Raw genomic sequence first — 48,581 nt, 5'->3', positions numbered from 1 at the left:
ACGCTATTGGATTCTCAAACCACAAACACTCACCCGTCACCACAACCCCCAAAAAAGGGCGTGTACACCAGGGGTGTCAGTTTCAATTTTTCGTTGTCACCCGTGTTCCGTGTGAACCACACCCAAACTGTGTTTGTGCTGGTCACACCCGGTGAAAACCGTTCTAGAAGAACTCGTTTTCTGCGGGGCAACGAGATACTACTCTAGTCCAGGCCTGGCTCGTCGTGCAACTCGAAACCGGCTCTCTTGCAGTGACGCCCGACACACAGGCCCCGGCTGCCTGAACTGGGGACGGACAATTCCCCGCCAACGCCCGGATCTGTCGGTGTTACCGTCGCTTCATGACTGCGGAAAATGTTTCTCCTCATCCCGACAACGGCTCAGCACCGATAGCTGTCATCGCCGGAGCCTCCGGTTTCATCGGCAGATCACTCATGACTCCCCTGAACTCGTGGGGCTACCAGGTGCGCACCATCGGCCAGGCCGCTTCCTCAGGAACACATGTCTCCTGGGATGACCCGGAAAAGATCGCTGCACTCATTGATGGTGCGGATCTGCTCATCAACTTCGCCGGCCGCAGCGTGGGCTGCAGATACAACGACCGCAACCGGCAGGGCATCTGGGACTCACGAGTTATGACGACTCAGGTATTGAACGATGCGGTCAGGACCGCCTCGGCGCCACCGCGCCTGTGGATCAACTCGAGCACGGCGACGATCTACCGCCATGCCATGGACCAGCCTCAGACCGAAGACGACGGTGACATCGGCGAGGGCTTCTCCGTCGACGTGGCCAAGGGCTGGGAACGGGAGTTCTTCCAGGGCGAACTGCCCAGGACGAGGAGAGTGGCAATCCGGATGGCGATCGTCCTCGGCGACGGCGCGGCTCTGAACATGCTCGCGACCGCAGCCCGCTTCGGCGCTGGCGGTCCTCAGTTGGAAGGGCGCTGGTTCGGTCACACCCGGTACCGGGGCATTGGACCTGATGCGTCAGGGCCTAAGGTTTGGCACCGGCATCCGCTCAGTCATGGGAGGCAGCGGTTCAGCTGGGTGCACATTGACGATGTTGTGCGTGCGATCCGATTCATCGATGAACATGAGCAGCTGACCGGGCCCATCAATGTCTCGAGCCCAGGCGTTTCGGACAACACCACTCTGATGGCGTCTCTGCGACGGGCCGTACGGATGCCGCTAGGAATTCCGGCGTTTCGTTGGCTGCTGGAGATCGGGATGCTCGTCCTGCGTCAGGAATCGGAGCTGGTGCTCAAGAGTCGGTGGGTGCTGCCCAAGCGACTGGAGCAAGCAGGCTTCGATTTCACATGGACCGACATCAGGGCCGCGACGAAGAGCCTGCTGCGCTGACAGATCAGCCGGCGGTCACCTCGGCGGGGATACCGGCCTGCACACAGTCGGGGCAGTAGGGCTGACGATTCTTTTCGGTGCAGTCCTCACAGCGCAGGTACTGCTGCCGGCAGTCCAGGTTCGCGCAGTTGACGAAGTTCGGGGTCGCCTTCTCACACGCGACGCAGTGACCGATCGATTCGGCACCATCGCCGAACTCCACGTGCATGCGCTTGTCGAAGACATAAAGGGAGCCATCCCAGTATCCGGTGTTGCCGAAGGTCTCCCCGTAGCGGACGATTCCGCCGTCGAGCTGGTAGACCTCTTCGAAGCCGCGGTTCTTCATCAGCACGGACAGGACCTCGCAGCGGATGCCGCCGGTGCAGTACGTGACGACCGGTTTGCCCTTGAGATCGTCGTACTTGCCCGATTCGATCTCCTCGATGAAGTCTCTCGTGGTGTCCGTCTCGGGCACGATCGCATCGCGGAACTTCCCGATCTGGGCTTCCATCGCATTGCGTCCGTCGAAGAAGACGACATCGTCACCGCGCTCGTCGAGGAGTTTGTGCAGGGCTCCGGGCTTGAGGTGTTCACCGCCGCCTTCGACTCCCGTCTCGGTCACTGTGATCTCATCATCGGTGCCGAAGGTCACGAGCTCTGGTCTGACCTTGACACTCAGTCGTGGGAAATCGTCTCCTTCACCGTTGGACCATTTGATGTCGGCCTTCTTGAACGGTGCGTAGGACCTCGTGGCCCGCACGTACTGTTTGACGTCGAAGATGTCGCCGCCGATGGTGGCATTGATGCCATCCTTCGACACGATCACGCGCCCCTTGAGCCCGAGGCTCTCGGCCAGAGTGTGCTGCCACAGCTTGACTGCTTCGGGGTCTGCCAGAGGGGTGAATACGTAGAACAAGACGATCTTCGGAGTTGCCATGGCCTACATTCTAATTGGCGAATGTGTGCGCCGAACTCGGCGGTAGGGTCTGGCCGATGAGACCTGCTTCCCCTCCTCCCCCACTGCACGGCTAAGATTGACGGTGATGCCGTGTCGTATGAAAGGGCCATTAAGAGGACATGTCGAGTAACCTCAACGCTGCGAATTCCACGCAGGTCGAATCCCAGCAGGTCGAAACCGACCAGGCCAATTCCAAAAAGGTCAAGGAGACAGTCGAGTTCGCTGCTGCGAATCCCGATGTGGATCAGCCCTATGCCGACCTCGGCCTCAAAGCCGACGAATACGCACAGATCCGTCAGATCCTGGGACGTCGTCCCACCTCGGCGGAGTTGGCAATGTATTCGGTCATGTGGTCCGAACACTGCTCGTATAAGTCGTCGAAGGTGCACCTGTCGAAGTTCGGCGACAAGGTCACCGAGGACATGAAGAAGCACCTGCTCGTGGGCATCGGTGAGAATGCCGGCGTCGTCGACATCGGCGACGGATGGGCTGTGACCTTCAAGGTCGAGTCCCACAACCACCCCAGCTATGTCGAGCCCCACCAGGGTGCGGCCACAGGTGTAGGCGGAATCGTACGCGACATCATTTCGATGGGCGCCCGCCCCGTGGCCGTGATGGACCAGCTGCGCTTCGGTGCCATCGACCACCCCGACACTTCACGCGTGCTCCACGGAGTCGTGTCCGGGATCAGCAACTACGGCAACTCCCTCGGCCTGCCCAACATCGGCGGCGAAACCGTCTTCGACTCGGTCTACCAGGGGAACCCTCTGGTCAACGCTCTCGCAGTCGGCGTGATGCGGCACGAAGACATCCGCCTGGCCAATGCTTCGGGCAAGGGCAACAAGGTCATCCTCTTCGGTGCCCGCACCGGTGGCGACGGCATCGGCGGAGCCTCGATCCTCGCCTCGGAGTCCTTCGACGATACGAAGCCCTCGAAGCGCCCGGCCGTCCAGGTGGGCGACCCCTTCGCAGAGAAGGTGCTCATCGAATGCTGCCTCGAACTCTTCCACGCCGGAGTGGTCGAAGGCATCCAGGATCTGGGAGCCGCCGGCATCAGCTGTGCGACCTCGGAGCTGGCCTCGAACGGTGACGGCGGCATGCACATCGCCCTCGATGATGTGCTGCTGCGCGATGAGACTCTCACTCCTGAGGAGATCCTCATGTCGGAGTCGCAGGAGCGGATGATGGCCGTAGTCACGCCGGAGCGCCTCGACGACTTCCTCGCGATCGTCGGCAAATGGGACGTTGAAACCTCCGTCCTCGGTGAGGTCACCGACTCCGAACGCCTCGTCATCGAATGGCACGGAGACGTCATCGTCGATGTGCCACCACGCTCGGTCGCCCACGACGGTCCAGTCTACGAACGTCCGATGGCCGAGCCATCATGGGCCGCCGAGGTGGCCGCGAACACCGTGGACTCCGCTGGCTTGGTCAAGCCCCAGAACAACGAAGAACTGCGGTCGACCATGCTGCAGCTCGCCGGATCACCGAACCTGGCGTCGAAGAAGTGGATCACCTCGCAGTATGACAAGTACGTGCAGGGCAACACCGCCCAGGCATTCCCCGACGATGCCGGAGTCATCCGCGTCGACGAAGAATCCGGACTCGGTGTCGCCATCGCCACGGACGCCAACGGTCGCTACTGCTACCTCGATCCGGCCCGCGGCTCAGCGCTGGCGCTGGCCGAGGCCTACCGCAACGTCACCACTGCCGGGGCCATCCCCCGCGCGGTCACCGACTGCCTCAACTTCGGTTCCCCCGAGGACCCGGAGATCATGTGGCAGTTCGCAGCCGCTGTTGAGGGCCTCGCCGAGGCGTGCCAGGACATGGGCATTCCCGTGACCGGTGGCAACGTCTCCCTGTACAACCAGACCGGTGGCGTGGCCATCCACCCGACTCCGGTCGTCGGTGTCCTCGGCGTCTTCGATGACGTCACCCGGGCCACCCCGAGCGGCTGGAAGGAGCCGGGCCAGACCATCTACCTCCTCGGCACGACGGAAGCTGAACTCGACGGTTCGGCCTGGGCAGACGTGACTGCCGGCCACCTCGGCGGGGTGCCTCCGCAGTACAAGCCGAGCATGGAGAAGGAACTGGGTGAGATCCTCATCAACTCCTCGCGTGACGGCATGATCGATGCGGCGCACGATCTGTCCGAGGGCGGTCTGTCTCAGGCACTGATCGAATCCTGCCTGCGCTTCGGCACCGGGGCGCGCATCTGGCTCGACGAAGTGTGCGAACGCGATCGTGTCGACGTGTTCACCGCGCTGTTCTCTGAGTCAACGGCCCGTGCGATCGTGGCCGTGCCGCGGTCCGAAGAGGTCCGCTTCAAGGACATGTGCACCGCCCGACACTTCCCGTTCATCCGCATCGGCATGACCGACACCGGCGAAGAGGCACCCGTCCTCGAAGTCGTCGATCACTTCGAGGTCGGCCTGGACGAACTGCGCGAAACCCATGAGGGGACACTGCCGAAGCACTTCGGCTGAAGCGTGGCCGCCGCGGCGGTCAGCACGTCCTCACCCTAATGATTGCCGAGGGGACCCCTTAGCGCCGAGAGAACCAGTTGCAACTGGTCCGGTCAAAGCTAAGTGGTCCCCTCGGCGTTTTTAGTTGCCACGCGGCAGGCCGCCGAGCACGTGCAGCAGACCAAGACCGCAGAATGTCACTCCCAGCAAGACACATTGCGTGAGGACCATTGACATCGCGAATGAGGAACCGAACCAGTTCATAGCCCATTCGACAAAGGCGACCACGAGTCCCATCAGCAGCGCATAGCCGGCAGCCACGAGGTGGGTCCACCAGGTTCTGTTGCGCGCGAGGTTCCAGGCAATGATTGTTCCGGCCAGCACAACGCCGCCGTGGAAGGTCCAGATGATGCTCGGGATGATCATCGCCAGTTCGAAACTGCTGGCGCTGCCGCCGAAACCGCTGCCGCCGAAACCGTCGACACCAGGATTCACAATGATCGGCATCAGGTACGGCAAAGCGAATGCATAGATGCTGATGGCAATGAGTAGTCCTATCCCGAACAGACGCATCGGCATCGGACTGGCCCTCACTGTGAGAAGGGCAACGACGCCGAGGACGAGTTCGAGGATCGCTACTACGACGCTCATGGCCGAATACACGGCGAAGAATTCAGGCCGCACCCCGTCGACCATCATCGGCATCATCACGAGCTCCGGCAATGAGCCGATGGCCAGGGCCACCCAGTACAGGACCCGCGCCGTCCACCCGGGTCCGACCTCCCGTTCGGGTCCTCCCGAAGAAGCCTGCTGACTCATGACATCACTGTAGGTCGGTGAGGGCCAGGACCGCGCTCTCTTCACCCAGTTGGCGCCACAGCAAGTGACCCAACATGACGAGTCTCTCGCATGCGAAGTGGCTAATGTGATTGCCTGAGGGGGAACGATTCGCCTACAACACAGTCGAACAACCGAAGGAGTCACCCATGGCCACCATCCGCACCTCGCACGCAGGGTCCTTACCCCGCACCCCCGAGCTCATCGAGGCCAATAAGGTCAAGCAGGCTCAGATCACCGCCCGCCTGGCCGGAGAAACAGTCTCGGACGCACAGACTCAGGAGTTCAACGAGCTCCTCTCCGCCAGCGTCGCCGACCTCGTCAAGCGCCAGAAAGATCTGGGCATCTCGATCCCCAACGACGGCGAATACGGCCACACAATGTCCGCTGACTTCGATTACGGTGCCTGGTGGCATTACTCCTTCGCCCGCACCGGCGGGCTCGAACTCGATGACGTCGACAAGTGGGATGCTCCGGCTGTCCGCTCGGAGCCGGGCAACACGGTTCTGACCAGCTTCGGCGACCGCCGCGACCGCAATCTCTTCCCCGGCGTCTACGGTGATGCCAACGCCGGCACGGACACCGGTGACCAGCCGCAGTTCCCCAAGGCCACGAGCGCCATCAGCTACGTCGGCCATGATCAGGTCGCCAGCGACATCGCCAACCTCAAGGCCGGTCTCGCGGCTGCTGGGTACGGTGAACGCGACGGGTACATCAACGCGCTGTCCCCGGGTTCGGCATCTCGCATCGCCAACGAGTTCTACAAGACTGACGAGGAGTTCATCTGGGCCTGGGCCGATGTGCTGCGTGAGGAATACCTCGCCATCACCGAGGCGGGTCTGACCGTCCAGATCGACGACCCTTCACTGGCCGAGAACTTCGACCAGATCAACCCGGAACCCTCCTTCGCCGACTACCGGTCGTTCATCCAGGTCCGCATCGACGCACTCAACCATGCTCTGCGCGGCATCGACCCGGCGCAGGTTCGCGTCCACACCTGCTGGGGTTCGTGGCACGGGCCGCACGTGACGGACCTGCCGTTCAAGGAGATCGTCGACCAGGTGCTCACGCTCAATGCTGGTGGCATCACCTTCGAGGCGGCCAACGTCCGCCACGAACACGAATGGCGGATCTGGGAGGATACGAAGCTGCCCGAGGGCAAGTGCATCATCCCCGGCATCGTCTCGCACTCCACGAATGTCGTCGAGCATCCCGAGCTCGTCGCCGATCGCATCGAGCGTTTCGCGAAGCTCGTCGGTCCCGACAATGTCGTGGCCTCGACCGACTGCGGCCTGGGTGGACGCGTCCACCCCGAGATCGCCGTCGCTAAGCTGCAGTCATTGACTGCTGGTGCCGAGATCGCCTCGAAGAGGTTCTGAGCTCAGCTGACTCCGTTCGCCCATTTCACGCTCCGCTGCCGAGTTCCTCCTCAAGGCAGGCGGCCAGCGTGGGGTGGGCGAACTGGTATCCGGTCTCCTCCAACCTTTCCGGGAGCACCTTCTGGTCGGCTAGGGCCAATTCCTTTGCTCCGTCGGCACCGAGGACCAGCTCGGTGACGAAACCGGGCGTCAGTAGGCGGGCCGGCCGATGCAGGTGGGCAGCGAGCGCGTCGGCGAATTCTCCCTGCGTCACCATTTCGGGGGCCACCGCATTGACGGGGCCGCGGACATAGTCGGTGAGCACAGCATGCACATATGATCTGGCCAGATCATCGAGGGAAACCCAGGCCAGGCCCTGCTCGCCACTGCCCAAACGGCCTCCGGCCCCCGCGAGATACAACGGTGTTTGGAGTTTGAGGAACCCGCTCAACGAGGTCAATGCGATGCCCGAGCGGATGGAGACCCGCCGGATGCCCAGCTCCTCGACTCTGGCGGCTGCAGCTTCCCATTCCTGGCACACCTCGGCAAGGAATCCGTCCCCGGCCGGAGCGGTCTCGTCCACCGGCTCTTCAGCCTGGGATCCGTAGATCCCGACGGCGGAGGCGCAGACGAAGACTTCGGGTCGTTTCGCCTCGGGCAAGGTACGCATCGTCTCCGCCAGCAGGGTCGTCGAGTCGATGCGTGAGGAGCGGATCTCCTCCTTCGCCTTCTTCGTGAACCGGGTGGCGATGGTGCGCCCGCCGAGGTGGACGACCGCATCTGCCCAGGCCAGGTCGCGCGGGTTGATGATTCCCAGTCCGGGATTCCAGTGAGATTCGTATTCGGCCTTCGGAGTCCGACGCACGAGCAGACGCACGAAATGTCCTGCGGTGGAGAAGAGCGCCGCGACCTGCCGTCCGACGAGTCCGCTGCCGCCGGCGATGAGGATGCGTTTGCCCTTCTTGCGTGCCAGCAGTGGTGCGTTCATGCGTTCGAGAAACTTGATGTCCATGAGCATGCGCTGTTGTCTGGCCTCGAAAGTCGCTTCCAAGTTGTGGATGAGGCTGCGGTCGATCGAGTCGAAGCCCGCCGGTGCCATCGAGAACTCGATGTGGTCGTCGATCTTGGTTCCCCCGGCGACTGAGGAGAATTCGTGGGTGTGCTTCCACTGGCTCAGTGGGCCCTTCTTGAGCTCATCGACGAACGAGAACCGGGAGGGGCCTTCGGAATGCACCGAACTGAATGGTCGTCGCACGAGGCCGTAGCTGCCGGGCACACTGGTCTTGACCTGGGCCACCGACCCGGGCGCGAGAGGAGGGTAGCTCTCCTCGACGATCTCTTGCGCCCAGTGCGGGGACAGCCTGGTCAGTGCTCCGGGCTGTGCGTGCCACAGATACGTCGTCTCCGCGGCCAGCGGGACTTCAGATGTCCACTCGAAATTGGTCATGACATCCCTCCTACTCCAGATGATGCCACCGGAGTCTGAGAGTGTGACCTGCAACTCGCCCAACCCTGAGTGAATTATTCCTGCCGAGGTGGAGGTCGGCTCGAGCCGGGGATCCGCCACTCCCTCGTCTCGATCTCGTCTCGATCTCGTCTCGATCTCACCGAAAGACGACCGCAGCGTCGAGAGCAGAGGGTATACAGTCTGCTCTCGACGCTGCGATCTGCGCGCGATGAAACGTCACGGCTGGTGCGTGAGGCTCAGGCCCCGCAGGGCCCATGCCCGTCCTCAGACGGTGGTGTCGGGGATCTTTCCGAACCTGAACGCGGTCCAGAAGTCGCCGCGGACATAGCCGTTCTCGGGTTCCGGATCGTAGTCCCAGTGCCGGACCGTGCCGATCTTGAGCGCATCGGCGACGAGCTGCCGGCTCGACTGGCTGCCGAGCACATGCTGTTCAAGATGTTCGAGGTCGTAGCGTGAGTCCAGCTCGGCTCGCATCGTGGCCACGAGCTCCGCATAGGAGGCGTCGCCGGCCTTGTTGACCAGCTCGTCCGGATCCGTTTCGAGGTCGAACAGCAGCTCCGGATCTCCCGGGCAGATCGTCAGCTTGTACTGTCCACGGATGAGCGTCACCTGCGGTCGATACGTGCCCTCGGCGAAGTACTCGATGATGACATCGCGATCGGCCGGCTCCGTCTCGCCTGCCGCTTCCTGCCGAGCCGACTCGAACAGAGAGATGCCCGTCGCATCCGGATCCGACGTTCCTGCCAGCTCGAGCAGAGTCGGCATCAGGTCAACGAGGCTGACGGGGTTGGCATACCGACCCGGCGTGACCGCCTCGGCGGGGCCGTTGATGATGATCGGGACACGGGAGGACTGCTCGTACGGGGACATTTTGTACCACAGCCCCTTCTCCCCCAGCATGTCTCCGTGGTCGCTGGTGACGATGATGACGGTGTTGTCCTCAAGGTCGAGCTCGCGCAGACGCTGGCGGATCTTGCCGATGTGATCATCGATGTAGCTCACCGACGCATAGTAGGCGCGGCGTGCCCGACGGATGTCCTCGGGGCCCGGTTCTCGCTTGTCGAGTCCGCTCATCGTGCGCAGACGGTGGCTGTGCGGGTCCTCGGCGATGTCGGGCACCTCGGGGTGAGCTGGGTCCGGGATGTCCACCTCGGCGAATCTGTCCCAGTTCTCCCGCGGCGGCTCGTACGGGTCGTGCGGATGGATGAACGAGGTGACCATGAGGAACGGCTGGTTCTCACCGGCGGCCTGATTGGCGCGCACTCGTCCGTTGAGGTGACGCAGCGTCCTGAAGATCACCTCGTCGTCGAAGTCCTGCTGGACGTTCGCCTTGGCAGCACCGGCGGTGAACACCGGGTCAGCCTCGTGATACCACTGAAGCTTCTGGTCCAGAGGGCGCTGCCAGTCGGGGACCATGTCGAGGTCGGCCGGGTAGACGTCGGTGGTCAGGCGCTCTTCGAAACCATGGTGCTGATCGGGGCCGATGAAGTGCATCCGTCCGATGAGCGCGGTGTGGTAGCCGAGCTTGCGCAGACGGTGAGCGAACGTCGGCACAGAGGCGGCGAAGTCGTCGCCGTTGTCGAGGCAGTCGATGTCGGAGGGCATCCGACCGGTCATCATCGATGCCCTCGACGGTGAGCACAGCGGGGTGTTGCAGTAGGCGCGATCGAAGACCGCCCCGTCATCGGCCAGGGAATCGATGTTCGGGGTGAGTGCGGCGGTGTCTCCGTAGGCTCCCAGTGCCTGAGCGGCCATCTGGTCGGCCTGGATCACTACGATATTCGGCGGTTGCATATGCTGGTCACGTCCTTTCTCAAAAACGTATGGTCTGCTTGTGAAAGCATGATCTGCGAAGTCAGCTGCGTTGAAGACCTGCGCAGGTGTGTCAGATCGAACAGATTCTTGCGAAACTGATTCTCAAATATGGATTGAAGGTGGCGACATTGGCCTCATGCTGCGGCCCGGCACGGAGCTCGCCCGTCGGAGCGAGCCAGGGCAGTCCTCGGTCCGCCGAGGTGGGTGTTGAGGAAGAAGAATCCCCCACCGAGGTGCGAATGTCGGGCAGGGAATCGCCCACCGCGTCCGCTCCCGATCGGCAGCTGCTGGCCGAGCTCGCGGCTCTGGCCCCGCAGGATCTGGCGATGATCGGTCTGAGTGGAGGCTCGTTCCTCATGGGAAGCGAGGACCCCTTGGCCTACCCCGACGATGGTGAAGGCCCGGTCCGCGAGGTTGGCATCGAGGGCTTCGCGATCGGCGCGACGACCGTCACGGTCGCGGAATTCGCCGCGTTCGTCCACGCGACGGGTCATCGCACTGATGCCGAAACTCATGGTGACTCCTTGGTTTTCACCGGCCTGGTGGCCGAAGGTCTGGCCGAGACCTCTCCCTCTGTGCAGGCTACCCCCTGGTGGCGTCAGGTCACAGGGGCCACCTGGTTCCACCCCGGCGGACCCGGGCCGACCGGTGTGGCTGCTGTTCCCGGTTCGACCCTCGAAGGTTCGAACCTCGAAGAGTGGGCCAGGCATCCGGTCACCCATGTTTCCCATACCGACGCCGAGGCGTATGCGCAGTGGGTGGGTGCCCGGCTGCCGACCGAAGTCGAATGGGAGTTCGCTTCCCGCGGCGGCCTCGAGCAACAGCCCTACCCCTGGGGTTCGGTACGCGAACCCGGCGGTGTGGCCCGCATGAACACCTTCGCCGGGGTCTTCCCCAGCCGACCGACAGCGCCGGTCGGCACCGTTCCCGCCGACGCGTTTGCACCCAACGGCTTCGGTCTGCACAACACGACCGGAAACGTGTGGGAGTGGACGAGCAGTCACTTCAGTGCGCACGACCAGCGACCGGTGCTACGTGGCGGGTCCTATATGTGCCATGACTCGTATTGCCGCAGGTACCGGACCTCGGCACGCTCGGCCGCGACACCGGACACCTCACTCGGTCACACGGGATTCCGTCTGGCTCTCAGCCTCTGAACTCTCAGCGGTGGTCTCCGAGTCGTCGTTCCCAGCTTCCTCGGAGGTCCAGCCGTCAGCCCACTTGCCGGTCTCATAGTCGAACCCGACAGGCTCGCCGTACTCATCCGTGCGCTGGTACCACCCGGTGTAATCCTCGTGTTCGGAGTCGATGCCCCCGTTTGCACCGTCGCCCGGCTCGGTCTGCACGACCTGGAATGCGAAGTCATCGCCGTAGCGATCAGCACCAGCGACCACGGCGTTGTCGACCGCGTTCTGGGCGTACTTGCGTCGCAGTGCGAGCGGATCGGTGCGCAGTTCCTTGAACCAGGCGAAGATGATGAAGAGCATGATGACGGCGAAGGGCACCGCAGTGACGATCACGAGCTGTTGCAGCCCTTCCAGCGCGCTGGCGTCGCCGAGGAGAAGCATGACGACGGCAATGCCCGACATCACGAGACCCCAGAACACGACAACCCACTTCTTGGGTTCCTGATCACCGCGGCTGGCGAGCATGCCCATGACCACCGACGCTGAGTCAGCAGAGGTGATGAAGAAGATCGCGAGGACGACGATCGCGACCGCCGGCAACCACTCGACATAGGGCAGGTTGCCGATGAGGGTGAAGAACACCTCGGGCGCTTCCATGCTGTCGGTGAAACCAGATGCCCCCTCTCGGTACATCCAGATCGACGTTCCGCCCATTATGCCGTAAGCAACAAAAAGCAGGGTCGAAGGGATGAAGATCGTGCCGAGGATGAACTGGCGGATGCTGCGTCCCCGTGAGATACGGGCGATGAACGTACCGACGAACGGAGACCAGGAGATCCACCAGGCCCAGTAGTAGACGGTCCACACGGACTGGAACTCGTATGTTTCGCCGCCCCAGGACAGGGACTTGCCCATCATGTCGAAGAGGGACCCGAGGTATTCCATCATCGCCGAAGGCAGCAGGTTGAGCAGGAACAGTGTCGGTCCCAGGAACAGCACGAGCGCCACGATGCCGACGGTGAGAATGATGTTGATGCTCGAGAGGTAACGGATGCCCTTTGAGACACCGGAGACCGCAGAGATGATGAAGCCGACGGTGAGAACACAGATGATGACGACGAGCATATTGTTCGTCATCGGTCCGGCCCCGCTGACGATGCTCACACCCGTGCCGATCTGCATTGCCGCGATGCCGAGAGCCGCCGCGGTTCCGAACAGGGTTGCGACGATTGCGAAGATGTCGACGACCTTGCCGGCGAAGCCCTCGGTCTGGCGTTTGCCGAACAGGGTCTGGAAGATCGAGGACAGCAGCAGCGAACGTCCGCGCCGGTAGGCGGCGTAGGCGATCGCGCCACCGACCAGGGCGTACATCGCCCAGGCATGGAAGCCCCAGTGGAAGTAGGTCTGGGCCATAGCTCCGTGCAGGGCCTCAGTGGTTTCCGGGTCGTTCGTCAGCGGTGGTGGACTGATGAAGTAGGTCAGCGGTTCGGACGGGCCGAAGAACAGCACGCCGATGCCGATTCCTGCGGCGAAGAGCATCGCCACCCAGGAGAAGGTGCTGAACTCAGCCTTCTCGTCGTCCTTGCCCAGCGGGATCTTGCCATAAGACGAGAACGCGAGGATGAGGAGTGCGACGAGTACGACGATGGCGACGACGTTGAAGAACCAGCCCACATTCATCGTTGACCAGTCGTAAGCGGCCTTAGCCACCGAGGCGACATTGGAGGAATCGGTGATGCCCCAGATCACGAAGGCGACGGTGAGCGTGCCGGCGACGGCGAAGATGATCTTGTCGAGGGAGTAGCGGCGGCGCTGTTCGTCGATCGCGATGCCCGGGACCAGGATCGGGTGGGTGTTGTGCGGGTACTGGGTGTTACTCTCCGGCTCTTCATCGGCCCGGCGGCGGGGGCGGCTGTAGTCCAGCTTGCCCAGGCCCTTTCCGGTCTCTCTGCTCATTCGTTTGGCATCGGCCTTGAGCTTCTCACGCGAGGCTTTCCGCTCGGGGCGCAGGGGGCCGGAATCATCAGTGTCGAGCCTCGGCACGTTCGCTGCTTCGGCTTCCGCGTTGGCCGCCTTCACATCGGGGTCAGCTTCGGCGGATCGGGATGTATCTGGTGTGGAGTCATCGTACATATTGCGATGGCCCTTTCTCAATCGTCGAGGAAACGGATGATCGAAAGTTGCCAGCGTGGCCTACGGCTCTGAACCGCACCACCCGATCGCTGCGCCTTCCCAGGAATCATTGGCGAAGCCGGCGGTGGGATGGGGTGCTGTTCGTGTCGCAGAAAGGGTCCGGGCACAGAGGTCTGCCCTGAAAGTACCCGTTTTTTCCATAGCTTCGGACCTTAACAGCTTCCTGTGAGCTTCTCAAAGGATTCCTGCTCCTACCCGGTGTTGACGCGGCCAGGCTCAGCCAGCGAGGTAGCGCGTCTCGATCAGCTCCACGATCTCTTCGCTCGCAGCGACAGCATCGAACTGCGGGTCTTCTGCTGCTTCGGCGACCACAGCATCAATGGCTCCACCGATGATGAGTGCAGCGGTGCGCAACTCGGCTGACTCTGCAGCTCCGAGCGCCTTTCGTGCCGCGCGAAGGAGATCTGCCACCGGCTGCCACCGTGCCGAACTCTCCGTTCGCTCGTTCCCGTGGATGCGCGCTTCGATGGTCACACGGGCGTGACTGGGATGCCTGAGGAAGTGATTCACCATGGAGCGCACATATACACCGGGACGATCACCCACCTCGGCGGACTCAATCGCATCACCGACCGATTCGACCACCGCGCCGAGCACATACCGGTATACACCGCTGACCAGATTGGATTTGTCGGTGAAGTGGTAGAGGACGGTCGGTTTGGTCACGCCTGCGCGATCAGCGATCTGCGACAGTGACACTCCTGAGTATCCGTGTTCGGCGAGGAGCTCGATGGTGACGTCGATGATCTGCGCGCGCCGAGCACGCCGGGTGAAAGTCAACGCTGGCTCGCCCGTCTTCGCCTCCGCTGGGTCTTGTGCCATACCCTGACTTTACCTTAGGATTAAATTACTGACCGATCGGTAGGGGAGGGCTGGTGGACGCTCACATTGGGCAACGCACCCGACTGCGGATGTTGCGTCCTCGGGTGCTCCTGCAGGTGGTCTCAGCCATGTCGATCGCGGCCCTTTGCGGATACTTCCTCCGGTCCCCATCGCCTGTCGGGCATTGGGACAGCGCCGATGGGGAGGCCGAGTTCTTCACCGCGTACGATCTGGCGTTCGAGAGCATGCCGGAGCCGGCGGACACGATGGACGTTCGCTCCAGCTTCGGCGTTGTTCGGGTCTATCGGTTCGCAGGGACCGGCGAAGCCTCACCGATGCTGCTGCTGCCGGGAACCGCCTCATCGACACCGGTTTGGGCGGACAACATGCCGTCCCTGCTCGCACAGGGTGATGTCTACACACTCGATCTCCTCGGCGAACCAGGTCGCAGCATCCAGGCCTCACCGATTGCCGACGCCGAAGACGAGGCCGAATGGCTCGCCGAGACGATCACAGCGATTCCAGAGAATTCCGTGAACCTGATCGGGCTCTCCCTGGGTGGTTGGACGGCGGCCAATCTCGCCATCCGCCGCGCGCAGCATGTGAAGACACTGACCCTCGTCGATCCTGTCTACACCTTCGACAACCTGCCGATGGAAACGATCCTGCGCTCGATCCCGGCCTCCGTCCCGTGGCTTCCCAAATCCGCGCGTGATGCATTCAACTCATACACAGCTGGTGGCATCGAGGTCGAGGATATGCCGGTGGCAGACATGATCGAGGCCGGGATGCACCATTACACAATGAAGAAGCCCGCACCGACTCGGATCACGGAGCAGCAGCTCTCCGACCTGTCGATGCCCGTCCTCGCAATCATCGCGGGACGCTCGGTCATGCATGACCCGAAGACCGCCTCTGCGACGGCACGGCGAGCCTTAGGCACCGAAGCGGTCCATGTCTATGAGGATGCCTCTCACGCCATCACCGGCGAATATCCAGACGAGATCACCGGTGACATCGGGGACTTCATCGCTCGACCGTGACCGGTGCCAGGCGATATCGCCGACTGGCAGGCATGGCCGAATTACACGCGGGTCGGTCGAACCGTGCCTTGCCCGGGTCAGTTCAGCAGTGCCCGGTCACCCAGGGTCGCGCCCTTGAGCTTAGAGAATTCGCCGAGCAGAGTCTTCACCGTCAGCGACTTCTTCTCTTCGGCTGAAGCCTGATAGATGATCTCACCTTCGTGCATCATAATGAGCCTGTTGCCCAGAGCGATCGCCTGCTCCATGTTGTGCGTGACCATGAGTGTGGTCAGCCCGTCATTGGACACGATCTTCTGCGTCAGGTCCGTCACGAGCGCCGCTCGCTGTGGGTCAAGAGCTGCTGTGTGTTCGTCGAGAAGCAGGATTCGAGGCTGAGTGAATCCGGCCATGAGCAGGCTCAGCGCCTGGCGCTGTCCACCGGAGAGCAGACCGACTTTGGTCTTCAACCGGTTCTCCAGGCCGAGTTCCAAAGTGGCCAGTTCATCACTGAACAGGTCCCGCCTCGCCGAGGTGGTCCCTCGTCCCAGCCCACGCCTCTTACCGCGCTTGAGCGCCAGAGACAGGTTCTGTTCGATCGTGAGGTCCGGCGCGGTGCCTGCCATCGGGTCCTGGAACACCCGGCCCAGATACTTGGCCCGTTTGTATTCGGGCATCCGGGACACCTCGGCGCCGTCGATCGTGATCGATCCGGAATCGATGGGAAGTCGGCCCGAGATCGTATTGAGCAGGGTTGACTTTCCGGCTCCGTTGGAGCCGATGACGGTGACGAAGTCAGACTCTTCGAGCTCGAGCGACAGATTCTGCAGGGCCTTGCGTTCGTTGACGGTGCCCGGGAAGAAGGTCTTCGAGATGGTATCGATCTTCAGCATGTGTCTCAGTCCTCCTTCGGGTCTGACGCGACAGTTGTTCCGGTTGCCTGTGCAGACGTCCCCGCGGGGACGTCTGTGGTGCCTTCGGGGACATCGATCGTGCCGGCCGGAACCTGGGCTCCCGCTTCGTTGGCTGGCTCATCTGCTGTCATAGCAGCTGACGAAGCTCGATTTCCGCGTGACCTCAGTGAAGGTATCCGCTTGAGGAAACCCCATCTGGGCAGCAGCAATGCGATGACGACGAGCAGTGCGGTAGTCAGCTTCATGTCGTTGGTGTCCAGGCCGGCACGCAGTGCCAGGAAGATGATGAGACGGTAGATGACCGAACCCATGAGGGCACCGAGGCTGGCCATGAAGATGTTGCGGCTGCCGAAGACTGCCTGGCCCAGGATGACCGAGGCGAGGCCGACGAGGATGAGGCCGATGCCCATGCTGATATCGGAGAATCCCTGATACTGGGCGATGAGGGCACCGCAGAGTGCGACGAAGCCATTGGACAGAGCCAGGGTAAGCATTGTCGTGTTGTCGGTGTTGACACCGAGGCTGCGGATCATCTGTCGGTTATTGCCATTAGCCTGGATCGCCAGGCCCAGATCGGTTGTGAGGAACCAGTCGATGGCGAACTTCAGAATCAAGGTGAAGACGAGAAGAATGGCGATGGAGACCCAGGTGCCCAGCCACATGTTCTCCCTCAACGGGGTGAACACGGTCTCTTCTCGCAGGAGCGGGAGGTTCGCCTTGCCCATGATGCGCAGGTTGATCGACCACAGCCCGATCATCGTCAGGATTCCGGCGAGCAGACCGTCGATGCCGCCCTTGGTGTGGAGAAGTCCTGTGATGTAGCCGGCGATGAGTCCCGCACCGATGGCCGCCAACGTCGCCAGGAAAGGGTTGACCCCGGCGATGATCAAGGATGCGGCGGTGGCGCCACCTGTGGTGAAGCTGCCATCGACGGTGAGGTCGGGGAAGTTGAGGACCTTGAAGGTCAGGTAGACCCCGAGCGCCATCGCTCCGTAGATGAGCCCGAGTTCCAGTGCTCCGAACATGTGTTTCCGATCAGGTGGTGATTTGATGCGTGGGTTGGTGTCGCCGGCCGATCACGGGACCTGATAGGTCACGAGTCTCGGCCGACGACGGGGGTCGAGCTGACGACGACGTGGGTCGCTCAGTCGATGATGCTTAATCGATCAGTCGATGACTTTGTCGGCTTCGTCGATGAGCTTCTTCGGGATTTCAACGCCCTGAGCCTTGGCGGCCTTCGGGTTGACCACGAGTTCGAGGTTGGAGCTGGTCTCTACTGGCATGTCGGCCGGCTTCTTGCCGTCTTGGAGGATCTTCAGCGCCATTTCGCCGGTCTGTTCGCCCAGCTTCGTGTAGTCGATGCCGCGGGTGATCGCCGCACCCTGTTCCACCTGGCCGGCTTCCGAACCGACGAGGAGGGCCTTGTTCTTCTCCGCTGCCTGGACCATGGTCGTGACGGCCGAGACGACGTTGTTGTCGGTCGGGACGTAGTACGCGTCGACCTTACCGAGGGAGTCCACTGCCTGCGCCAGTTCACTGGAGTTGGCGATCGTGGCTTCCTTGATCTTGACCCCAATGTCCTTCGCGGCCTTCTTCGCGAGGTCGACCTGGACTTCCGAGTTGACCTCCCCGGAGCTGTAGACGATGCCGACAGTTTTTGCATCGGGCTTCAGTTCCTTGACCAGTTTGAGCTGGTCGGCGACCGGGTTGAGGTCGGAGGTGCCGGTGACGTTGGCACCCGGCGCATCGTCGGACTTCACAAGCCCGGCCTCTTTGGCGTCGGTGACGGCGGTGAAGAGCACCGGAACGTTGGTGATTGCCTGCGCGGCAGCCTGTGCTGCCGGAGTGGCCACTGCGAGGACGAGGTCGAGGTCCTCGTTGGCGAATGTCTGCGCGATAGAGGTCGCGTTGGCCTGCTCGCCCTGCGCGTTCTGTTCGTCCCATTTGACGGTGACATCGGCATCCTCGAATGACTTCTTGAATCCTACACTGGCGGCGTCGAGCGCCGGGTGCTGAACCAGCTGGGAGATGCCGATCGAGTAGGAATCCCCGCCTTCACCGTCACCGCTGGCGCCGTCTCCGCCCGAACATGCTGATACCGCAATAACCGAACTCACCGCCACAATTGCTGTGGCCAGACGCCTGAGACGCATTCTTCTCCCCTTTGAAAAAACCGGTGCAACTGCGCAGAACCGGCACGAACCCTGTCACTTGTTCCCGGTCGGACCCATCGGTGGGCCTCGTAGAACTGCAGACGAACCACATACTGGCTGCGGCTCAGATCATTCTGATTCCGCAGACGAGCAAGGGTGCGACTGTGATGACAACCACTCTATTGGGCGCCGCTGACACGACCGACCAAAACAAGGTTTTGGAGACAATCGTCCCAGTATTGTTATCTGTCGCGACAAACGTCCCCTGCTGCCGCGCATGCATCACCCAAGCGTCCCGGTGTGGCGTCCCCGCGGGGACGCCACTCCTCAGCATCAGGCTTCGATGGTGACATCCGATCGACCCAGCACGTCGAGGATCCATGCGAAGTCGAAAGCCGTTTCCTTCCAAGAGTCGTACCGTCCGGATGCACCGCCGTGTCCGGCGACCATTTCGGTTTTGAGCAGCACATCGGCACCGACCTCACGGAGTCGAGCGACCCATTTGGCAGGTTCGACGTAGAGGACCCGGGTGTCATTGAGGGAGGTCACCGCCAAAATCTTCGGATGGGCCACCTCTGCGACGTTCTCGTACGGAGAATAGGAGCGCATGTATTCGTAGACGTCCTGGTCGTGGAGCGGGTCTCCCCACTCCTCCCATTCGATGACGGTGAGGGGAAGTTCGGGCATGAGGATGGAGGTCAGCGCATCGACGAAGGGCACATGCGCACTGACCCCGGCGAAGAGCTCCGGAGCCATGTTCGTCACCGCTCCCATCAGCAGCCCTCCGGCCGATCCCCCGGTTGCAACAAGCTTCTCCGGACTCGTCCACCCTTCGGCCACGAGGTGGCGTCCAGCCGCAATGAAATCGGTGAAGGTGTTCTTCTTCGCCGAGGTCTTGCCCTGGTCGTACCAGTGCCGGCCCATCTCACCGCCGCCTCGCACGTGTGCGATGGCGAAGACGACTCCGCGGTCGAGCAGGGAGAGCCGCGAGACGGAGAAGTAGGGATCCATGCTCATCTCGTAAGAGCCGTACCCGTAGAGCACCAAGGGGGCAGGCTCGGCTGGAGCTGCTGCAGTGTCCGTCGCCGAGGTGGTGGTGCTGTTCGTCGCCGAGGTGGTGGTTCCGGTGGCAAGCGGCACCAGATCGGTGCGAAAGACCAGGGAGATCGGAATCTGAGTTCCGTCCTCGGCACTGGCCCAGACAAGGGATTCGCGGTAGTTCTCAAGGTTGACCGAGCCGAGGACGGGCTGGCGTTTGAGGACCGTGTCAGTGCCGTCTGTCACGCTGTGCTGATAGATCACAGCGGGTGTGGACATGGAGGTGAAGAGCAGTCGGATGCTCGTCTGTGTGAACTCTGGGTTGCCGGCGAATCCCAGGGTGCCGGTTTCGCGAGAGAAAGGCAGTTCCTGCAGGCGACCGAACGGCGAAACAGTGTCGCTGGGAGTCGACGCTCCACTTCGCACGGCCTGCCCGCTCGTGTTCAGCTCGATGATGCCGACCCGGGCGAATCCGCCGCGACGGTAACTGACGACGATGAAGTCGGCGAAGGCGTCGACATCTTCGATGCGCAGCCCGTCGACGTCATCCAGCAAGGGACGACCGAGGGTGGATGGGTCGGCGATGCCGCCGGGTTCGTCGATGGCGTCGACGGGTTCGCGTGCGGTACCGGCCGGATCGGAGACGGGCACATCGATGATATCGAAGTCATCGCGGTCCTGATTGTGGGTGATGAGGAAGCGGTCCTCACCGGCGATGATCGCATGCTCCACGGAGTATTCGACTCCGTCGACGCGGGGCCAGACCACCTGCGGAGTGGTTTCGAGGTCATCGGCTTCGAGCGACCAGAATCCTGTGGTGGTCTTCGACCCGGTGACGACGAACATGTATTTGCCTGAACGGGCAAATCCCGAGCCGACGAAGAAGCGCTCGTCGGGCTCGTGGAAGATGCAGACATCGTCGCTGCTGTCGGTGCCGACGACGTGGCGCCAGACCTTCTCCGGTCGCCATGCCTCGTCGACAGTGGTGTAGAAGACGTAGCGGCCGGCGGGGTCGATGGAGGCACCGGCGAAGGTGCCTTCGACGGTGTCGGGCAGATCTTCGCCTGTGCTCAGGTCGCGCAGTCTCAGTGTGTAGCGTTCGTCTCCGGAGTTGTCGACGCCGAAGAGCAGATACCGACCGTCATCGGTGAGAGAGAAGGTGCCCAGCGAGAAGAACTCCTGCCCCTCGGCTGCGATGTTCGAGTCGAAGATGACCTCTTCGCCGGGAAGCGTCTCCTCGCCGACCTCGGGCGGAGTCCAGTCATCGGCGTTCGCGATGGGGGCGCGAACGCTGATCCCGTAGTCGAGCCCTGCTTTGGTGCGGGAGAAGTACCAGTAGTCGCCGCGCCTGGTCGGTACCGACATGTCGGTTTCCTTGATGCGGGTTTTGATCTCGGTGAAGATCGATTCGCGCAGTGGTTCGAGTCCGGATGTCTGGGTGTTCGTCCACTCGTTCTCGGCCTCGAGGTGGGCGATGACCTCCGGGGATTCCTTCTCACGCATCCACTCGTAGTCATCGACGAAGGTGTGGCCGTGGTGGGTGCGCTCATGGGGGATCTTCTTGGCCACGGGGGCGCTGGGGGCAGTGTCGTTCATGGTCCCAGCCTAACTACCTCGACGTCGATGATGGCGCGCAGATGGCGATGGCGCATAGATGCGAACGGGTGCGCCCATGACACCTCACATCGCGAACTTCACTCCCGCAGTTCCCGCGTGTCCAGGTGAGCAGAATGAGCAGAACGCGATCAGTGCGCACAACCGAGTAATTGTGACGTGAATCAACCTAAGCTATGACGAGCCTCACATGCAGTTCACAACCGATATGAAAGTTTGGTCAATGACGAACCATTCCGCCTCAGATCCTGGCGCAGATCCACGGTCCGAGCCGCCTCATCCGACTCGGCGCATGTTCGGTCGGATCACCTACGGTGCCATCGCAGTGGCTGCCATCGGGACCGCCACCGCCTACTCGGTCAAAGCAGCATCGGCCAAGGGAGATCTCTCCTCGAACCTCACAATCATCGCACCTGCCGGTGCCGGTGGCGGTTGGGATGGGTTCGCCCGCGAGACCCAGCAGGCCATGCGGATGAACAACCTGGCCAACAACTCCCAGGTCGTCAACATTCCCGGCGCCGGTGGCACCATCGGGCTCGGCAAGTTCTCCACTATGGGCGGTCAGGCCGACACCCTCCTGGCCACCGGTACCGCGATGGTCGGCGGCATTGCGCTCAACAAGTCGCCCGTCGGGTTCTCCGACACGACTCTGCTCGCCCGGGTCGCGGAGGATTATGACGTACTCATCGCCGCCGCCGATTCTCCGTACAACACGATCGATGACGTCGTCGGCGCCTGGAAGAAGGACCCGGAAGGGTTCGTCTGGACAGGCGGTTCTGCCGGTTCCGTCGATCACCTCACGATCGCTCAGCTGGCTCTGCTCTCCGATATTCCGGCCTCTGGCATCACCTATATTCCGAAGTCCGGCGGCGGTGAGGCGATCCAGACGCTGCTCTCGGGCACAACAGACTTCGCGTCCTGTGGTTTCAACGAGGTCTCGGACCAGATCGAAGCCGGCCGCGTCAAGGCTCTCGGTGTGGCCTCACCGAAACGCATCGACGGCTACGACGAGGTTCCCACGATGACGGAACAGGGTTACAAGGTGACTCTGACCAACTGGCGCGGCTTCCTCGGCGCCCCCGACATCAGCGAGGATCAGAGCTCGCAGCTTGTCGACATCCTCAAGCAGACTCGTGACAGCGCGGAATGGGCCGACGCCCTCGACCGCAACAAATGGACGGACGTGTGGCTGACAGGTGATGAGTTCGCAGAGTTCGTCAAGGAGGACACTTCTCGGATCGAGAAGCTGCTGAAGGAGTTGGGACTGTGAGCATCAATACGTCAACGGAGAAGAGAACCAGGACGGGCCACCTCGGCGCCGGGACCTGGTGGCAGGGGCGATCAGGTCTCCTGGTCCCCCTCATCATGGCCGGGTTCTCGACCTACCTGCTCATCGGCATCATCACGATGGACGTCGCCGAGGATGCCGATCAGCCGGGGCCGCAGTTCTTCCCCATGATCATCATGATCGTCGGCTACATCCTCACTGTTCTGCTGACGATCGCCTATATCCGCAATCCCGAACCCGTCGATGTCGACGATGGTCTCCCCGCGGAGGTGGAGGAGGAGAAGGCATTCTCGACGCCTGTCACCTCGGCGGTATCTGCCTCACGCCTTGACCCGCATGAAGAGGATGAACCGGCCCAGGACCGTAAGGCACTTGCTGCAGCTCGGGCGGAAGACTCCGCACATCGCACCCACAGCGACTTCGTGTCCCTGGCCTGGGGTGCCGGCGGCTTCGCCGCGTTCGCCCTCATCTTGGAGTTCGCCGGGTGGATCCTTGCCGCTGCTCTTCTGTTCTGGTGCGTGGCCCGGTCGATGGGGTCGAAACGTCCTCTGTTCGACCTCACCATGGCACTGACTTTCTCGTCCCTGGTCTACATCGCGTTCGCGGTGCTGCTGGGGCTCAATCTTCCTTCGGGAATCCTGGGAGGTGGCTTCTGATATGGACGCTCTCATGTCCCTCTTCGAAGGCTTCACACACGCGCTGACGCCGATGAACCTGCTGTGGGTTCTCGTCGGCTGCTTCCTCGGCACCGCCGTGGGCGTACTGCCGGGTCTGGGGTCATCGATGGCAGTGGCACTGCTGCTGCCGATGACCTTCGCTCTCGACCCGACCGGTGCATTCATCATGTTCGCCGGCGTCTACTTCGGTGGTCTTTTCGGTGACTCCACCATGGCCATTCTCATGAACACACCCGGCCAGGCATCGGCGATCGCTTCGACGTTCGAAGGCCACAAGATGGCGCGCAACGGGCGAGCCCCGCAGGCTCTGGCGACGGCCGCGATCGGTGCCTTCATCGGCGGTTTCATCTCCTGCTGTCTCGTTGTGTTCGTCGCACCTGCATTGGCAGACTTCTCGTCGAACTTCGGTCCTGCAGAGTTCTTCGCACTCGCACTCTTCGCGTTCGTTGCGACCTCTTCGGTCGTCGCTGACTCCGTACTCAAGGGCCTCATGGCTCTGGTGCTCGGCATCGGCTTCTCGGTCATCGGCATCGATTCGGTCTCCGGAACGGAACGCTTCACCTTCGGTGTCCCCGAACTCTTCGACGGGGTTTCGCTGGTCACGGTGACCGTCGCGATCCTGGCCCTGGGCGAGGTCTTCTTCATCGCCTCCCGGATCCGTCGCAAGGTGAACGACAACACGATCAACTCCTCGGGTCGCCCCTTCCTCTCCCGCAAGGAATTCGGCGAGGCACTGCCGGCCTGGCTGCGGGGGACTGCAATCGGCCTGCCCTTCGGTGTGATTCCAGTCGGCGGCGCAGATGTGCCGACGTTCATGTCCTATGGTCTCGAGCGCAAACTCGACTCCAGACGCGAACATCCGAAGTTCGGTGACAAAGGTGCCATCCGCGGCCTGGCCGGACCCGAGTCGGCAGGTTCCGCCACGACCGGCATCGCCATGGGTGCCCTGCTGGCCTTGGGCCTGCCGATCTCAGCGACAGCCGCGATCATGTTGGCGGCGTTCCGCCAGTACGGTCTGCAGCCAGGGCCGCTGCTCTTCGACCGATCCCCTGACCTTGTGTGGGGTCTGCTGGCGAGCTTCTTCATCGCCATGGTCGTCCTCCTCATCATCAACCTGCCCTTCGCTCCGCTGTGGGCCAAGCTGCTCAAGATCCCGGATCCCTACCTCTACGGTGGCATCGCAGTCTTCTGCGGGCTGGGCATCTATGCCACCTCGGCGTCGCAGTTCGAGCTCATGGTCCTGCTGGGAATCGGCATCATCAGCTTCGTGCTCAAACGCTACGGAGTGCCGCTGGCTCCGCTGATGATCGGCATGGTGCTGGGCCCACTGGCAGAATCCAGTCTGCGCGATGCCCTGCTGGCTTCGGGCAACGATGTCTCGACCCTCGCGTCCTCGCCGATCACGATCGTCCTCTATGTCGTCCTCATCGGCGCACTGCTCTACACCGGCATCGGTCGAGTGTTGGCACGTCAGCGGCAGAAGAAGACAGCCGCGGCGACATCGCGTGACAGCGAGTCGGTCAGCTCATGATCTGAGCAGTGGAACCTGATGCATGAAGACGAAAGGCCCCGTGGATGATTCGATCGAATCGTCCGCGGGGCCTCGTGCGTTCTAGGAGGTCTGACTCTCGCTCAATCTGTCCTGTCCATCCGTCCTCAGGAAATAGGCTCAGTGATGCGAGGCTCTTCAACTGGCCCAGGAAGGAGCCGGCCCGCGCCCTTGAGACCGAACGTGGTGAGGACCGCAGCGATGAGGACGAGGACGACCGCTGCACCTGCCGCCCATTGGACGCCGAGGTCGAAGGACGCAACAGCAGCCTCGGCGAGTTGATCACCGATCTGCCCACCTTTGGCACTCGCATGCTCAAGTGAGGAACCAAGGGTGTCGAACTCCGGACCGCTCGCCTTGGCACCCAGCGTGGCCTGCAGGTGGGAGCCGAAAACCATAGTCGAGAGTCCGCCGAGGACGGCGGTTCCCATGACCGATCCGAATTCGTAGGCCGTCTCGGAGATCGCCGAGGCGGCACCCGCCTTGTGCGCAGGAACAGCCGCGAGGATGAGGTCGTTCGTGATGACCTCGGCCGTGCCGATGCCGATGCCGAGGATGAGGAACGAGATGACCATGCCCGCGACCGAATGTTCGGGTGAGAAGGCCACGATCCCGAGCCCGACTGCATTGAACACGAGGGCACAGGGAACAACCACGCGCGGCTGGACTCGCGCCATGATCGGCACCGCCGCGTAGCCGGCGACGATCGAGGTGACGAGGCCGGGGATGAGGACGAGCGCCGCCTCGACCGGGGACATGCCGAGAACCAGCTGGAGCAGCTGGGTGCCGAAATAGAGGAATCCGGCCAGGCCCATGACGCTGAGCAGGTTGGACGCCACTGCTGAGCTGAAGACCTTGTCGGTGAAGAGCCGGACGTCGAGCAGCGGACGCGAGGAATAGAGCTGGCGAAGAACGAATCCGGTTCCCGCAAGCGCGGTCACCATGAGGCTGGCCCAGAAGAGGAGGTCCACGCCCTCGGCCATAACGTGTTTGATGGCGAAGACGAGCGGGGTGAGCGTGAGCATGGACAGCACGATCGACAAGGGGTCGATCCGGCCCGGGTTCGGGTCACGCGACTCCGGCAACAGCACGATGGCGGCGGGAATGAAGATCGCAATCAGAGGAAGGTTGATGAAGAAGATCGCGCTCCAGTGGAAGTGCTCGAGCAGAATTCCGCCGACGATGGGCCCGAGGGCGGCGCCGCCTGAGAACATGGCGGACCAGGTGGCGATGGCGACCCGGCGGTCCTTGGCGTTGAGGAAGATGTTGCGGATGAGCGAGAGCGTCGAGGGCATGAGGGTGGCGCCGAAGATGCCCAGCAGCGCACGGGCGGCCATGAGCATCTCCGGCGAAGTGGAGAACGCAGCCAGCAGCGAGGCCAGGCCGAAGCCGATGGCGCCGACGACGAGCAGTTTGCGGCGACCGACCCGGTCACCGATGCTGCCCATGGCCACGAGGAGTCCCGCGAGCATGAGCGCATAGATGTCGACGATCCAGAGGAGCTGGGTGCCGGTGGGATGGAGGCCGGTGCTGATGGCCGGTATCGCGAATCCCAAGACGGTGTTGTCGATCGAGATGAGCAGAACAGGGATCATCAGCACAGCCAGGCCAGCCCATTCGCGCCGACCAGCGCGCAGTTGTGGTGTCTGTGTGGTGAACATGGAATCTACTGTACCGTCTAGACGGTACAGTGAACAAGGCCGGGGAGAGTCCGCTCAGGGAATATGCAGGTGGCCACCCGCCCCTAGCGCCCTCAAGCGTCCGCCCACCAGCTTCACAGGATCTCGGGCTCCGGATTTCCGACACCGGCGAGGAAGTCGAAGTCACAGCCCTGATCGGCCTGGTTCACGTGGCGACGGTAGAGCCCGAGATAGCCTCGTTCATGGCCGAGGTCCGCCGGAGCGATCCGAGCCAGCCGATCGGCCCATTCCGCTTCGTCGACCTTGGCGTTGATGGTCCCTGCAGTGACATCGAGTTCGATGAGATCGCCTGTTCGCACCGCGGCAAACGGTCCGCCCACCGCCGACTCCGGGGCGACGTGGAGGATGCAAGTGCCATAGCTGGTCCCCGACATTCGGGCATCGGAGATCCTCACCATGTCGCGCACGCCCCGCTCGACGAGCTTCTTCGGCAGGGGCATCATTCCCCATTCGGGCATTCCCGGAGCTCCGACCGGACCGGAGCCGCGCAGGATGAGGACCGTGTCCTCGTCGACTTCGAGACCCGGGTCATCGATCTGAGCCTTGTACTCTCGGTAGGAGTCGAAGACGAGCGCGGTTCCCACATGCCTAAGCTTCTTCGGATCCATCGATGCAGGCTTGATGACCGCCCCATCCGGACACATGTTGCCACGCAGCACGCGCAGCGCCGGAACCGACGACACAGGATTGTCGACTCCGCGGATGATGTTGTCTTCGTGGACCTCTGCCGGCTCGACCTCGTCACCCAGGACTCCCCCGGTGATGATCGGCGCGTCCAGGTGGAGCAGATCCTGCAGGCGATTGAGCAGCCCCAGGATCCCGCCCGCGTCGTAGAAGTCCTGCATGAGGTAGTCGCCGGCAGGCCGGATGTTGGCCAACAGCGGAACTCGCGAAGCGAGCGCGTCGAACAGGTCGTTCGTGGTGTCAAGGCCCGCGCGCCGCCCCAGGGCGACGAGGTGGACGATGGCATTCGTCGATCCGCCCATGGCCAGCGCGACCACGGAAGCGTTGTGGACAGCCTCGGCGGACATAATCGTCGAAGGCGCACGGTTGTTCCACACCGCATCGACGGCCAGCCGTCCGCTGGCGGCGGCGAGGCGAGACTGATCGGCCATCACGGCGGGAATCGATGACGCTCCGGGCAGGGAGAACCCGAGGACCTCGGCGATGGCCGTCATCGTCGAAGCCGTTCCCATCGTCATGCAATGGCCAGGAGTTCGAGCGATGCCGCCTTCCATCCCCTTCCATTCGCACTCGGAGATGTTGCCGGCCCGGAGCTCATCCCAGTACTTCCACACATCCGATCCGCTGCCGAGCGTCTGACCCTTCCAACATCCGCTCATCATCGGCCCTGAGGGAAAGTAGACCGAGGGGATGTCCATGCTGATGGCCCCCATGAGGAGTCCCGGAGTTGTCTTGTCGCAGCCGCCCATCAGCACCGCGCCGTCGATGGGATACGACCTCAGCAGCTCTTCGGTCTCCATGGCCAGGAGGTTCCGGTAGAGCATCGTCGTCGGCTTCTGAAAGTTCTCCGACAGCCCGATCGCCGGCAGTTCGAGAGGAAAGCCGCCCGACTGGAAGACGCCGCGCTTGATCTCTTCGACTCGCTGCGGGAAGTGGCCATGGCACGGACTGATGTCGTTGTAGGTGTTGATGATGCCGATGATCGGCTTGCCGACGAAGTCCTCCTCCGAATACCCCAGCTGTTTGATGCGTGAGCGGTGTCCGAACGATCGCAGATCATTGACACCGAACCACCGATGGCTTCGCAGTTCTGTGGGTTCCTTCGACATTGCACTCTCCCTGTCTCGAATCCTCTCGGCTCTCGCCGAACTCATTTCCGCCGCGTCGGACCCGGCAGCGCGGGCGACGGTTGCACCTGTCGACCCTGTCACGGATAGACGACCAGCGACAGGAACGCCGTTGCGATCGTCAGAATCACCGCAAGCGGCAATCCGATCTTGATGTAGTCGGTGTACCGCAGCTTCGCCACGAGGGTCTGCGTCATGCAAGGGGTCCCGATCGGGGTGAAGACGGCGATGTTGCAGGCCAGCGTGATGGCGATCGCCCAGCTGGTCGGGTCGGCACCGACCGAGGCCGCCACGGACATTCCGATCGGCACGAACATCGCCGTGAGAGCGACGTTCGAGGCGAAGTTCGTCAGGACCATGGCAGCCATGCACAGGAACAGCAGGATCAGCCATTCCCCCGAGATCCCGCCGAGGAGGCTGGTGATCCAGTCGGCCACGAGCTGCCCGCCACCGGACTGAGTCAAGCCGGCCCCGAAGGCCTGGGCAGCGCTGAGGATGATGATCGTGTTCCAGTCGATGCGCTTGAGCGCTTCCGTGAACGGCAGGCATCCGGTGACGATGAGGACGATGGCGCCCACCATGGCGACCGTCGCGATGTCGGCGATGCCGATCGAGAACCCGACGATCATGAGGATGAGGACAACCAGCGAGAACGGCATCCGCCAATTCAGCGAGGCCTTCGGCGGTGTGTGATCGACCACGGCGGTCGAGACACCGGGGCCCGCTGAATCGCCGGTTCGCGAGCCATCTGACCGGGAGGAGGAAGTCCGCGATTTTGCCGAATGGCCGCGCTCCTCCGAGTCAGGCAGCTCCGTGGAGTCGAGACCCACCAGATCGACCGGCCCGCGATCGGCAAGGACGCGTGTGCCGATGCGGTAACCCAGGGTGGCCATGTAGACAACCGTGATGATGATCAGCGGTCCCCCGACGGCGCTGAGGGTGAACATGCTCATGGGACGCGCGCCCTCGGTCTCCATAAGAATGTCCTGGGTGACGAGCTGCGCCGTGGAACCGGTGAGAGTGGCGATGCCGCCGATGGCGGCTCCGATGCCAGCGGAGATCGCCAGGAGCTGCACGTTCAGCTTCGTCGTGGCCCGGGCCGCGAGGATGCCGATGAGCGGCAGGAAGATCGCGACGACAGCGCTGTTGCTCAAGAATGCCGAGAGGCAGGCGGTGACCAGAGTGATCGCGGCGACGAGCAGTCGCGGACTGCGCTCGACCCTGCTGCGTTGGAACCACTTGACCACGAGGTCGATGACGCCGGTATTGAACAGGGCACTGCCGACGACCATCATGCACGCGGTGAAGACCGTCGCGGTGCTGCCGAATTTGACGTACGAGTCCTCAAAGCTCAGCGCCCCGATCGCCACCATCAGCAGCGATGCGCCGACCGCAGTGATCGCGATCGGGATCTTCTCGAGAATGAAAGAGATCATCGCGACCACGATGATGAGGAGGCCGAGAACCGCCTGCCATTCGTCCATGTGCTGAAGTCTCCTTTGACTTGTGCCGGTCAGCGTCCGTTCACTGCCGATCTGTGGTGTTCAGATATGAACTGGTAGTCTCTATATGAACAACCCTATTGAGAGGATCCGACCGCGTCAAGGCGCTTGCCGGTGATACCCCCCGAACAAAGGAGTACGGATATGGAGACTGCGACGAACGCGGACGAACGAAGAACAGCCTCGGCGCTGGCCCTGCGCAGCGGCGAGGCGGCAGTCGGGACATTCGTGGGATTGGGGTCGGTTCCGGCCACTGAGATCTGCGCCCGGGCCGGGTTCGAATGGCTCCTCGTCGATCTCGAGCACGGAGCCGGCAGCGAGGCAGACCTCAACGCTCAGGCGCACACGGCGGCGCGGTTCGGAGCGCTGAGCATCGTTCGCGTGCCGACGCCCGATCGCATCCACTGTTCACGAGCACTGGATCTCGGCGCCGATGGGATCATGGCGCCGAGGTTGGACACCCCGGAGGACGTCACTGACTTCCTCAGCCACCTGCGCTATCCTCCGCAGGGCGACCGCGGCGTCGCGACCTACCATTCGGCGGCGGGTTACGGGCTGGTCAAGGACTACTTCGAGAATCTGCCGCGGCCGCTGGCCTTCGTGCAGATCGAATCCGACGAGGCTCTGCAGAATGTGGATTCCATCGCCACCATCGACGGCGTCGATGTACTCTTCGTCGGACCACGAGATCTCTCCTCATCGCTCGGAGCCGCCCCGTCCCTTGACGATCCTGTCTTCGCCGCGGCTTGTTCACGCGTGGTGAAAGCCGCGGCCGAGAATGGCATCGCCGCCGGAATTCTCGCCGGTACTGCGGCAGCGGTTGAGGGGTTCGTCGACCTCGGTTTCACCGCAATCGCCGTCGGATCAGACTCGAGCCTCATGGCGAACGCTGCCGTGCATGCGGTGACAACGGCGCAGGGCCTGCTCGACAGTTAAGCTTTCTCAGAGACCTGGCCCGAACCCGCGAAGGAGCATCTGTGACGACTGCCGACGACAGCAAGTACCGTGCACCCGCCGCGATCTGTGCCGCCGATGTGCTCCTCGCGGTGGCGCGCAGTGAGACCAGACTGAATGCCGGGCAGCTGTCTGCTCTGACCGGACACAACCGATCGCTGGTCTATCGCGCGGCCAAGAGTTTGGTCAGTCGCGACTTCCTCGAAGAATACGAACTGCAGGGAAGCGTCTGGTTCCGCCTAGGCCCGGCTGCGGGAGAGGTCGGCGGGGCATACCAGCGAGCGATCCCATTCCAAGAGAGCATTCGACGTCAGATGGGTCAGCTGAGCGAGCGCTTCGGGGAAACGGTGAGTGTGGGACGCCTCGAGGGCACGGAGGTGAGGTACCTGATGAGAGAGGAGGGCAGGAACTCTGTTGTCGCACTCTCCCACGTCGGCAAGCGGCTCCCTGCCCACGCGACGGCGATCGGGAAGGCACTGTTGGCCGACCTCGACTGGTCAGACGTCAGGCACAGCTTCGGTGAGAACGCCGCCCTTCGCCAACTCACCGACTCCACGATCCATAACCTGTCTGATCTCAAAGTCGATCTCGTCGAGGTAGGCGAACGCGGTTATGCGGTGGAATACGAGGAAGTCGTGCAGGGGCGCTGCTGTGTGGCCGTGACCATCCCCGGGTTCGAGGTGTTCGGCACACGAATTGCCATGAGCATGTCGATGCCTCGGCCCAGGTTCGATGACGAGCACGAACAGATCGCCGCCGACCTGCTCCGCTGCGCCGCGGAACTTCGGGACGACGTCCGCGACCGCAGAGACCTGGGCGGCGCTGAGTCTCTGGCCTGATCGACTAGGCTCAGCGCTATGGCACGAAACCCCTCCGACACCAAAGAGAGACTGCTCGACGCGTTCGACTCCCTGCTCGACGAGCGTGGGACATCGGGAGCAACACTCGATGCCGTTGCTGCGAAGGCAGGAGTTTCCAAAGGCGGCCTCCTCTACCATTACAGGTCGAAGGCGGAGCTCATCAAGGGCAGCCTGGAGCGTCTCGGGCGACTCGTCGCCGAGGACGTCGAAGCCATGAAGGCTGCAGGAGATCGTCTTCACCTCTATTACCTCGAGACTTCGGCGGAGATCGGCACGCCCCTCGATCAGAGCCTCATCGCCGCCGGCTGTCTCACCCAGGAGTACGACGAGGCGAAGACCGCGCTGAGAAAGACACGCGAGGCGTGGTTCGACGTCCTCAACGACCACCTCGGCGATCCCGCTCTGGCGATGACCATCCAGCTCATCGGCGACGGAATGTACTTCAACCAGAACTTCGACCTCTCCCAGGACGAAGCTTTGGCCCACGTCAAGAACGTCCTGGCACGACTGGGCCTCTAGGCGGTCGCCGTCACCACCTAAATCCTCGAACTGGTTCCAGGAGTGGGCGATTTGTGTCGAAAATCGGCCGTGAAATCGACACAAATCGTCCACTCCGGTCATGTGCACTCGACCGGGACCGTGCAATCTCAAGCACGACGACTCATGTGCAATTTCCTGTGGAGACCGAACCTCTGTCCACAGGCCGAATTTCTGCCCTTCACTCTTCTTGCCGACTGAGCGAACATACCGAGTATGTTCAATCACGACCGCTGGGAGATGAAGGACTATCCGCGCCTCTTTCGGGTCACCGATCACGCCCAGCTCGGGATTACTCGCCACAGCATCTATCACTCGAATAGGTACCCGTCAGTGTTGCCGGGAGTCCGAATGGACAAGCAAACACCCGAGAGACACCCGACTCCGCTCTGGGCCGATCAGGAGTGGAAAATGGTCGCGTTGAGATTGCGTGCGGCACTGCTCCGCTACTCCAACATCGCCGCCAGTCACGCTACCGCGGCTCGACTCTACGGTTGGCCCTTGCCGTCGAACCTGATGACTTCACAGCTTCATCTCTCGACAGCCGACAAGAGCGCCCGCATTCGCCATCCGCAGATAACCCTGCATCGTCCGACCCAGATGTCCTCGCTGGACTGGCTCGGTCTCCCGATTCTTGCCGCGGAAGACATATTCATCGGCATCGGACCGGATCTCCTCCTCCGCGATCTGGTTCTGCTCGGCGACGCGGCAGTCGGCAATTGGCACGGATCACCGCAGATCTCACTGCCGAACCTGCAGCAGGCAGTCCGCCGCCGTTCCCGCCTTCGAAGTGGAGATCACCTGCTCGCCGGACTTGACCTGATACGCCCGACAGTCGACTCACCCGCCGAAACCAATCTGCGCCTCTGGATGCTGGCTGTCGGACTGCCCGAACCCGTCGTTCACCCGCGCGTCCATTGTCGCCTTCTGAACCGAGTCGTCGAGCCCGACTTGGGCTACCCCGATGAAAAACTTGCTGTGGAATATGAAGGCGAACATCACCTCAGATCCAAGAGTCAGTGGAACAGCGACATCGACCGCGATGAAGGGCTTCGACACGAGGGGTGGACCGTCATCAAAGTGACAAGCAGAACTGACTACGGACTCCTCGAGACCAAGATCCGTCACCATCTCGGCATATCAAGAGCGTCCTGATATCGAGAACCTCTCCTGACGACGCCCTCTTCCCCTCTTTGCGTGACAAGACTCCCGCCTTGTGCGACAAAGAGTGGGCGATCTGTGTTGAATTCTCTGCAAAATCCAGCACAAATCGCCCACTCCCAACGACCTACGACCTACGACCAATCCAAGCAGGCCGCTCCCACTCCAGGTGCCTTACCTACGCCAGGTGGTGCACTTCCTGCAGCCCGTACACCGGCGTCTCGAGTCCCTCATAGCGTGCCTTGAGCTGGAGTGCCAAGTACAGCGAGTAGTGCCGCGACTGGTGCAGGTTCCCGCCCATGAACCATAGGTTCTCCTGCTGGGTGGGCTTCCACATATTGCGCTGTTCGCCTTCCCACGGGCCCGGATCCTTCGTCGTGTCCGAGCCCAGGCCCCAGCATTTGCCGACTTTGTCTGCTGTCTCCTGATCGATGAGATCAGCAACCCAACCATTCATCGACCCGTATCCGGTCGCATAGACGACGAGGTCGGCCGGCAACTCGGTACCGTCTTCCAACACCACAGAGTCAGCAGTCAGATGGTCGACATTGCCTTTGGCCAATTTCACCTTGCCATCGGCGATGAGCTCAGCTGAGCCGACGTCGATGTAGTAGCCGGAGCCCCGGCGCAGGTACTTCAGGAACATTCCGGACTCATCGTCACCGAAGTCGAGGTCGAACCCTGCATCCGTCATCCGCTGGTAGAAGTCCTTGTCGCGTTCTTTCATCTGCTCATAGAGCGGGATCTGGAACTCGGGCATGATCCGATACGGCAGGGAGGCGAATGTGAGGTCGGCCTTCTCAGTGGTCACTCCGTTGGCGAGAGCCTTCTCCGAATAGAGGTCGCCGAGGCCGATGTCCATGAGTGAGTCGCTCTTGACGATGTGAGTACTCGAGCGTTGGACCATCGTCACGTCTGCATCGTTCTCATACAGTGCCCCACAGATGTCGAAAGCGGAGTTGTTGCTGCCGATGACGACGACCTTCTTACCGGCATAGGCATCGGGCCCGGGGTGCTGCGAGGAGTGCTGCTGTTCGCCCTGGAAGACATCGGATCCTGGGAACGAGGGAACGTTGGGCTTACCCGACATCCCCGTGGCCATGACCAGGTGCGTCGGGTTGAGAGTGATCTTCTCACCGTTGCGTTCGACGTTGACCGTCCACTGACCAGAGGCTTCGTCATATTTCGCCGAGGTGGCTGTCGTCGATGACCAGTACGGAATCTCCATCACCTTGGTGTAGAACTCCAACCAGTCAGCGATCTTGTCCTTGGGAGCGAACACCGGCCAATTCTCAGGGAACTTGAGATAGGGCAGGTGGTCGTACCAGACAGGGTCGTGCAGGCACAGCGACTTGTACCGCGAGCGCCACTGGTCTCCGGGCCGTTCCCACCGATCGATGACGAGTGCCGGAACACCCAGCTGGCGCAGGCGAGCGCCGAGTGCGATGCCGCCCTGTCCCCCACCGACGACGAGCGTGTACGGCTGGGCGGTGTCACCCCAGGCGGCATCCTCCTCGGCGAGCTTCTCCGACCAGCTCTTCCGCTCGGGGTCGACTCCGTGTTCGGCTCCTTTGGGCCGGCGAGGTCCCTGCGGCTCCTCGTGGTCTTTGAGCTCCTGCAAAGTAGTGAGCAGCGTCCACGCTTTGGTTCCGTCTTCGTCGACCAGACGAACCATGCCCTTGCCCCTGCCGACTGCGGTGGCATAGGTGAACCAGGCTTCGGTGACTCCATCGGCTGTGGTGGCCGGTTCTCCGAGTTCGAAGTCCGATGCGGCGACGCGGTCGATGACCTCCGTCAGAAGGTCCCTGATGCCGTCACGGTTCTCGACGGTGGACAGGTTCCAGGAGAAGGCGACGAGGTCCCTCCAGTAACTCGTGGTGGCGAACAGACTCACTGCGGCTTCGACGTCCCTGCTGCGCATCGCGGATTCGAAATCGCCCAGCCACTGCGTTGCAATGTCATCGGCTGTGAGCTGCTGGCGGTCGATTGTCGTTGTCATGTCACTCCTCTTCGTTGAGCTGTGTGACTCCAAGCTATGCCGCCGCCGGCACCGAAGAAAGGGTTGCATCGAGTTGCATATGCAGTGAGCCACATCACCCCTATACTCGGAAGCATGCCTCAGCTCGACCTGGCGCATCTTGCTCGGGATCTGTCCCGCATTCACGATGCCGTGATCACCGGCGGTTCGCCGCCGGAGCAGCCGCGAGCGCTCGTTGCACGCTCGTGGCAGAGGATGCTGCGCTTGGGATTGGATCCCTCGGGCGGCAATCGTCGAGTTCTGTCCGCCGAGGCGGATGTGGAGTCCCGCAGACGCGATTCGAAGCTGCGCCTCATCGTTGATGAGCTCAAAACCATTCTTCTGCGGATTCCCGATGCCGCGACCTTCATCCTGGTCGTCACCGACGCCGAGGGTGTGATCCTGTGGCGCGACGGTGCCAGTGCCGCCCAGCGTCAGGCGGACAGTCTCGGCTTCGTCGAGGGTGCCCACTGGTCCGAACCCGTGGTGGGCACCAATGCCATCGGCACCGCGTTGACCGAAGAGGCCCCAGTTCAGCTGTTCTCCGCCGAACACTTCGAGACCTCGCAGCACCCCTGGTACTGCAGCGCCGTTCCCGTCCATGATCCCAGTGATGGCCGGCTCCTAGGCGTCGTCGACATCAGCGGGCCGGCGCTGACTCTCCACCCGGCGGTGCAGTCCTTGGTGACAACCGCTGTCCGCCTGGCCGAGGCCCGGCTTTCCCTCATCCGGCAGGAGCAGCTGAGCAGTCTGCGCACTCGCATGTCCACTGTCCTCAACGGCAGTCGGGGGCCGGCGCTGGTCGTCGATGATGAGGGCTGGGTCGCCTACCGACAGGGAGTGCAGAGCCAAGAGCGGATAGAGGTGCCGGCGTCTGATCGCACGATTCTCATCCCCGGTGCCGGTCTGTGCATCCCGGAGAGGGTGACCGGTGGTTGGCTGCTGCGGCCGAGTGCCGACATCAACGCTCAGCAGGTGTCGGTAGTGCTGCGGCAGACAGCTCGGTCTGCGATGCTGGAGATCGAATCGAGCTCTGACCCATTCGTCGTGCCCCTCACGCCCCGGCGCGCTCAGATCCTCTCAGCGATCACCTCGGCGGGGTCAGCTGGCATCAGGGCCGGCGATCTCAGCCTCAAGCTCTACGGTGATGCCGACCATCAGGTCACAGTGCGCGCCGAGGTGTCCCGGCTGCGGCGTTCGATCGGTGCGCTCCTCGCGACTCAGCCCTACCGGTGGGCCGAGGGCGTGTCCGCGCGATTCGAAGAGGCCGCTTCAGCGTCATCCTGATCCCGGTCACGATCTCGACCCGCCCTATCGGCACGGGCGAAGGAGATCACCAGTCCGATTCCGATCAACGTGGATACGAGGGAGGAACCGCCGTATGAGATCAAGGGCAGCGGCACGCCGATGACGGGCAGAAGCGTCGTCACAACCCCCATGTTGATGAATGCCTGGCCCAATATCCACACGAAGACGGTCAGGCACAGCACCTTCGTCTTCAGCTCCCGGCTCTTCAACGAGGTTCTGATCAGCCCCACGCCTAACAGGCCGAAGAGGCACACCACCGTCAGTGTGCCCAGAAGTCCCAGCTCCTCGCCGATGATGGCGAAGATGTAGTCGTTGTGCGCTTCTGCCAACCAGAACCATTTTTCGCGGCTGGCTCCCAGCCCTGTTCCGGTCCAGCCTCCCGAGGCCAACGCGAACAGCCCATGATTGGACTGCCAGTGCTGGCCGAGGGTCTCGACGTCGCTCAAAGCATCCGTGTCCGCGAACATCGCACGCACACGTGCCATTCGGTACGGGCTTGTAGCCACGAGGATGGTCACACCCACGGCGATCACACCCAGTGTTGCCGCGAAATACCGCTTCGGGACACCTGCGATGAACAGTGCGGCCAACGTCATCAGCATGAGAACCAAGGTCGTGCCCAGATCTCCGCCGAGGAGGATGAAACCGAACGCGAACGCCGAGACGGGGACAACGGCGAAGAACAGATCTTTGGGGCGATGAAGCCGCTGTGATCTGCGAGCGAGCGCGACCCCGAGCCACAGAGCCAGCACTGGTTTGACGACTTCCGAGGGCTGAAGCTGGAGTCCGCCGACATGCACCCAGTTGGTGCTTCCGTTGACGGTGATGCCCAGCCCCGGAATCAGCGGAAGGGAGAGGAGCACCAACCCGGCGATGATCATCGGACCGGCCAGCCGACTCCATATCTGCGCCGGAATCAGCGCAGTGACGGTCAGCATGATGATGCCGATGGCTGCGAAGAATGCCTGCCTGGCGAAGATGGAGAACGAGGATCCGCTGGTTCCGTCGAAGGAGGTGATCGATGTCGCCGACAGCACCATCAGCAGACCAAGACCGACCAGACACAGCGAGGCGCCGAGGATGACCAGAGATCCGCTGTCGATCCGCGGGACGGCAGGCACCCGCAGCAGCTTCTGGCCGATTCGAGGAAGTCGGGCACGCAATGTCCCATGAGTCCTGCCGCCCCGGTAGCTATCCATGCGTATGTGCCGGCTCCTGCATGACGATGACTGTCCTGCCCTGATATCGGCCTCCGACGTGCCGGTCTCGACTGGCGAGGCCGCCGATGATCGTTTGGAGCAGGAGCAGCACGATGAGGACGATGAGCGGTACGGTCCATGACCCGGTGACGGTGTGCAGCCACCCCAATCCGAGCGGGCCGAGCCCGGCGACGAGGTAGCCGAATCCCTGGGCCATCGTTGATACGTGCCCGGTGTGATGGGCATCCGGGGAGCGCCACACGATATAGGACAACGACAGACTGATCGCTGCACCCTGCCCCAACCCCAGCAGCGTCATCCACGCATAGGCACCGGCTTGCGGCGCGAGCAGCAGGCCAAGGAACGCGGCACCGATGAGGACAGCGGCGGCGAAGACGGGCACCCATCGCGGCTTGAGCCGTTTGGCGATTGTCGGCGTGACCAAGCAAGTGATGATTGCCGGGAAGGCAGAGAACGAGAGCATCCATCCTGCTCGATCGGCAGGCATTCCTGCGTCTTGGAAGATGGCCGGCACCCAGGTCAGAGCCGCGTAGTAACTCAGCGACTGCAACCCCATGAAGCCGGTGACCGACCACGCGATCGGGTCTCTGAGCATCGCCCGAAACGGTGGCTCACCTGAGGCGGACGTCGCAGAGCCGTCCCGACCCGAGTCGGTTGCCTCGGGTCCGGCCGAGTCCCGAGCGCGTCGCATCTGCGGGAGGAACAGAATCGCGGCCAGCACGGCTGGCACCGCCCAGATACCCATCGCCCACCGCCAGGATCCGTCGAAGAGTGGCAGCATCGGCACGGTCAGGCCGGACGCCAGAGCTGCGCCGAGGAACAGCGCGGTGGAGTACAGCCCCATCATCAGTCCCGCCCGATGAGAGAAGTCGTTCTTGATCGCCGTGGGCAGCAGGACGTTGCCGATGGCGATGGCCGCGCCGACGAGGATCGTGCCGCCCAGAAGTGCCACCAGGCTCGGCTGAAGTCGCAGGGCGATGCCGGCAGCGAGAACGATCATGATGATTCCGAGGACCCGGTGCATTCCGAATCGCCGCGTGAGGCCCGGTGTGAGAAACGCGAACGCGCCGAATGCGAACACAGGGATAGTGGTCAGCATGCTTGCGGTCGTGGCGCTCAGCTGCAAGTCATCGAGGATATCGCCGAGCACCGGTCCCACCGATGCGACTCCGATGCGCAGATTGAGTCCGATGAGGATCAGACCTGCCCCGAGAAGCAGCAGGCTGCGTCGTCGGTGTCCGTCCGCTGCCCTCTCTCGCCGAGGTGGATCGACGGTGGCGCTGCCATCCGTCTCCAGCGTGAGCTCCACAGTGAAGTTCGGGTCACGTCTCTTCATGATGCTTTTTCCATACTCCCCATTCAAACCGGCCCCGCGACGGCGTGCAACCGATAAACTGACTGGCAATGGACAAATTCAGCCACAAAGCGATGAGTCCCGAGTTGATCCACCAGCTCGGCCATGATGAACGTACTCCCGCTCACACCCACGATCTCGGGCATCTGGTGTATCCGGCTACGGGAGTCCTCTCCCTTGTGACGCGAGACGGTTCATGGATTGCCCCATCGAACCGGGTCGTCTGGGTTCCGTCAGGGTTCGAACACCAGCATCGGGCCCACGGGGCGACCGATATGCGGATCGTCTTCCTCCCGGATGGAATGGCGGAGCCTTTGGGCCCGTACCCAGCAGTCCTGGCCACGACACCCCTCGCTCGGGAATCGCTGCTTGCGCTGACCGGATCCAGACAACGCTCGAGGGAGAGCACGGACCGGCTTCGGCTCGTCGCCATCGACGAGTTGAGTCTCACCGGTGAACAGCCGTTGTACCTGCCGGAGCCACATGATGATCGTCTCCTGGCTGTGACCCAATTGGTCGAGGAGGATCTGTCGAATGTCGCTACGCTGGCCCAGCTGGGCCGCCAGGTCGGTGCGAGCGAGCGCACCCTGTCTCGGTTGTTCCAGCAGGAGACTGGAATGACTTTTCGGCAATGGAGGGCGGAGCTGAGAGTTCATCGCGCCCTCCTCCTCCTCGCCGAGGGAAGAAGCGTCTATGACACGGCAGCCGAGTGCGGCTGGGCGAACCCGAATTCGTTCATCACTGCCTTCACCTCCTTGGTGGGGATGAGTCCGGGGAGATACCAGCATTCGATGACGTCAATGTGACCCAGAATGTCGATGTGCCCCAGACCGGGGCAGTCCCTCTACTCTGCCGAGGCGGCCGTTCCTAGTCTGCGCCCGCACCCCGATACGTCCCGAAGTTCCACAGCACACCTTCGGGGTCCTGAACACTGAAGTCCTTGGAGCCGTAGTCCTGTTCGGTCAGCCCCATCACCTCTGTGGCACCGGCTGCGATCGCTCGGTGGTAGAGTTCCGCGACCTGATCGGTGGCGATGTAGACCGAGCCGGAGGCGACTCCGGTCTTCGTCATTGCGCCTCCGTCATCACGAGCGGAGCCGAGCATGACTCCCCCGCCTTCGGGCCACCGCAGCTCGGCATGGTCGACGCGCTGCGGATCGTCGGCATTCGTGTATTCGGCGGCGACTTCGAATCCGAAGGCGTCCTTGAGGAACGCGATCGCGGCCTTGGCATCCCGGTAGCGGAATGTCGGCCAGACATTGGCTCCGTTGGTGCCTGCTCCGTTAGTGCCGTTCGACATGTCAGTTCCTTTCCTCGTAGTTGGTGTCCCCACCATCATCGGACGATGGACACCTTTGAGTCTTGGACAAATGGGAACTAGCGGGAAGTCTGGCTCGCAGTGCCGTTGAATGACACCGCGCCACTAGGCTCCGAACGGCGCGCGATCGGGTCGCTGTCGAGCCATCCTGTCGGGCTGGTGCCGGTCAGCAGCCTGAAGTCGCGGTTGAGGTGTGACTGATCGGCGTAGCCGCAGACCGCTGCCACCTCGGCGAGGGGCGACTTTCCCGCCGAAATGATCTTCCGCGCCCGGTCGAAGCGGATGACTCGAGCCGCCTCTTTGGGGCCGATGCCGAACTCCGCGCGGAACTGCCCGTTGAGATGCCGCCGGCTCCATCCGACTTCATCGGCCACGAGTGAGACCGGCAGACCGCCGTGGCTGCGCGCGATCTGCCTCCAGGATTCGACCACCTCGGCGCGGGGCCCGAGATCATCGCGGATTGCACGGAGGAGAACGTCATCGATGGCATCGAAACGCTGGGACCAGGTCGGTGCGGCGTTCACCCGCTCGTGAAGTTCGGCGGCGATAGGCCGGGCGATGTCTCCGAGCTCAACCGAATGGTGGGCGAATTCGACGGCCGGGGATGCGAAGAAGGCACGAGGTGCGAACGGGGTGAAATTGATCTGGATGCCGGACATGGCACCGTTGTGCGCGATCAGAGTCGGCCATAGGTGCAGGCCAGCCAAGAGCACGTCGAATGATTCGACCGTGTCCGCCTCCGGGAAATACTGCTGCAGCGGTTGGTTGATCGCGACGATGAACGTCAGTGCTCCCGAAGGTAGCCCGAGATGGGTTCCCGCCGGTACCCCAGAGATGTCGTAGCCGGCATAGTCCCCGACGAAGGGCCGCAGTCGCGGATGCGGGCTGCGGGTCAGATCGTCACTGGTCTCCGTGGACATGTCAGCAGTGTAGACCCGCGGTCTGACACTCCCCTGTTCGCAGCAGGGTTCGCAGCGCGCAGGCCCGCGCCGACCGCACTTACGCAGCGGGTACCCTCCACCTATTGACTTATGCAGGTATTTACCTGCATATTAGAGATGTGACCGACGCAGATGATCTCGATAAGGCATTCAAGGCCCTTTCTGATCCCACCAGACGACGACTTCTCGATGAGCTTCGACGTGAGAACGGGCAGTCGCTGCGCGACCTCTGCGAAGGAGTTTCAATGGCTCGACAGTCGTTGACCCAGCACATCGACCAACTCGTCGACGCCAATCTGATCGTCGTCATCCGTAAGGGACGGGAGCGGCGCCACTATCTCAATCCGCTTCCTATCCACGAAATCGAGCGGCGCTGGACCCGTGATTTCGACCAGCAGCACTTTGACGCCATCGACGCCGTCAAAAAACGAGCCGAGGAGACAGCAATGACCACCACCAACGAATTTCCCGATTACGTCTACGTGACCTATATCCGAGCCTCCCGCGAGGATGTCTGGGATGCGCTCACCAACGCCGACGTCACGCCGATCTACTGGAGTGGAATCGCGAATGTCTCAGACTGGCAGGCCGGCTCCGAATGGACCCACCGCAAAAACGGTGACCCCGTGGGCGACTACGACATCTGGGGTCGAATACTCGAGAGCCGCCCACCGGAGAGACTGGTCTTCACATTTCAGCCCGCCGCACAGCCGCTGGAGACCAAGGGGTCGGTCGTCACTTATGACATCGAACAGACTGGTGAGGTCGTCAAGCTCACCGTGACCCACACGAACCTGCCAGACAAAGGCATGCTCGATGGTATCTCCCAGGGCTGGCCGGCCATTCTCGCCAGCCTCAAGTCCTACCTGGAGAGCGGCGAGGCGCTCCCCTACACAACCTCTTGAACGACATGCTGCAGCTCTCATTCGAAACGGAAGCACAATGGAAAATGACAATTTCACTTCTACGTTCACTGCTCCATGCACACCGTCCGAAGCATTTTCATTCGCGGCACAGCCGAACATCTGGTGGAACACCATGATCTCGGGATCTGCCCGTCACGTGGCCGAGTCCTTCATCTATGAGGTCCCGGGAATCCACTACTCGAAATTTCGAGTCGGCGAGTCTCTCGCGGGAAGGAGACTGTCCTGGCAGGTCATCCCCTCTGAGCATCGCCTGGAACTCGACGAGTGGGTCGGCACCGACATCATCTTCGAATTCGTCGAGCTGAGTCACGGCACTCGAGTCGACTTCACCCACGTCGGACTCCGGCCTCAGCTCGCCTGTCACCCCGTGTGCACGACAGCCTGGGGGCACCACCTCACTGTCGGCTTGCAGGCACTGATGGCCGGGGCGGAGGCTCGTCCCGTCACTCCGAGTTCAGCTGCCGAGGTGGCCGCCGAGGTGGCTGCCGAGGTCGGCGCCCAAAAGGCTGGGTGACGCCTCGCCGAAGGGCCACAGCCCAGTCTCGCTTCAGGACAGTCCGTCGTCCGTCGTGGACATGGCTGCATTCCAGGCCACATCGGAGAATTCCCTGTCCACCCCAAGTCCGAATTCGGCAGTGAGGACCTCGGCGAACTCTGCGGCGTCTGCGATCGCGTGTTCGGTGCGATCACCGTCCGGGCTGTAGGAAACTCGTCGCAATCGGCGTCCGTCCAAGGTCAGCTTGATGCCGTCGGGCAGCGAACGTGCGAGGACAGGCGGCCCGGTGAAAGGAGTCCCCGGCTTCGTTGAAGTGAACCAGTTCGCCAGTTCAAGATCGGCCTGCGGCCGGGGCACATCGGCGAAGGCATAGACGGTGCGGAACTCCTGGTCGCGACTCGTCCGAGACTGCAGAGCCCACTCGGCCTCTGCCTGCATATCAGGATCAAGCGCCACTTCCGCCGGCACGAGGCGATGTTCACCACGCGGCGTCATCCGCGCCGGGGCGGACGTCGACAGTTCGAGTGCAACTTCCGGTGTTCCGCCGCCGAACCCAGGATCCACGAGGAAGCTGCGAGCATCGACCCGAACGATCGTCGCCTGATGTGTCAGCGCGCCAGGTGCGACCCGGCCCTCGCCGAGGTGGACGCGAGCCATGATCGGATGCGCCGAGATTCCCAGTTCGGTCAGAACCGCGCGGGTGAGGGTGGCGTGTTCGTGGCAGTATCCACCACGTTTGGAATCGAGCAGCTTGTCAGCCACCGACTCGAAATCGAGCGAAACCGCTTTCAGCTCGCCCCGAGCAAGGTTCGCAATGACCTCGAGGTTCTCAAAGCAGATCGCCTGCGTGTGCGCCTGCAGGAGCTCATCGAGAAGGTCGATCAGCTGTGTGGTTGTCCCCTTGGCTCGACGGCACAGTTCTGGAGCAGAATCGCGCAGACCGAGCCGCTCTGCGTACCGGTTGAGGAGCGAGAGCTGCGTCATGATTTGATCTCCTGGGATCCAGAATCGGGGTGGATAGATTGTCGGGATGGATGCGGTGTCGAGGTGGAAGCAGCAGCGAGAAAGCTGCCGTCACCCCTGCAGCACGGACTCCAGCAGCCCGGGAAAGCGCGCGTCGATGTCTTCACGGCGCAGCGTCAGTCGTCGATTCCGACCATGGAGCTCACTGATGATGACACCGGCCTCACGCAGCACCTTCACCTGATGCGAGCGAGTCGACTTCGGCACGCCCGGTCCCAGTGCCGAACAGTCGGCCATATCCATCGGCCCCGACCGCAGCTGCTGAACCAGAGCCAGCCTGGCGTCGTCGCTGAGAGCGAAGAGTACTGAGGTCAGCTCGATGTCCTCGCGATCCGGGTGTGGCAGTTTTTCATTGGCAACCATAGTTCGATAATAGTTGAACTGTCTGAGCATCTCGTATACTCTCCAATAATGGTTCCAAAAGTTTCGAACATTACGGAAGAAGCTCCTGCTTCCGCAGCTCAGCCGGCACCCACCTCTGCCTGGTGGTCGCGTGAGCGCTGGCGTCTGCGCCTAGTCCTGATCGCCACCTCGGCGATGATGGCCGGTGCCAGCGCACCGTCTCCGTTCTACCCTGTAATCCAGGCAGAGTTCGGTTTTGCCCCTGTGATGATCACGGTGGTCTTCGCCGCTTACGCCGTAGCCTTGCTGGCGACTCTGCTCACTGCCGGCGCACTGTCTGACCACGTCGGACGCCGACCCGTGATCTGCGCGGCCTTCGTGGTGCTCGCCCTCAGCATGGTCCTGTTCTGGCATGCCGATAGTGCAGTGGCGCTGATCTTGTCTCGCGTCGTCCAAGGAATGGCCAGCGGGGTTCTGCTGTCGACATTGTCAGCGACGGTCGTCGATCTGGAGTTGCCGCACAAGCCCGGCTCGGCTTCCTCCTGGAACGCCATCTCCGCGATGGTGGGACTGGCCATCGGAGGGTTGTTCGCGGGAGCGACTCTCGCTGTGTTCATCGATGGCGGCGGTTCGACGGTGGTCTTCGGGACGCTCGTGGGAACCTATCTGCTTCTTGCCGGCATCATCTGGGTCCTGCCGGAGACCTCGACTCGTCGAAGTGGCGCATGGGCATCTCTTCTGCCGCGCGCTGCACTGCCGCGGGAAGTCCGCAAGGCGTTCCTGTTCGCGGTGCCGGCCTTCATCGCAGGCTGGGCCACGGGAGGGTTGTACCTGTCCCTCGGTGCCAACATCATCACCGCCGAGTTCCATTCGAGTTCCCATCTGGTCAGCGGACTGATCGTCACGATGCTCGCCGGCGCCGGTGGGCTGGCGGGATTCTTCATGCGCGACCGATCCGCGCGCACCGTCACCCTCTTCGGCACGATCTCACTCGCCGTCGGCAGCACCCTGACCCTGGTGGCGCTCTCCCTCAATTCGCCTCAGCTGTACTGCCTCGCGGTCGTCATCACCGGCACCGGGTTCGGCACCGCTTTCCCAGGTGCCCTGAAAACCATCCAGGCAGTCGTGAAGCCGGAAGCCAACGCTGAGGTGATGGCCGCCGTCTTCGTCGTCTGCTATCTGGCATTCGGACTTCCGGTCGTCATCGCCGGTGTCCTCGTCCCCGCCATCGGACTCTTCGCCACTGCCTGCTGGTACGGCGGCTTCGTGGCGTTTCTCGCCATCTGTGCCGCACTCCTCCGCTGGTTCAGTGGCGGGCGCCCGTACGCTGCCGAGAACCAGGTCGCTTAAGGCTAAGACCAGGTCTGAGGCTTGAGACCGTGTCCACCACGGTAGTTCGGTGAGCTCGGTTCTCTCCAGTCGCCGAGGAGGTTCTCTGGCAGCGCATAGACCGTGACCTGAAGTGGGTGGCAGTTCTCGACCGGGTCGTCATTGCCTTCGCCGAACATCGGCTTGGACAGGTCTCCGCCGGGGCAGGTGGAGAGGGCTGCCAGAAGGTCCTGTTCCGCGAAGAATTCGAAGTGGTCGCCAGGTCTGGCGGGACAAGTCTTCATGAAGTATTCGTCGTTGTCATTCAGTCCCGTGCATTGAAAGACGTTGAGGACATCGTGGACGTCGAACTCGGTAAGCCCGAACGGGAGGATGGCCCGGACCAAGTTCGAGTGGCAGTGATAGTCGAAGTCGACTCCACTGAGCATCGTCGAGACGTAGGGATCGCAACGAGTGCCGAGAGTGTCATGAAGTCGGCCGCCTTCGGGGTCGGTGCCGTAGTCGGCCAGAGTGTCGTTGACGATTGTGGCCATCGGTCGCAGGAAGGGCAGGGTCGACCACAGACGGTCGAAGGTCGACAGGTGTGCGGCCTGAAGTTGGCGGGTGCGCGATGCCCAGAATCTCTCCCGGGGATCGTGGCGGTTCCACAGATTGAGGTCGCCGACCTGCGGTCCCTCGATTGTGGAGATTCGACAGACGTGACCCGCTGGCACATCCCATGCCTGACCGGAACGGATCGGAATCGTGAATTCGTCGACGATCTCCCGGTTGTCCGTGTCCTGCCCGATTCGTCCGTGGAAGTCTTCGTCGACGTCGAGCGCGGGGCCCTGGTAGGCCGCTTCGGTCAGACGTGCGTTCTCTGCCATGATCGTCTCCCCTGCTGCTGTGTCCGGCGTTGCTCCAACCGCGATGTCCGGTGGCCTGTCTGCCACGATGCCACGTTGCCGCCTGCGGCCCAAGTGGTTGTCGACGAGGTCTATGCTGAAAAGAGAGCCGCCGTTCGCGCCGCACCGTAGGAGACCGAAATGGTTGAAGAGAGCATCGACATCGAACTACAGGACACCGGAGAGTTCCTCGCCAGCATTCATACGGGTGCCGGAACAGAGGAGATCGTGCTCATCCTCTCCGATGCCGAAGACGTCTCGGATGGTGTGCTGCGCAATGACGAAGCCACCGCTCGGGCCGCTGTGGAGTTCATGCTCAGACATCAGTCCGCCGGCGATCTGCCGGATCGGATCGCTCTCGAAGACATCTCTGCCGCGTATGACGGAGGTATCGAGGCGATCCGCGAACTGCGCGGCTAGCTGCGGCGGCAGCTGCACGGGCAGAGCAACAAGATCTATCGGCCCCGCCGTATTTCAGCTCTTCTGGGTTCGATTCAGACTTTCGTCTTCGCATCGGTCTTCTTCTTTCCGAACATCCGTCGCCACGGCAGCACCGAGACGAGGGCGAGCAGGGCAATGATGATGAAGACCATGGCAAGCGGGTCGGAGATCACGGCCCAGAAATTGCCGCCTGTCAGGCCCAGCGCCTGTTGCAAGTTGCGCTCGAGCATCTCGCCCAGGACCAGTCCGATCACCAGCAGCGCAGGCGCCATTCCAACCAGCCGCATGACATATCCGAGTACTCCAAACGCCAAAGCGATATATACGTCAGTCACAGAATTGTGAATGCTGTAGCAGGAGATGAGCGCGAGCATGAGGATGACCGGAGCCATGAAGGGCATCGGGATTGAGAGGATCTTCGCGAGCAGAGGAGATGCGCCGATATTGATGACGACACCCATGATCGCGCTGACCAGCAGCGCACCGATGATCGTCCATGCGAGTTCCGGATTGGCGTCGAAGAATCCGGGTCCTGGATTGAGGCCGTACATCATCAGATAGGCGAGCAGCACTGCGGTGGTGCCCGAGCCGGGAATGCCCAATGTCAGCAGGGGCACCATCGAACCGGAGACAGCGGCATTGTTCGCGGACTCAGGAGCAACCAGCCCTCGAACCGCACCTTTGCCCATTCCGGCCGATTCCGGAGCAAGGCGCTTTTCCAGACCATAGGAGAAGAAGGCTGCGATTGTCGTGCCCGCGCCAGGCAGGACACCTGCGATGAAGCCGATGACGGATCCGCGCAGACTCGGAAGTGTTCCCTGTCTGAGTTCACGACCGGTGGGCAGGAACCTCCCTGACAGCTTCGACATGACTTGGGAGTCTTTGCCCATCGTGGTGCTGGCGAGGATCTCTCCGACACCGAATACACCGATGATCGCGACAATCGGGTCAATGCCTTCCAACAACGTGAAGCTGCCGAAGGTGAACCGGGGAAGGCCGGATTGAAGTTCGATGCCGACGGTTGAAACAGCGACGCCGATGGCCACAGCGGTCAGCCCCAGCATCGGTGCCGATCCGACCAGGGTTGCACTGAGGACGAGCGCCATCACGACGACGGCGAAGTACGCTCCCGGACCGAATGCCAGTCCCAACTCCGACATCGGTCCGGCAATGAATGCGAGACCGAGGAAGGCCAGCACACTTCCGACGAATGAGGCGATGGCTGAGATCGACAGCGCGGTTGCGGCCTTGCCCTTCAACGCCATCGGATGCCCGTCGAGGGTAGTCATGATGGCACCCGGATCCCCGGGAATATTCAGCAGGATCGCGGAGATCCTCCCGCCGTATTCGGCCCCAAGGTACAAAGACACCATAAGCGGCAAGGAGATTTCGGCCGGAACCGTAATCGCGACCGGCAGCAGCAGCGCAATCGCAGTCGACGGGCCGATGCCGGGCAACAGGCCAGCGACTGTCCCGAGGATGACTCCTCCGAGGATGATCAGCAGCAAGCTCGGCGAGGTGGCGATTCCGCCGAGGGCCGAGAGCAGTTCATTGACAGTGTTCATAGCTGCAGACCTCCAAAGACCCAGTATTCAAGCCAGCCGACTGGCAGGAGGACGTTGAGCCAGACATCGAAGATGAGGAACAGCACCATCGCTATGACGATGTTGATGGCGAAGAGGCCGCAGGCTCGGGCCAGGCTGAGCCGGACACCGAACACCGTCATCGACACGAGCATCGAGAAGATCACCGAGGCTTCGACGAAACCGATGAGAAAGACCGATGCCGCGTACAGACCGAAGAGGACGATGCACCAGCCGACA

At 62.4% G+C, this 48,581-nt stretch carries 41 protein-coding genes (1 of these 41 cut by a window edge); 18 read left to right on the top strand and 23 right to left on the bottom strand.

The genetic code is table 11. From position 1 onward, the window contains the following. The first annotated feature begins 341 nt into the window (after positions 1–341). The gene (locus tag INT40_RS14075; protein ID WP_193096324.1) at positions 342–1,361 is read left to right on the top strand and encodes an epimerase; all 1,020 of its coding nucleotides are present in this window, start codon (positions 342–344) and stop codon (positions 1,359–1,361) included. Between the two features lie 4 nt (positions 1,362–1,365). Here INT40_RS14075 and INT40_RS14070 read toward each other — a convergent pair whose 3' ends face one another. Continuing rightward, the gene (locus INT40_RS14070) at positions 1,366–2,277 is read right to left on the bottom strand and encodes a rhodanese-related sulfurtransferase (protein WP_101572859.1); all 912 of its coding nucleotides are present in this window, start codon (positions 2,275–2,277) and stop codon (positions 1,366–1,368) included. 140 nt (positions 2,278–2,417) lie between these two features. Between INT40_RS14070 and purL the strand changes: the two genes are divergently transcribed. Beyond that, positions 2,418–4,784 (top strand): phosphoribosylformylglycinamidine synthase subunit PurL, encoded by a 2,367-nt coding sequence (gene purL / locus INT40_RS14065; RefSeq protein ID WP_193096323.1) that lies wholly within the window; start codon positions 2,418–2,420, stop codon positions 4,782–4,784. Between the two features lie 120 nt (positions 4,785–4,904). Here purL and INT40_RS14060 read toward each other — a convergent pair whose 3' ends face one another. Continuing rightward, positions 4,905–5,582, bottom strand: a complete 678-nt coding sequence (locus tag INT40_RS14060) for a hypothetical protein (protein WP_101572853.1) — start codon at positions 5,580–5,582, stop codon at positions 4,905–4,907. Between the two features lie 167 nt (positions 5,583–5,749). On the opposite strand from INT40_RS14060, the gene INT40_RS14055 reads away from it, so the two are divergent. Next, a complete protein-coding gene (locus INT40_RS14055; protein ID WP_101572851.1) occupies positions 5,750–6,979 on the top strand; it encodes a cobalamin-independent methionine synthase II family protein in 1,230 nt (409 codons plus the stop codon). Between the two features lie 25 nt (positions 6,980–7,004). Here the strand turns inward: INT40_RS14055 and INT40_RS14050 are convergent, their stop codons facing one another. Both INT40_RS14050 and betC read right to left on the bottom strand, forming a co-directional pair. Further along, positions 7,005–8,405: a TIGR01777 family oxidoreductase gene (locus INT40_RS14050; RefSeq protein ID WP_193096322.1), complete on the bottom strand. Its 1,401-nt coding sequence runs from the start codon at positions 8,403–8,405 to the stop codon at positions 7,005–7,007. Between the two features lie 285 nt (positions 8,406–8,690). Further along, the gene (betC, locus tag INT40_RS14045) at positions 8,691–10,220 is read right to left on the bottom strand and encodes a choline-sulfatase (protein ID WP_193096321.1); all 1,530 of its coding nucleotides are present in this window, start codon (positions 10,218–10,220) and stop codon (positions 8,691–8,693) included. A 140-nt stretch (positions 10,221–10,360) separates the two neighbouring features. On the opposite strand from betC, the gene INT40_RS14040 reads away from it, so the two are divergent. Beyond that, on the top strand, positions 10,361–11,398 hold the full coding sequence (locus tag INT40_RS14040; protein ID WP_319021997.1) for a formylglycine-generating enzyme family protein: 1,038 nt from the start codon (positions 10,361–10,363) through the stop codon (positions 11,396–11,398). Here the strand turns inward: INT40_RS14040 and INT40_RS14035 are convergent. Then, positions 11,357–13,501: a BCCT family transporter gene (locus INT40_RS14035; protein WP_193096320.1), complete on the bottom strand. Its 2,145-nt coding sequence runs from the start codon at positions 13,499–13,501 to the stop codon at positions 11,357–11,359. The genes INT40_RS14040 and INT40_RS14035 overlap by 42 nt on opposite strands. A 276-nt stretch (positions 13,502–13,777) precedes the next feature. Then, on the bottom strand, positions 13,778–14,383 hold the full coding sequence (locus INT40_RS14030; RefSeq protein ID WP_101572844.1) for a TetR/AcrR family transcriptional regulator: 606 nt from the start codon (positions 14,381–14,383) through the stop codon (positions 13,778–13,780). Positions 14,384–14,436: 53 nt separating this feature from the next. On the opposite strand from INT40_RS14030, the gene INT40_RS14025 reads away from it, so the two are divergent. Further along, positions 14,437–15,426, top strand: a complete 990-nt coding sequence (locus tag INT40_RS14025; RefSeq protein WP_319021996.1) for an alpha/beta hydrolase — start codon at positions 14,437–14,439, stop codon at positions 15,424–15,426. A gap of 77 nt (positions 15,427–15,503) precedes the next feature. Here INT40_RS14025 and INT40_RS14020 read toward each other — a convergent pair whose 3' ends face one another. The 4 genes from INT40_RS14020 to INT40_RS14005 form a co-directional block, all read right to left on the bottom strand. Then, the gene (locus INT40_RS14020) at positions 15,504–16,295 is read right to left on the bottom strand and encodes an ABC transporter ATP-binding protein (RefSeq protein WP_101572842.1); all 792 of its coding nucleotides are present in this window, start codon (positions 16,293–16,295) and stop codon (positions 15,504–15,506) included. A 5-nt stretch (positions 16,296–16,300) separates the two neighbouring features. Next, on the bottom strand, positions 16,301–17,341 hold the full coding sequence (locus tag INT40_RS14015; RefSeq protein ID WP_193072372.1) for an ABC transporter permease: 1,041 nt from the start codon (positions 17,339–17,341) through the stop codon (positions 16,301–16,303). Positions 17,342–17,482: 141 nt separating this feature from the next. Then, entirely contained in the window at positions 17,483–18,469 is a 987-nt protein-coding gene (locus INT40_RS14010) for an ABC transporter substrate-binding protein (protein WP_193072371.1), read from the bottom strand. Positions 18,470–18,802: 333 nt separating this feature from the next. Further along, a complete protein-coding gene (locus INT40_RS14005; RefSeq protein ID WP_193096319.1) occupies positions 18,803–21,103 on the bottom strand; it encodes a S9 family peptidase in 2,301 nt (766 codons plus the stop codon). 241 nt (positions 21,104–21,344) lie between these two features. On the opposite strand from INT40_RS14005, the gene INT40_RS14000 reads away from it, so the two are divergent. Genes INT40_RS14000 through INT40_RS13990 form a run of 3 tightly spaced genes read left to right on the top strand, consistent with a single transcriptional unit; the run spans position 21,345 to position 24,617 of the window. Beyond that, entirely contained in the window at positions 21,345–22,391 is a 1,047-nt protein-coding gene (locus INT40_RS14000; RefSeq protein WP_193096318.1) for a Bug family tripartite tricarboxylate transporter substrate binding protein, read from the top strand. Beyond that, positions 22,388–23,065, top strand: coding sequence for a tripartite tricarboxylate transporter TctB family protein (locus INT40_RS13995; protein ID WP_193072367.1), 678 nt, complete (start codon positions 22,388–22,390; stop codon positions 23,063–23,065). The genes INT40_RS14000 and INT40_RS13995 overlap by 4 nt, the downstream gene beginning before the upstream one ends. A 1-nt stretch (position 23,066) precedes the next feature. Beyond that, positions 23,067–24,617: a tripartite tricarboxylate transporter permease gene (locus INT40_RS13990; RefSeq protein WP_101572834.1), complete on the top strand. Its 1,551-nt coding sequence runs from the start codon at positions 23,067–23,069 to the stop codon at positions 24,615–24,617. 125 nt (positions 24,618–24,742) lie between these two features. Here the strand turns inward: INT40_RS13990 and INT40_RS13985 are convergent, their stop codons facing one another. The 3 genes from INT40_RS13985 to INT40_RS13975 form a co-directional block, all read right to left on the bottom strand. Beyond that, complete coding sequence (locus tag INT40_RS13985) at positions 24,743–26,296, bottom strand: MFS transporter (RefSeq protein ID WP_101572832.1); 1,554 nt, start codon at positions 26,294–26,296, stop codon at positions 24,743–24,745. Between the two features lie 113 nt (positions 26,297–26,409). After that, complete coding sequence (gene araD, locus INT40_RS13980; protein WP_193096317.1) at positions 26,410–28,128, bottom strand: L-arabinonate dehydratase; 1,719 nt, start codon at positions 28,126–28,128, stop codon at positions 26,410–26,412. Between the two features lie 98 nt (positions 28,129–28,226). Further along, the gene (locus INT40_RS13975) at positions 28,227–29,630 is read right to left on the bottom strand and encodes an SLC13 family permease (RefSeq protein WP_193096316.1); all 1,404 of its coding nucleotides are present in this window, start codon (positions 29,628–29,630) and stop codon (positions 28,227–28,229) included. 162 nt (positions 29,631–29,792) lie between these two features. Here INT40_RS13975 and INT40_RS13970 point away from each other — a divergent pair, with 162 nt between their 5' ends. From INT40_RS13970 to INT40_RS13955, 4 genes are all read left to right on the top strand, one after another. Then, complete coding sequence (locus INT40_RS13970; RefSeq protein WP_193096315.1) at positions 29,793–30,584, top strand: HpcH/HpaI aldolase family protein; 792 nt, start codon at positions 29,793–29,795, stop codon at positions 30,582–30,584. A gap of 41 nt (positions 30,585–30,625) precedes the next feature. Next, on the top strand, positions 30,626–31,441 hold the full coding sequence (locus tag INT40_RS13965) for an IclR family transcriptional regulator (RefSeq protein WP_193096314.1): 816 nt from the start codon (positions 30,626–30,628) through the stop codon (positions 31,439–31,441). An 18-nt stretch (positions 31,442–31,459) separates the two neighbouring features. After that, entirely contained in the window at positions 31,460–31,981 is a 522-nt protein-coding gene (locus INT40_RS13960) for a TetR/AcrR family transcriptional regulator (protein WP_193096313.1), read from the top strand. 369 nt (positions 31,982–32,350) lie between these two features. After that, a complete protein-coding gene (locus INT40_RS13955; protein ID WP_226831349.1) occupies positions 32,351–33,154 on the top strand; it encodes a hypothetical protein in 804 nt (267 codons plus the stop codon). Between the two features lie 184 nt (positions 33,155–33,338). Here the strand turns inward: INT40_RS13955 and INT40_RS13950 are convergent, their stop codons facing one another. Next, positions 33,339–35,159 (bottom strand): NAD(P)/FAD-dependent oxidoreductase, encoded by a 1,821-nt coding sequence (locus INT40_RS13950; protein WP_193072361.1) that lies wholly within the window; start codon positions 35,157–35,159, stop codon positions 33,339–33,341. 114 nt (positions 35,160–35,273) lie between these two features. Between INT40_RS13950 and INT40_RS13945 the strand changes: the two genes are divergently transcribed. After that, complete coding sequence (locus INT40_RS13945) at positions 35,274–36,464, top strand: GAF domain-containing protein (protein ID WP_193096312.1); 1,191 nt, start codon at positions 35,274–35,276, stop codon at positions 36,462–36,464. Here the strand turns inward: INT40_RS13945 and ftsW are convergent. After that, complete coding sequence (ftsW, locus tag INT40_RS13940) at positions 36,404–37,684, bottom strand: putative lipid II flippase FtsW (protein ID WP_193096311.1); 1,281 nt, start codon at positions 37,682–37,684, stop codon at positions 36,404–36,406. The two genes, INT40_RS13945 and ftsW, sit on opposite strands and share 61 nt — an antisense overlap. Then, on the bottom strand, positions 37,677–39,041 hold the full coding sequence (locus INT40_RS13935) for a CynX/NimT family MFS transporter (protein ID WP_193096310.1): 1,365 nt from the start codon (positions 39,039–39,041) through the stop codon (positions 37,677–37,679). Before INT40_RS13935 ends, ftsW begins: the two co-directional genes overlap by 8 nt. 68 nt (positions 39,042–39,109) lie before the next feature. Here INT40_RS13935 and INT40_RS13930 point away from each other — a divergent pair, with 68 nt between their 5' ends. Beyond that, positions 39,110–39,865 carry a helix-turn-helix domain-containing protein gene (locus INT40_RS13930; protein WP_101572804.1) on the top strand — a complete coding sequence of 252 codons (756 nt, stop codon included), beginning with the start codon at positions 39,110–39,112 and terminating at the stop codon, positions 39,863–39,865. A gap of 61 nt (positions 39,866–39,926) precedes the next feature. On the opposite strand, the gene INT40_RS13925 is transcribed toward INT40_RS13930, so the two are convergent. Both INT40_RS13925 and INT40_RS13920 read right to left on the bottom strand, forming a co-directional pair. Next, on the bottom strand, positions 39,927–40,358 hold the full coding sequence (locus INT40_RS13925) for a VOC family protein (RefSeq protein ID WP_101572803.1): 432 nt from the start codon (positions 40,356–40,358) through the stop codon (positions 39,927–39,929). 77 nt (positions 40,359–40,435) lie between these two features. Then, entirely contained in the window at positions 40,436–41,296 is an 861-nt protein-coding gene (locus INT40_RS13920; RefSeq protein ID WP_193096309.1) for a helix-turn-helix domain-containing protein, read from the bottom strand. Between the two features lie 140 nt (positions 41,297–41,436). Between INT40_RS13920 and INT40_RS13915 the strand changes: the two genes are divergently transcribed. Both INT40_RS13915 and INT40_RS13910 read left to right on the top strand, forming a co-directional pair. Next, the gene (locus INT40_RS13915; RefSeq protein ID WP_193096308.1) at positions 41,437–42,222 is read left to right on the top strand and encodes an ArsR/SmtB family transcription factor; all 786 of its coding nucleotides are present in this window, start codon (positions 41,437–41,439) and stop codon (positions 42,220–42,222) included. Positions 42,223–42,259: 37 nt separating this feature from the next. Next, positions 42,260–42,757 (top strand): SRPBCC domain-containing protein, encoded by a 498-nt coding sequence (locus tag INT40_RS13910; RefSeq protein WP_193096307.1) that lies wholly within the window; start codon positions 42,260–42,262, stop codon positions 42,755–42,757. Between the two features lie 33 nt (positions 42,758–42,790). On the opposite strand, the gene INT40_RS13905 is transcribed toward INT40_RS13910, so the two are convergent. After that, a complete protein-coding gene (locus INT40_RS13905) occupies positions 42,791–43,723 on the bottom strand; it encodes an arylamine N-acetyltransferase family protein (protein ID WP_193072350.1) in 933 nt (310 codons plus the stop codon). A 90-nt stretch (positions 43,724–43,813) separates the two neighbouring features. Next, the gene (locus tag INT40_RS13900) at positions 43,814–44,125 is read right to left on the bottom strand and encodes an ArsR/SmtB family transcription factor (RefSeq protein ID WP_193072349.1); all 312 of its coding nucleotides are present in this window, start codon (positions 44,123–44,125) and stop codon (positions 43,814–43,816) included. A 48-nt stretch (positions 44,126–44,173) separates the two neighbouring features. Between INT40_RS13900 and INT40_RS13895 the strand changes: the two genes are divergently transcribed. Continuing rightward, complete coding sequence (locus tag INT40_RS13895) at positions 44,174–45,454, top strand: MFS transporter (protein WP_226831345.1); 1,281 nt, start codon at positions 44,174–44,176, stop codon at positions 45,452–45,454. A gap of 2 nt (positions 45,455–45,456) precedes the next feature. On the opposite strand, the gene INT40_RS13890 is transcribed toward INT40_RS13895, so the two are convergent. Next, positions 45,457–46,365: an urea carboxylase-associated family protein gene (locus INT40_RS13890; protein WP_319020925.1), complete on the bottom strand. Its 909-nt coding sequence runs from the start codon at positions 46,363–46,365 to the stop codon at positions 45,457–45,459. Positions 46,366–46,458: 93 nt separating this feature from the next. Here INT40_RS13890 and INT40_RS13885 point away from each other — a divergent pair, with 93 nt between their 5' ends. Beyond that, a complete protein-coding gene (locus tag INT40_RS13885) occupies positions 46,459–46,737 on the top strand; it encodes a hypothetical protein (protein ID WP_193072347.1) in 279 nt (92 codons plus the stop codon). 74 nt (positions 46,738–46,811) lie between these two features. On the opposite strand, the gene INT40_RS13880 is transcribed toward INT40_RS13885, so the two are convergent. Continuing rightward, entirely contained in the window at positions 46,812–48,323 is a 1,512-nt protein-coding gene (locus INT40_RS13880) for a tripartite tricarboxylate transporter permease (protein ID WP_193072345.1), read from the bottom strand. Continuing rightward, positions 48,320–48,581: the 3' end of a tripartite tricarboxylate transporter TctB family protein gene (locus INT40_RS13875; RefSeq protein ID WP_193096306.1), read on the bottom strand. The gene runs 293 nt beyond the window's last position; only the last 262 of its 555 coding nucleotides appear in the window; its start codon lies beyond the right edge, outside the window — the gene reads right to left on this strand; it ends in the stop codon at positions 48,320–48,322. The genes INT40_RS13880 and INT40_RS13875 overlap by 4 nt, the downstream gene beginning before the upstream one ends.

This window comes from Brevibacterium sp. FME17 (genome assembly GCF_014897515.1).
In the GTDB taxonomy this organism is placed as follows: domain Bacteria; phylum Actinomycetota; class Actinomycetes; order Actinomycetales; family Brevibacteriaceae; genus Brevibacterium.
The sequence above is the reverse complement of the archived record's forward strand: the minus strand, read 5'-3'. Positions and strand labels throughout refer to the sequence as shown.

Excerpts from the sequence above, each read along its gene's own strand:
- INT40_RS13880 (WP_193072345.1), bottom strand. The coding sequence starts at position 48,323 with ATGAACACTGTCAATGAACTGCTCTCGGCCCTCGGCGGAATCGCCACC.
- INT40_RS13970 (WP_193096315.1), top strand. The coding sequence starts at position 29,793 with ATGGAGACTGCGACGAACGCGGACGAACGAAGAACAGCCTCGGCGCTG.
- INT40_RS14030 (WP_101572844.1), bottom strand. The coding sequence starts at position 14,383 with ATGGCACAAGACCCAGCGGAGGCGAAGACGGGCGAGCCAGCGTTGACT.
- INT40_RS13945 (WP_193096312.1), top strand. The coding sequence starts at position 35,274 with ATGCCTCAGCTCGACCTGGCGCATCTTGCTCGGGATCTGTCCCGCATT.
- purL (WP_193096323.1), top strand. The coding sequence starts at position 2,418 with ATGTCGAGTAACCTCAACGCTGCGAATTCCACGCAGGTCGAATCCCAG.
- INT40_RS14075 (WP_193096324.1), top strand. The coding sequence starts at position 342 with ATGACTGCGGAAAATGTTTCTCCTCATCCCGACAACGGCTCAGCACCG.
- araD (WP_193096317.1), bottom strand. The coding sequence starts at position 28,128 with ATGTCGAAGGAACCCACAGAACTGCGAAGCCATCGGTGGTTCGGTGTC.
- INT40_RS13975 (WP_193096316.1), bottom strand. The coding sequence starts at position 29,630 with ATGGACGAATGGCAGGCGGTTCTCGGCCTCCTCATCATCGTGGTCGCG.
- INT40_RS13885 (WP_193072347.1), top strand. The coding sequence starts at position 46,459 with ATGGTTGAAGAGAGCATCGACATCGAACTACAGGACACCGGAGAGTTC.
- INT40_RS14050 (WP_193096322.1), bottom strand. The coding sequence starts at position 8,405 with ATGACCAATTTCGAGTGGACATCTGAAGTCCCGCTGGCCGCGGAGACG.
- INT40_RS13950 (WP_193072361.1), bottom strand. The coding sequence starts at position 35,159 with ATGACAACGACAATCGACCGCCAGCAGCTCACAGCCGATGACATTGCA.
- INT40_RS13895 (WP_226831345.1), top strand. The coding sequence starts at position 44,174 with ATGGTTCCAAAAGTTTCGAACATTACGGAAGAAGCTCCTGCTTCCGCA.
- INT40_RS13910 (WP_193096307.1), top strand. The coding sequence starts at position 42,260 with ATGGAAAATGACAATTTCACTTCTACGTTCACTGCTCCATGCACACCG.
- ftsW (WP_193096311.1), bottom strand. The coding sequence starts at position 37,684 with ATGGATAGCTACCGGGGCGGCAGGACTCATGGGACATTGCGTGCCCGA.
- INT40_RS13935 (WP_193096310.1), bottom strand. The coding sequence starts at position 39,041 with ATGAAGAGACGTGACCCGAACTTCACTGTGGAGCTCACGCTGGAGACG.
- INT40_RS14055 (WP_101572851.1), top strand. The coding sequence starts at position 5,750 with ATGGCCACCATCCGCACCTCGCACGCAGGGTCCTTACCCCGCACCCCC.
- INT40_RS13900 (WP_193072349.1), bottom strand. The coding sequence starts at position 44,125 with ATGGTTGCCAATGAAAAACTGCCACACCCGGATCGCGAGGACATCGAG.
- INT40_RS14005 (WP_193096319.1), bottom strand. The coding sequence starts at position 21,103 with ATGAACGACACTGCCCCCAGCGCCCCCGTGGCCAAGAAGATCCCCCAT.
- INT40_RS13960 (WP_193096313.1), top strand. The coding sequence starts at position 31,460 with ATGGCACGAAACCCCTCCGACACCAAAGAGAGACTGCTCGACGCGTTC.
- INT40_RS14015 (WP_193072372.1), bottom strand. The coding sequence starts at position 17,341 with ATGTTCGGAGCACTGGAACTCGGGCTCATCTACGGAGCGATGGCGCTC.
- INT40_RS14070 (WP_101572859.1), bottom strand. The coding sequence starts at position 2,277 with ATGGCAACTCCGAAGATCGTCTTGTTCTACGTATTCACCCCTCTGGCA.
- INT40_RS14000 (WP_193096318.1), top strand. The coding sequence starts at position 21,345 with ATGACGAACCATTCCGCCTCAGATCCTGGCGCAGATCCACGGTCCGAG.
- INT40_RS13955 (WP_226831349.1), top strand. The coding sequence starts at position 32,351 with ATGGACAAGCAAACACCCGAGAGACACCCGACTCCGCTCTGGGCCGAT.
- INT40_RS14020 (WP_101572842.1), bottom strand. The coding sequence starts at position 16,295 with ATGCTGAAGATCGATACCATCTCGAAGACCTTCTTCCCGGGCACCGTC.
- INT40_RS14060 (WP_101572853.1), bottom strand. The coding sequence starts at position 5,582 with ATGAGTCAGCAGGCTTCTTCGGGAGGACCCGAACGGGAGGTCGGACCC.
- INT40_RS13930 (WP_101572804.1), top strand. The coding sequence starts at position 39,110 with ATGGACAAATTCAGCCACAAAGCGATGAGTCCCGAGTTGATCCACCAG.
- INT40_RS14035 (WP_193096320.1), bottom strand. The coding sequence starts at position 13,501 with ATGTACGATGACTCCACACCAGATACATCCCGATCCGCCGAAGCTGAC.
- INT40_RS13985 (WP_101572832.1), bottom strand. The coding sequence starts at position 26,296 with ATGTTCACCACACAGACACCACAACTGCGCGCTGGTCGGCGCGAATGG.
- INT40_RS13925 (WP_101572803.1), bottom strand. The coding sequence starts at position 40,358 with ATGTCGAACGGCACTAACGGAGCAGGCACCAACGGAGCCAATGTCTGG.
- INT40_RS13920 (WP_193096309.1), bottom strand. The coding sequence starts at position 41,296 with ATGTCCACGGAGACCAGTGACGATCTGACCCGCAGCCCGCATCCGCGA.
- INT40_RS14010 (WP_193072371.1), bottom strand. The coding sequence starts at position 18,469 with ATGCGTCTCAGGCGTCTGGCCACAGCAATTGTGGCGGTGAGTTCGGTT.
- INT40_RS13905 (WP_193072350.1), bottom strand. The coding sequence starts at position 43,723 with ATGACGCAGCTCTCGCTCCTCAACCGGTACGCAGAGCGGCTCGGTCTG.
- INT40_RS13990 (WP_101572834.1), top strand. The coding sequence starts at position 23,067 with ATGGACGCTCTCATGTCCCTCTTCGAAGGCTTCACACACGCGCTGACG.
- betC (WP_193096321.1), bottom strand. The coding sequence starts at position 10,220 with ATGCAACCGCCGAATATCGTAGTGATCCAGGCCGACCAGATGGCCGCT.